41 protein-coding genes and 2 pseudogenes (1 of these 43 running past the window's edge) are annotated in these 57,671 nt (G+C 39.3%); 31 read left to right on the forward strand and 12 right to left on the reverse strand.

The window, feature by feature from the left end; translation table 11 throughout:
- Together ACFO6W_RS24475 and ACFO6W_RS24480 are read left to right on the forward strand one after the other, a co-directional pair.
- A partial coding sequence (locus ACFO6W_RS24475) for a TraM recognition domain-containing protein (protein WP_380001469.1) occupies positions 1–675 on the forward strand: 675 nt, incomplete at its 5' end.
- Positions 676–1,559: 884 nt separating this feature from the next.
- Positions 1,560–2,462 carry an Abi family protein gene (locus tag ACFO6W_RS24480; protein ID WP_380001471.1) on the forward strand — a complete coding sequence of 301 codons (903 nt, stop codon included), beginning with the start codon at positions 1,560–1,562 and terminating at the stop codon, positions 2,460–2,462.
- Positions 2,463–2,561: 99 nt separating this feature from the next.
- Here the strand turns inward: ACFO6W_RS24480 and ACFO6W_RS24485 are convergent, their stop codons facing one another.
- A complete protein-coding gene (locus ACFO6W_RS24485; RefSeq protein ID WP_380001473.1) occupies positions 2,562–4,247 on the reverse strand; it encodes a UvrD-helicase domain-containing protein in 1,686 nt (561 codons plus the stop codon).
- 4 nt (positions 4,248–4,251) lie between these two features.
- Positions 4,252–6,024: an ATP-dependent nuclease gene (locus ACFO6W_RS24490; RefSeq protein ID WP_380001475.1), complete on the reverse strand. Its 1,773-nt coding sequence runs from the start codon at positions 6,022–6,024 to the stop codon at positions 4,252–4,254.
- Between the two features lie 410 nt (positions 6,025–6,434).
- Between ACFO6W_RS24490 and ACFO6W_RS24495 the strand changes: the two genes are divergently transcribed.
- The 26 genes from ACFO6W_RS24495 (at position 6,435) to ACFO6W_RS24620 (ending at position 38,283) form a co-directional block, all read left to right on the forward strand.
- A complete protein-coding gene (locus tag ACFO6W_RS24495; protein WP_380001477.1) occupies positions 6,435–6,731 on the forward strand; it encodes a hypothetical protein in 297 nt (98 codons plus the stop codon).
- 87 nt (positions 6,732–6,818) lie between these two features.
- Positions 6,819–7,979: a hypothetical protein gene (locus tag ACFO6W_RS24500; protein WP_380001479.1), complete on the forward strand. Its 1,161-nt coding sequence runs from the start codon at positions 6,819–6,821 to the stop codon at positions 7,977–7,979.
- Between the two features lie 3 nt (positions 7,980–7,982).
- Positions 7,983–9,638, forward strand: a complete 1,656-nt coding sequence (locus tag ACFO6W_RS24505) for an ATP-binding protein (protein WP_380001481.1) — start codon at positions 7,983–7,985, stop codon at positions 9,636–9,638.
- 4 nt (positions 9,639–9,642) lie between these two features.
- Positions 9,643–11,193: an ATP-binding protein gene (locus ACFO6W_RS24510; protein ID WP_380001483.1), complete on the forward strand. Its 1,551-nt coding sequence runs from the start codon at positions 9,643–9,645 to the stop codon at positions 11,191–11,193.
- Entirely contained in the window at positions 11,190–13,073 is a 1,884-nt protein-coding gene (locus ACFO6W_RS24515) for a radical SAM protein (protein ID WP_380001485.1), read from the forward strand. The genes ACFO6W_RS24510 and ACFO6W_RS24515 overlap by 4 nt, the downstream gene beginning before the upstream one ends.
- A 464-nt stretch (positions 13,074–13,537) precedes the next feature.
- A complete protein-coding gene (locus ACFO6W_RS24520; RefSeq protein ID WP_380001486.1) occupies positions 13,538–15,304 on the forward strand; it encodes a DUF3945 domain-containing protein in 1,767 nt (588 codons plus the stop codon).
- Positions 15,305–15,337: 33 nt separating this feature from the next.
- Entirely contained in the window at positions 15,338–15,595 is a 258-nt protein-coding gene (locus tag ACFO6W_RS24525) for a DUF4099 domain-containing protein (protein ID WP_380001488.1), read from the forward strand.
- 159 nt (positions 15,596–15,754) lie between these two features.
- The gene (locus ACFO6W_RS24530; RefSeq protein WP_380001490.1) at positions 15,755–17,893 is read left to right on the forward strand and encodes a type IA DNA topoisomerase; all 2,139 of its coding nucleotides are present in this window, start codon (positions 15,755–15,757) and stop codon (positions 17,891–17,893) included.
- 294 nt (positions 17,894–18,187) lie between these two features.
- Complete coding sequence (locus ACFO6W_RS24535) at positions 18,188–18,418, forward strand: hypothetical protein (RefSeq protein WP_380001492.1); 231 nt, start codon at positions 18,188–18,190, stop codon at positions 18,416–18,418.
- Between the two features lie 11 nt (positions 18,419–18,429).
- Positions 18,430–18,669, forward strand: coding sequence for a hypothetical protein (locus ACFO6W_RS24540; RefSeq protein ID WP_380001494.1), 240 nt, complete (start codon positions 18,430–18,432; stop codon positions 18,667–18,669).
- Between the two features lie 105 nt (positions 18,670–18,774).
- Positions 18,775–19,689 (forward strand): PRTRC system protein E, encoded by a 915-nt coding sequence (locus tag ACFO6W_RS24545; RefSeq protein WP_380001496.1) that lies wholly within the window; start codon positions 18,775–18,777, stop codon positions 19,687–19,689.
- Between the two features lie 3 nt (positions 19,690–19,692).
- On the forward strand, positions 19,693–19,914 hold the full coding sequence (locus ACFO6W_RS24550) for a PRTRC system protein C (RefSeq protein ID WP_380001498.1): 222 nt from the start codon (positions 19,693–19,695) through the stop codon (positions 19,912–19,914).
- 30 nt (positions 19,915–19,944) lie between these two features.
- Positions 19,945–21,024 carry a hypothetical protein gene (locus ACFO6W_RS24555; RefSeq protein ID WP_380001500.1) on the forward strand — a complete coding sequence of 360 codons (1,080 nt, stop codon included), beginning with the start codon at positions 19,945–19,947 and terminating at the stop codon, positions 21,022–21,024.
- Positions 21,025–21,035: 11 nt separating this feature from the next.
- Positions 21,036–21,731, forward strand: coding sequence for a PRTRC system protein B (locus ACFO6W_RS24560; RefSeq protein WP_380001502.1), 696 nt, complete (start codon positions 21,036–21,038; stop codon positions 21,729–21,731).
- A complete protein-coding gene (locus tag ACFO6W_RS24565) occupies positions 21,728–22,519 on the forward strand; it encodes a PRTRC system ThiF family protein (RefSeq protein ID WP_380001504.1) in 792 nt (263 codons plus the stop codon). The genes ACFO6W_RS24560 and ACFO6W_RS24565 overlap by 4 nt, the downstream gene beginning before the upstream one ends.
- A gap of 608 nt (positions 22,520–23,127) precedes the next feature.
- Positions 23,128–23,682, forward strand: coding sequence for an RNA polymerase sigma-70 factor (locus tag ACFO6W_RS24570; protein ID WP_380001506.1), 555 nt, complete (start codon positions 23,128–23,130; stop codon positions 23,680–23,682).
- A gap of 86 nt (positions 23,683–23,768) precedes the next feature.
- Entirely contained in the window at positions 23,769–24,749 is a 981-nt protein-coding gene (locus ACFO6W_RS24575) for a FecR family protein (RefSeq protein WP_380001508.1), read from the forward strand.
- Between the two features lie 180 nt (positions 24,750–24,929).
- A complete protein-coding gene (locus ACFO6W_RS24580) occupies positions 24,930–28,187 on the forward strand; it encodes a TonB-dependent receptor (RefSeq protein ID WP_380001510.1) in 3,258 nt (1,085 codons plus the stop codon).
- Positions 28,188–28,206: 19 nt separating this feature from the next.
- Positions 28,207–29,868: a RagB/SusD family nutrient uptake outer membrane protein gene (locus ACFO6W_RS24585; protein ID WP_380001512.1), complete on the forward strand. Its 1,662-nt coding sequence runs from the start codon at positions 28,207–28,209 to the stop codon at positions 29,866–29,868.
- A 348-nt stretch (positions 29,869–30,216) separates the two neighbouring features.
- Positions 30,217–31,053, forward strand: a complete 837-nt coding sequence (locus tag ACFO6W_RS24590; RefSeq protein WP_380001514.1) for an alpha/beta hydrolase — start codon at positions 30,217–30,219, stop codon at positions 31,051–31,053.
- Between the two features lie 62 nt (positions 31,054–31,115).
- Positions 31,116–33,002: a glycoside hydrolase family 13 protein gene (locus tag ACFO6W_RS24595; protein WP_380001571.1), complete on the forward strand. Its 1,887-nt coding sequence runs from the start codon at positions 31,116–31,118 to the stop codon at positions 33,000–33,002.
- Positions 33,003–33,060: 58 nt separating this feature from the next.
- Complete coding sequence (locus tag ACFO6W_RS24600; protein ID WP_380001573.1) at positions 33,061–34,713, forward strand: alkaline phosphatase; 1,653 nt, start codon at positions 33,061–33,063, stop codon at positions 34,711–34,713.
- A gap of 459 nt (positions 34,714–35,172) precedes the next feature.
- Entirely contained in the window at positions 35,173–35,616 is a 444-nt protein-coding gene (locus ACFO6W_RS24605) for a two-component regulator propeller domain-containing protein (protein ID WP_380001516.1), read from the forward strand.
- Positions 35,617–35,648: 32 nt separating this feature from the next.
- Entirely contained in the window at positions 35,649–36,080 is a 432-nt protein-coding gene (locus tag ACFO6W_RS24610) for an aldose epimerase family protein (RefSeq protein WP_380001518.1), read from the forward strand.
- 522 nt (positions 36,081–36,602) lie between these two features.
- The gene (locus ACFO6W_RS24615) at positions 36,603–37,445 is read left to right on the forward strand and encodes an RteC domain-containing protein (protein WP_380001520.1); all 843 of its coding nucleotides are present in this window, start codon (positions 36,603–36,605) and stop codon (positions 37,443–37,445) included.
- Between the two features lie 532 nt (positions 37,446–37,977).
- Positions 37,978–38,283 carry a helix-turn-helix domain-containing protein gene (locus ACFO6W_RS24620; protein WP_380001522.1) on the forward strand — a complete coding sequence of 102 codons (306 nt, stop codon included), beginning with the start codon at positions 37,978–37,980 and terminating at the stop codon, positions 38,281–38,283.
- A gap of 391 nt (positions 38,284–38,674) precedes the next feature.
- Here the strand turns inward: ACFO6W_RS24620 and ACFO6W_RS24625 are convergent, their stop codons facing one another.
- Positions 38,675–39,763 (reverse strand): phage integrase SAM-like domain-containing protein, encoded by a 1,089-nt coding sequence (locus ACFO6W_RS24625; protein ID WP_380001524.1) that lies wholly within the window; start codon positions 39,761–39,763, stop codon positions 38,675–38,677.
- A 284-nt stretch (positions 39,764–40,047) separates the two neighbouring features.
- Here ACFO6W_RS24625 and ACFO6W_RS24630 point away from each other — a divergent pair.
- Positions 40,048–40,380 (forward strand): annotated as a pseudogene (locus ACFO6W_RS24630) (tyrosine-type recombinase/integrase); the annotation flags it as partial.
- Positions 40,381–40,732: 352 nt separating this feature from the next.
- Here ACFO6W_RS24630 and ACFO6W_RS24635 read toward each other — a convergent pair.
- The 4 genes and pseudogenes from ACFO6W_RS24635 to ACFO6W_RS24650 form a co-directional block, all read right to left on the reverse strand.
- Positions 40,733–41,032 (reverse strand): helix-turn-helix domain-containing protein, encoded by a 300-nt coding sequence (locus ACFO6W_RS24635; RefSeq protein ID WP_380001526.1) that lies wholly within the window; start codon positions 41,030–41,032, stop codon positions 40,733–40,735.
- A 2-nt stretch (positions 41,033–41,034) separates the two neighbouring features.
- Entirely contained in the window at positions 41,035–41,202 is a 168-nt protein-coding gene (locus ACFO6W_RS24640) for a helix-turn-helix domain-containing protein (protein ID WP_380001528.1), read from the reverse strand.
- A gap of 124 nt (positions 41,203–41,326) precedes the next feature.
- Positions 41,327–41,602 (reverse strand): annotated as a pseudogene (locus ACFO6W_RS24645) (DUF3408 domain-containing protein); the annotation flags it as partial.
- A 566-nt stretch (positions 41,603–42,168) separates the two neighbouring features.
- Positions 42,169–43,116, reverse strand: coding sequence for a hypothetical protein (locus tag ACFO6W_RS24650; RefSeq protein ID WP_380001530.1), 948 nt, complete (start codon positions 43,114–43,116; stop codon positions 42,169–42,171).
- 654 nt (positions 43,117–43,770) lie between these two features.
- Here ACFO6W_RS24650 and ACFO6W_RS24655 point away from each other — a divergent pair.
- Both ACFO6W_RS24655 and ACFO6W_RS24660 read left to right on the forward strand, forming a co-directional pair.
- Positions 43,771–44,247: a MobC family plasmid mobilization relaxosome protein gene (locus ACFO6W_RS24655; RefSeq protein ID WP_380001532.1), complete on the forward strand. Its 477-nt coding sequence runs from the start codon at positions 43,771–43,773 to the stop codon at positions 44,245–44,247.
- Positions 44,237–45,451: a relaxase/mobilization nuclease domain-containing protein gene (locus ACFO6W_RS24660; protein ID WP_380001534.1), complete on the forward strand. Its 1,215-nt coding sequence runs from the start codon at positions 44,237–44,239 to the stop codon at positions 45,449–45,451. The genes ACFO6W_RS24655 and ACFO6W_RS24660 overlap by 11 nt, the downstream gene beginning before the upstream one ends.
- 23 nt (positions 45,452–45,474) lie before the next feature.
- Here ACFO6W_RS24660 and ACFO6W_RS24665 read toward each other — a convergent pair whose 3' ends face one another.
- The 5 genes in view from ACFO6W_RS24665 to mads5 are tightly spaced (at most 2 nt apart) and all read right to left on the reverse strand, a layout consistent with a single transcriptional unit that may run on beyond the window.
- Positions 45,475–46,161 (reverse strand): PP2C family protein-serine/threonine phosphatase, encoded by a 687-nt coding sequence (locus tag ACFO6W_RS24665; protein ID WP_380001536.1) that lies wholly within the window; start codon positions 46,159–46,161, stop codon positions 45,475–45,477.
- 2 nt (positions 46,162–46,163) lie between these two features.
- Positions 46,164–51,560: a methylation-associated defense system ATP-binding protein MAD8 gene (gene mads8 / locus ACFO6W_RS24670; protein ID WP_380001538.1), complete on the reverse strand. Its 5,397-nt coding sequence runs from the start codon at positions 51,558–51,560 to the stop codon at positions 46,164–46,166.
- Positions 51,557–53,110, reverse strand: a complete 1,554-nt coding sequence (gene mads7, locus ACFO6W_RS24675) for a methylation-associated defense system protein MAD7 (protein ID WP_380001540.1) — start codon at positions 53,108–53,110, stop codon at positions 51,557–51,559. Before mads7 ends, mads8 begins: the two co-directional genes overlap by 4 nt.
- Complete coding sequence (gene mads6, locus ACFO6W_RS24680; protein ID WP_380001542.1) at positions 53,101–57,171, reverse strand: methylation-associated defense system protein kinase MAD6; 4,071 nt, start codon at positions 57,169–57,171, stop codon at positions 53,101–53,103. Before mads6 ends, mads7 begins: the two co-directional genes overlap by 10 nt.
- A protein-coding gene (mads5, locus tag ACFO6W_RS24685; RefSeq protein WP_380001544.1) for a methylation-associated defense system restriction endonuclease subunit S MAD5 crosses the window boundary here: on the reverse strand, positions 57,159–57,671 show its 3' end. The gene runs 843 nt beyond the window's last position; 513 of the gene's 1,356 nt are visible here — the last part of the coding sequence; the start codon falls outside the window, past its right edge; it ends in the stop codon at positions 57,159–57,161. Before mads5 ends, mads6 begins: the two co-directional genes overlap by 13 nt.

Here is a 57,671-nt window from a genome sequence, read left to right on the forward strand (position 1 = left end):
AACAAAAAGGAGCAACTTAAATCTTCGGTTATCATTGATGAGTTGCCAACTATTTATTTCCGGGGCTTGGATAACCTGATAGCTACCGCCCGCAGCAATAAAGTGGCGGTTTGCCTCGGTTTCCAGGATTATTCACAGTTAAACCGCGACTATGGGGACAAGGAAAGCAAGGTGATTCAAAATACGGTCGGGAATATCTTTTCGGGACAGGTTGTCGGGGAAACGGCTAAGAACCTGTCGGAACGTTTCGGGAAAGTTCTTCAAAAAAGGCAGTCTATTTCGATCAACAGGCAGGATACATCCACCTCTATCAATACACAGATGGATTCCCTGATTCCGGCATCCAAGATCGCCAACCTGTCACAAGGTATGTTCGTGGGTTCGGTCGCCGATAATTTCGGGGAGAAGATAGACCAGAAAATTTTCCATGCGATGATTGTCGTGGACAATGAAAAAGTAGCAACGGAAACCAAAGCCTATAAAAAGATTCCTGTTATCAATGATTTTAAGGATGAGAACGGAAATGATATTATGAGGGAGCAGATAGAACGGAACTACAACCAAATCAAACGGGATGTCCTTAATATAATAGAGAATGAGAAGGAGCGCATCCGTAAAGACCCCGACCTTTGTCATTTGCTGGGTGAGAAAAACGAAAAAGAGGAGGAAGGCTAAATTATTCAAGCAGGCATGCGTTCTGTTTTTTCACATGAAAATACATAATTATAGAAACAGAATACTCCCATCCTGCTTCAACCAGACCACCTCATATTTGGCTTCCCATGCAGTCCCTTTAAGGAAGATAACTTGAATCCCGCTTTTTCCACGTTCAGGCCCTGAAGGGTTTTAGGGAAAAATTTCCGGACGCTCCGCTTGTAAATTTTCCCCGTAAAAAACGTTCCAAAAGCAGGATTCAAGTTGCGGGTATGGTCAGGGACTTAGCATGCGAAGCCGAAACGATGACGCATATTAAAATGGCGGGAGGGGGGATATTATGGCAATACCTTTACCGGATATTTTAAAATCTTTACAATATAATACTATATTCCATTTGCCTGTCGCATCCTGCCTTATAAGAAACCCTAAGCCGGGGGACTAAAGCTGCTCTCCTCACGAATCTGCATATTCGTTTAAGTTATGTGGCTCCACCCGTTCCCTGCAATTTTTTTTCTCGTTTGTTTATTTTTTCCGGTTCGTTAGCCTGTCCCTCCTTTTTACTCCGGCAGGCTTTCTCTTTTTTCTCAACTTCAGTCTTTTTTAGCTTGTCTCCTCTTTGTAGACCACAATTAAGTTAAGCAAACGCAGAAATTCGTAAATTTTTGGTAAATATTTTCATTCAACTCAGCCTTCAGAAGATCAAGGTACTTTAAATATAGTTCATTTGGAATAGGTTTTGTTGTTATTATACAGGAAGCTGGCATAAATCACCAAAACGCTTTAATTTTGAAAAATATTCGCATAATAGTTGTTTTTTGAGCTTTTATGATTACTTTTGTAGCAATAGAACCCGCCAAGCCTCTTAACAATGCTCAAATCGGCGGGTCGTTTTATTTTTATTTATGACTATACCATATGCTAAGCACTATCAGGATGTTCCTGATTTAGTTTCTCTTTTGAGAACAAGGGGATTGACAATCAACGATGAACCTAAAGCCCGGAACTACCTTACCAATATTGGTTATTTCCGGTTAAGCGCTTATTTTTATCCCTTGCTCCAACTTCCTAAAACGGCTCATAACTATAAAACAGGTTCCACATTTGAGCAAGTTTTGAACTTATATCGTTTTGACCGGAAACTCCGCCTGTTAGTATTTAACGAAATTGAAAAAATTGAAGTCGCCGTTAGAAGCATTATGGTAAATACGGCTTGCCGGCATTTCAATGATACTTTTTGGATAACACAAAACCGGTATTTTTACAATCAGAACTATTTTAACAGTTCAATAGCCGAAATAGATTCAGAATTACTTAAAAGTAAAGAAGATTTCATCGAACATTTCAAAAATACGTATTCCGATGTATATCCTCCGGCATGGATGCTTGCCGAAATACTACCTTTAGGTAATATTTGCCGGATTTATAAAAACCTGAATGATGCCGGATTAAAAAAGAAAATAGCCAGGCAATTCGGAATGCAACCGCAAGCCTTTGAATCATGGATAATGACCATCGGTGGATTAAGAAATATGTGTTGCCATCATAGCCGCCTTTGGAACAGGGTTTTGCCACTTCGGACATCCTTGCCGCAAAACACTCAATTCCTTTGGCTCAACAATCCTTCAACCGTTGATGTGCAACGTGTATATTTCCGGCTTTGTATGATACGGTATTTGTTATTCTCTGTTTCTCCCCACAATACTTTCAGGGAAAAATTAGTTGATTTGCTGAGTAAGTATCCCGGTGTGGATATTAACGCGATGGGATTCACCGCCGGTTGGCAGCAGGAGCCGTTGTGGAGATAGCCTCAATTAGTGCGGAACTTCCCTCTGAAGGATCGACAATAACCAGCCTATGTCTACGCGAAAGAAAAACGGAGGTTTGGGAAACAAGTATAGAAACGATTAATTGCGGACCAATCTATTTTCCCAAGCACTTTTATTTTCCTCATTTGGGACAGCAATAACTAAGATTTTGCTTGGCCGAGTCATGCCAACATATGCGATTCTTAATTCTTCACTCGTCGAAATAGATATATTTTTATTGAGTAATGTTTTATATGCACTACCAATGCCCTTAGTTTTTAATATTAGAAGAACAGCTTCAAATGTTTCTCCTTTTACACTATGTACTGTTCCATATCTATAATTTTGCTCAATAATCTGTTTGTCTTCGTTTAAGAATAATTGAGGAAAAGAAAAACGCAGGCCGTCTTTATGAACATGCAGTTCAAAACCACAACTATTTTCTTTAAGAATTTTATTTGTTGAGACAACCCATTCTCCAATAGAAATATTTGTTTGAGGGAGCAAGTTTATGAAAGTCTGGATTTGACTTTTATAGGCAATAAATCCCATTTGGGCAATAGCATCATTAATATCATCCTCTGAACAATAAGATAGTGCATTCAGGGTCTTCAATAAAATTCTTTCTATTATTTTAAATCCATCTTTAAAACGACCGTTATCGTATAAGAACTTTCCTCTTGCAAATTCTCGCGTATGGCTATCTATCCAAACATTAGTGCCAAAAGCGATTTCAGGAATACTAAGAACTTCATTAATGATATTTTTACTTCGATAGATTATTGCAGTTGATTCTTTCGAAACATTAATTCCATGTTGTTGGCATTCCGCAATAAATTCAGATACAATTTGAGGTAAATTATTGCTGTATGTAATAACTTTAGGTTGATGGGTAAATTCCCGGACTTGCTCGTTTACGGAAACAGACGTTCCGTTTAAAGAGGAAATTCCAAAGGTAAAATCACAGATATTCTGAGAGCTTCTTCTGTTTTCATTCAGCACAATAGAATTCTCCCATTCATCATATTTTTGAGTAAGTAATTCCGGTCTTGCATCGTTCCATTCAAAAATAGCTTGGTCTGGGTCGCCAACAAGCATTACTTCACTTAATCCGTTTTCTATGAGCATATCTATTATTCTCATCTGAATATCGGATGTATCTTGGGCTTCATCCACTATCAAATAAGGAAATCTATTAGCAATTGCTTTAGCGATTTGAGGATATTTTTCAAGAAGTTTCATGGCAAAGAAATTTGCATCATTTTGTGTAGCATATCCCGCTTTGTTATAACGCTTTTTTGCACCAGTAATATAGTTGTTTTGCTGCCAATTGGCATTCATTTTTGCAGCTTGAATGGCATACATGCTACCATCAATTGCATAACTTATATTATCAAATAGCGCACTGCTAAAGTCTTTTCCACTCCAAGTTCCATGAGGCTCACCAACCAAAGTTGGCCTACCCTTACAGCCTAAAACTAAATGCCCAAAAGGAAGAAAAATATATTTATTTACAAAACTGTCGATAGTTCCAAGAAAATGAGGATAAGTAATTTTTTCGATATTAAATTTCTCGCTACATTTTTTTTCTATTTCTTGCCATGCAACATTAGTAAAGGAAAGTATGGCTATTCCCTCATTCTTCTTTTCCCAATCATGGATTAGTCGAGCTAATCGAGCTCCCACACAATAAGTTTTACCACTACCCGGACAAGCTCTTACTATAAACTTTCCTGATTTGTTGAAGACGATTTCCCGTTGACTATCAGATAGCGTTCTAAACATTCAATTATTCTCCTTTCGTGGCATACCTTATAGCATTTTGGAGATATGCAGGTACAACAAACGCATTTCTCGCATTTTCATCCGAAGCCAATTTTACAGCCAACCTGTGCGCCAATTCCGATTTTGCTTTGTTTGAAATAACTTTTTCCAAAAAATTTGCTGCATAAACTTTTACGTCAGTATCTTCGGTAATTCTACCCGCAGCAACAGGGTGCATTTCCCTGAATATTTCTATTAAAATGTCCTTATTCCCAGCGATGAAAAGTTCAAATTCAAATGTTCGTTCTGCTAAAAAGACTTTCAAATTCTTTCGTTCAAGTTCACAGGCAGTCTTTGCTCTTGATGCAATTTCGTCCGATTCATCCGCTCTATCATCATCGGTAACAAGTGAACATCTGGTCTTCAAATTCTTCTCATCATTATCATTGTTAAACATATTGGCGAAATGAGAAAATGCAACTCCATTCAAGTTTACCAATTCAATTCCTACATTTTCTATATCATATTTTCCACCTTCCCCCATAATTTTACTGAATATGGGTAGTAGCAATGATTCGGAAATACCCTCAACCAAAATTACTCCATTAGAAAAGAATAGCTGGGACTTCGTAACATCTAAGAATTTATGCAGATATTTTCGATTATCTCCTGACAAGCCTGATTTATCAAGAGAAAGAGCTGAGACTTTGTTGTCCTGATTCTGTAAAACCACAACGGATTTTAAATCTGACTTTGCCGTGATTGTTGGTGAATGTGATGATATGAATATCTGAAACCCTTGTTCCGTATCAAGTTTATCCAGATATTTAAAGAAAAGATTTTGAAGTTGCGGGTGTAAGTGGGCTTCGGGTTCTTCTATGAGTAAAGCAGCGTAGCATTCTTTATTTAATTCCTTCCTTTGCTTTAAGTCTCCTAAGACGGTAGCTGTGTAGATAAGGTTGTTATAGCCAAGACCATTTTGATAGAGTTCAAAATGCCTTTGTTTTGACGTATCTCCTGCAAGTAAATCGTCCGAATAGATAGGCATTTGAATTTTCAAATTATCTACCAAACGGTTAAAATCAAATGGGAGAAATAGAATTTCAATTTGCTGTTGTTTGCTGCTAAAACTCGTTTCCCTCAAATGTTCATTTATTTTTTCCTTTCCTTTACCAATGTGCTGCGTCCAATCATCATCTCCATCGACCGCTTCACGAACCTTTTTGGCAATCTCTTTTTTCTTTTCTTTATCGGTTTCAGTGTTAGGGTCGATTTGAATATTCGCATATAGTTGTCCCAAACGATTCCCCCGTATCGGTCGCAAATGGTTTTCCGCATCTCTCAATGCGTCCAAATGAACATGATACAAGAGGAATAAAACTTCCGGTGCAATCGCCTGTCCTTCATTTGTTCCTCCCCATACCTTGTATCTGATTCTTTCATCTTCATCAAGATAATATCGAAAATGTAATTGCAAATCCTGCGTCCCATCTTCCTGAACGCTCAACAAGTCGTTGAACCAGCCTGCTTCTGCCGGGTCTTCTATCTTAAAATGCAGATGAAATTCTATATCATTTAAAGCATCGTTTATGGCAGATTTGTCTATATGAAAATCAGAATGCGAAACATAAATGTCCCTTTTCTGATTACCATAACTTAAACAAATGCGCAAAGCATCAATAATAGCCGTCTTACTGGAGTTATTCTCTCCGATTAACACATTTAGCCCTTTGCAAAAATAAAGGGTTAAATCGGCAATTCCTCTGAAATTTTTTATGATGAATTTTTCTATATACATAGTTTTATTGATGCTTATAACATGGTTGATTATTCACTAAACTTTAACACATTTGCAAAGATAAGGTATTTATAGTATTCTTGGCTAATTTTCATTGTGATAACTGCTACAAGCTGCCACGCCCCGAAAGTATGATTTCGGGACGTTTTCATCTTCCTACTTTCGCATTTTCAATCCATTGTCAAACAACTAAAAACAAATTGATTATGCAAGAAGAAGATTTGAGAGGTCGGACAAAAGCTATGAACTTTATGTAAGCATTAAAGTATCCTGTTTATCGTGAAAAGCATTTATTAGTTTTTCTGCAGCGTAATTAAAGAGTGGAACATCCATATCGAAGTGATTGATATTTACTTCAAAGGACTGGACAGCCTGATATCCCCATCAAAATTTTCAACCTGATTCAGGGGTTGTTTGTCGGGGCAGTCGCCGATAATTTAGATGAGCGGATAGAGCAGAAGATTTTCCATTGTGAGATTGTTGCTGATAACGAGCGGGTAGCCGCCGAAACTTTAGACTACAAGAAAATGCCCGTTATCTCCAATTTTATAGATGAGCAAGGCGTTCATCGAATGAAAGAAATGATAAAAGAGAATTACGACCGAATCAAAGTTGAATCCAAGCAAATTGTCGCCGACGAGTTGGAGCGGATAAATATCATTAACAGATTTGTTTCAAGCGTAATATACAATAGCTTACGTTTGTGAAGATCAAATTTTATTAGTAATTTCGCACTGCCTTATTTATGGGCGTTTGGATCAGATAACTTATATGAAAATAAGAGGAGTTTAGATATGGATAAAATCCTGTCGTTCATTGCAAAAGAAACCAATGGAAAATGCTACACATCGTTTAAATTTTGCCACGATGGAGTAGCAGTACCTTCAATTGCATATGAAGACAAGCCCGGAGAGAAAATCAGTTTGAAAGAATACGGGGAAACAGACCACTCGCCAAATACGAGAGATATGACCAAACGAGCCAAACAAATCGAAGGAAGCACGCCTCTATTTAATTTTTTTCTTGATGGCTCTCGAAGAACCTATAAAGTAGATGATATTGAATATCAGAAAAAAATATTTCCAATTGTAGCAGGGCAAATTGGAGTGGGTTGTTGTCAACGTATTGATAAATCAACATTTTGTAAAACCGCACTTGAACACAATCTTGTTTTATCCCTACCCGACTATGCTCACGCAGATGGTTACAAGCCTGAGTTATTTTTTAACTCTCTTGCTGAAAAGATTAATCAAATATCAAGTCTGACAAAATATAATTTAAAATTTTCAAAAATCTTACCATACATTTCAAAAGGATTGCAGGAAGGTGAAACTTTTGAGAACAGAGGGATTGCAAAGATTCAGGACGAAATGATTGAATGTGAAAAAAAAATCGTTTCACAACTGACTGCTAAAAATCTACTGAATGAATGTAGTTATCTCATTAAAGATGGCTCGTTGCAGTACAAACCAATGAAAACAGGAGATTATAGAGAAATCTCTAAAATCCGAAATAACTATCGATGCGTTATTGGTGTTTCAAAACAATTTAATCCTGAATTGCTTAAAGATAAAAATAACAAAAGTAATGCCAGCACCATTGCTCATTTAGATCTATATCATCGAACACCGGCATTTATGTATGAGCCAGGAACCCAGTTTGGTGATGTGAAATTTGCTATTTGGTATGTTCGTATTCGTGATACCAAATATACCAATACTCCATTTTCAGGAATATTAAAGGTAGAGAAGATGCTGATGACAGGCTCAGAAAGTAAAAATGGCTTGGAGACAGACGAAATAGATGCAATTACGGCAAATATTATTAATGAACGGAATCCCGTTTGCTATGGAAGCGATAATCGTTGGGCAAATCACTTATATCCGATTTACCTTACGGAAAAATACATAAAAAGTCAGTACATAAGTGATTTACATCTTTTAAATCTATTCTAAGATATGACATTAATAGGGAAAGTTGTTGCCACAGAGAAAAATCCTACAACAATAGATGATTTCTATTTTTGGACGGATAAAAAATGCCAATTAAAGCCTTTCGATGTAGTTGTAGTAAAACACATTGAAAATACAATAACGTATGGCGTTATCGAAGAAATATCACACATAACCGATGCACCAAGTTATTTGGCAGGTTTTATTTCTAATGATTTTGGCGATGTTCAACATGAGCCTCTTACCGAACGAATAGGTATGAATTATGTAAAATGTCGTGTTGTTGGAAATACTAATAATATTTATACTCCCGTACTTGATGGCTCACCTGTATTATTGGCAGACGAAATCCAGATAAAAGAGGCTTTAGGTTTGTCAGATGTAAAGAATCCATTACCAGCGGGATATATTGAAATGTATGAAGGAGAAAACAAAAAAACTATTCCGGTTCATTTCAATTCACATTTCTTAATCGGCCCCGAAGGTGCTCATCTGAATATATCCGGTATATCCGGTTTGGCAGCGAAGACCTCGTATGCTATGTTTCTGATGAAATCCATTCAAGATACAGTTTTAAATTCGGGAAAGGATGAATCCGTTGCATTTGTTCTACTTAATGTAAAAGGACACGATTTGTTGTCTATTGATGAATTGAATACAGATAAAAAAGAAGTGGAAGAAATTGCTCCTATATATAAACTGTTGGGACTGGAAAAGAAACCGTTTGACAATGTGAAATACTTCTATCCTTACTCAAAGGAAATTGCCCCTACAACTTACGCAGCAGTAGTAGATGTTGAGAACCAAATAAAGAGAGGGTGTGCATTCCAATACAAATACGTATTTGAAGATGATAGGGATAGCATTGACTTATTATTTGCTAATGTTGATGACCCAAATGAAACAATGGAATCCATTGTGAATTATATATCAACCGGTCAGGGTAAATTCAATGGAATTACATCTTGGGAAGATTTGAAAAGAACGCTTTACGAGCATACTCAAACTGGAAACAAGGATAGCAGCGGTAAAGAAATAACCGTATTGAGTTGGCGCAAATTTTATCGACTATTCAACAAATCATACGAAAAGAATAAATCTCTTTTTGCTAACCGCTGTTGTGACCAGCATGAAGTTCGATTGAAAGAGCAAATTCAGGAAATAAAGAAGAATGACGTATTTGTAATTGATATTGCCAAACTGGATGAAGAAACACAAGGCTTTGTTTTCGGGGATGTGATGCGTGCCATTTATGACCTGAAATTAGGAGCGACTGATAAGAAAGAAGCGGAAATTCCTTCGAAAATAGTTATTTTCATTGATGAATTAAATAAGTATGCTTCCAGTGAGATACCTAAAAATTCACCTATTTTGAAACAATTACTTGATATAACAGAAAGGGGACGTTCCTTGGGTATAATTTTATTCGGAGCAGAACAGTTCATCAGCGACATCCATAAACGGGTAAAAGGGAACTGTGCGACACTTGCATATGGAAGAACCAATGTAATTGAAATTTCCAAAGGTGATTTTCAGTTTGTTCCATCGGTTTATAAATCAATGCTCACTCGTTTAAAACAAGGTGAATATATTTTGCAAAATCCGATATTCCGCTCACTTTTAAATATCAAGTTCCCCAAACCAATACATAAATATAAGTAGTTTCATGGATAAGGCAACACCAGTTATTGGGAAAGACGTTATCGAATCCCTTACATTAGGAATGTATGAAGATTCGCGGTTTATTTATCGTGAGTATATACAAAACTCTGCCGACCAGATTGACAAAGCGGTAGAACAGGGATTAATGGATAAGAGCGAAGAAGAAATACACATTACCATTGATGATGTAAACCGACGTATTGAAATTTATGATAATGCAACAGGAATCGCAGAAAAAAATGTTATTCCCATACTTCAAAATATAGCAAAATCAACAAAAGAACGAGGAAAAGATAAGGGATTTCGCGGAATTGGACGTTTAGGAGGATTAGGCTATTGCGAAAAATTAATTTTTGAAACCTCATTCAAAGAAGAGACTACTAAATCAATAATGACTTGGGATGCACATCTGCTAAAAGAAATTATAAATGACCGTCATTCCAAAGAAGATGCCGGTGAGGTAATTCAAAAAGTCACCAAACTTGAAAAGGAAAAAGAAGGTTCTGACAAGCATTATTTCAGAGTAATACTGGAAGGTGTTACAAATGATATGCTTTTAGACAAAAAATCTGTTGAGGATTATTTAAAAATGGTTGCCCCTATTGGATATCCGACAGGATTCATTTTCAGGCAAAAAATTTATGAGTTCATAAGAGAAAATAATCTTGACCTTGATGAGTATAAAATATATCTGAATCGTGACTTATTACATAAAGGCTATACCACTACTATTTATAAAGGAAGAAATGGCAATAAAGAACGAGTAGATGATATTTTTGAATTGAGTTTTTTTAAGTGTGAAGAAAAAAATGAGTTATTGTATTGGGGATGGTATGGGATTTCAAATTATGTCGGAGTTATTGATGATGATGCAAATCTGGCAGCAGGTCTAAGGCTAAGAAAGAACAATATTCAAATTGGCGATAACACAACTTTATCAAAGTTACATCGAGAAGCCAAAAGAGGAAATTTCTACTTTTTGGGAGAAATCTTTGCTATTCACCCTAATTTATTACCCAATTCCAGACGGGACTATTTTGGGGAAAATACTACTTGCCATAAGTTTGAACAGCATTTAAGTGACTTTTTTTCAAAAGAGCTATATCGACTTTACCAAGATGCTTCCACAATGAGAAGTGCAAATAGAGATGTACAAGCATTGGTGGATTTTGAAAAAACCGTTACAGAGAAAGAAGAACAAGGCTTTAATAATAAGGAAGACCGTCAAAAGATTTACGGGGAATTTGAAGCAAAAAAGAAGAAAGCAGAAGAAGCAAAGAAAAAGTTAGAAAGAATAAAACTAAAAACTATCCAAGCGGACACTCCTGCTGCAAAAATTTTTGAAAGAGTTGTTACTACTGAAAACGTCAATCCAGAACAAATATCAGTTGAACCTAAAAAGGAGAAGGGGAATTTTGTTACTGATAAATACACATGGCTACCAAAAAGTGAACGCAAAATGCTTTCGAGAATCTTTACCGTGATAGACAATGTGTTATCAAAGGAACTAGCAAAAAACCTGATTGATAAGATCGACGAGGACTTACGAAAATGAAACGAAATATACTCTTAATAGAGCCTAATTATAAAAATAAATATCCACCTATTGGGTTAATGAAGATAGCAACATATCACCGAATGTTGGGTGATAATGTTACTTTCTTCAAAGGCAATATGCAAGATTTAGTATTGAGAGATATTACAGACTTATGTATTGATAAATTGCATAAGATAGATCATACTATAACATGGCGAGAAAAACGCGATAATATTACCCAATACATAAGAACAAAGCAATCTGTGTATGTTGAAGCTCTCTGTTTAGAAAATTCCAAATACGAATTTTTAATCATAGGTTGCCTTGATGACTATAAAAAAATTTATTGGAAAAAGCAATATGAAAAAGAGCCTTTGTACGATAGAATATATGTTACTTCACTATTTACATTCTATTGGAAAATTACTATTGACACGATTAACTTTGCGAAAAAGTTGGTCAAGAATGTGAAAGAACTGAAAGTTGGTGGCGTTACTGCCACCGTCTTGTTTGACGATGTTGTTAAAGCCACCAATATCATTCCTCATAGAGGTTTATTAGATAAGCCGGGAATACTTGATAAAAATCAAATTATCATAGATACATTGCCTTTAGATTACTCTATTTTAGAAGAAACAGAGTACAAATATCCTGAAAATGGAGCATATTATGGCTATATGACACGTGGATGTATTCGTAAATGTAGTTTTTGTGCTGTTCCAACACTGGAACCTAACTATTGTGAGTACATTTCCATTACAGAACGAATAAAAGAAACAACAGAAAAATACGGAGAGAAGCGTAATCTTTTATTACTTGACAATAATGTTCTGGCTTCAGAGCGTTTTCCCCAAATTATAAACGACATCAAAAAAGCAGGCTTTGTAAAAGGGGCAACCTATATTGAACCTAATCAGTTTGATATTGCTGTAAAGAATTTGTCGGATGGAATAAATGATAGGGCTTATATTAGGCGAACATTTGAATTGATTTCTGAATTGCTTAAAAAGTTACGAGGAGAAACCCAGCAAAATTTCTACAATTTGTTAGAAGAGCATAATTTATTACATTTTGATAATGTAACTAAAGAAAAACTTTTAGAACTGGCCTCACTTATTTCAGAGTTGTATCAAAAGCATAATAAACGATTGCCACGCCTTCGTTATGTTGATTTCAATCAGGGTGTCGATGCTCGTTTAATCAATGAAGATAATATCAAACTACTTAGTGAAATACCAATACATCCTTTACGTATTGCCTTTGACAGTATGAAGTGGGAGAAACAATATACGAATGCTGTTAAATTAGCTGCTGAACATGGCATTAACCATCTTTCAAATTATCTACTTTATAATGAAAAAGACCATCCTGTCGAATTGTACAGAAGATTGAAAATTAACGTAAGTTTATGTGATGGTTTAGGTATAAATATCTACTCTTTTCCAATGAAGTTCCATCCCATCACAGGCCCCGATAGATTCAATCGGGATTATTTGGGTAAACATTGGAACAGAAAGTTTATACGAGCCGTACAGGCAGTTTTGAATGCAACAAAAGGCAAAATAGGAAAAGGTCAAAGTTTTTTTGAGAAGGCTTTTGGTAAAGATGAAGAAGAATTTGAAAAGATTCTTTATATGCCTGAACCATATATCTTATATCGTTTTTTGTTTGAAGGTAGAGGCGATACAGAACAATGGTGGAATGAGTTTACTGCTTTGAATGAAGATGAATTAGTCGAAGCAAAAAAAATAATTGAAAAGAATAAATTTACCAATATAAATGAATTGACTAAAAACCGTAGAATACGTAAAGTATTAAAACACTATACCGTAAAGCGGGAAGATATTAGTAAAGATGATTTAAATCAGTACGTATATACCAAGCGTGAACAAATTTAAAAAATACTACCAATACATAATTCACATTAACCGCCTCCGGGCGGTTTTTCATTTCTATCCACTCCATACTTCAACACCACATGTGTCCAAATCGGTATCACAAATTGCCATCCACTACAAATGCCACTATTATTCAGTTACTTATGCATGCTTCCGTTCTACATTAATAGTAATGCGGAATAATTAAATCAATTTCATCATGGAAGAAAAATTCAAACTGAAGTTCGGAAGTCCTTTTGAAGATGGTTTCATTTTTTAATTGTTTATGCAAAGGTAGAAGCACTTATCCAAACAAACTATATGCCATCGCGGAGACGTTTACCATCCTCTTTCCCAAACGGTGAAACAAGACGACATCCGATGAAACAATTAGCCAGTTTATTGCAAACTAACGATTTACATAATAATCCCGCTTATTTTTGAAACGATAAACTTATTTATTCACCAGTCAAAAAACAAAAAATATGGCGGAAGGAAACATCCGGGGCGACACCCCCAAACAACCAATCCGGGAGAATGAGCAGTTGAGCGACATTATCCTCATTCTCGATAAGATGGAACTGCTGTTGCAGGCAGTCTCCAAACTCGGCAAGGACGGGAAATACGAAACCGTGCCTGCCGACAAAAAGCACGGGAACTCTTTCCTGAAGGTAGACAAGTATTCCAATATCGTGGAAAACTTCTTTAAGAATTTTTGGAGCCAGCTGAAAGACCCTGCCCGTTTCGGGATTCTCAGCATGAAACAGAAAGAGATGGAGAAGCCGGAGAACAAGCAGGCGATCAAAGACCTCGCCGAAGGAAAGCAGACCGACGCGGTGGCTGAATTTCTCAAGAAATACGAGATAAAGCCGAAAAATACCGCCAATGAACAAAGTATTAACAGTAAAAAAGATGAGATGATGGCAAAAAAGACAGAAGGACAAGAACAACAGGCTCCGCCCGCTGACGATAAGCAGCCAAGAAAACGCTACAATGAAGCGATGATCAACTGGGAGCAGCTAAAAAATTTCGGGCTGTCCAAGGAGTTCCTCCAGGAAAAAGGGCTCCTTGAGCAGATGCTCCGCGGTTACAAGACAAACCAGGCAGTACCCATCACCATGAACTTCGGTTCGGCAGTGCTGCGCACAGACGCGAGGCTGTCGTTCCAGCAATCGGCGGCAGGCCCGGTAGTGCTCGGCATCCACGGCATCCGCCAGCAACCCGAACTCGACAAAGCCTTTTTCGGGCATGTCTTTTCGGAGGAAGACAAGAAAAACCTGCGTGAAACAGGGAATATGGGACGCGTAGTAGAACTCAGGCTCCGCTCGGGCGAATATGCACCCTCGTTTGTCAGTCTGGATAAGACGACCAATGAAATTGTGGCGATGAAAGTGGAGAATGCCTACATCCCGGATGAGATCAAGAATGTAAAACTGACCGAACAGGAGAAAAACGACCTGAAAGAAGGCAAGGCCGTTTACCTGGAAGGAATGACCGCCGCCAACGGGAATGAATTCAATGCCCACGTGCAGTTCAATGCCGACCGCAGGGGAATTGAGTTCCGGTTCGAAACGGACAAGGTATTCAACCGCCAGATACTCGGCGGCGTGGAACTCTCCCCCAAACAAACGGAAGACCTCAATAACGGCAGGGCGATCTTTGTAGAGGATATGGTACGCAAGGACGGGGAGAAATTCTCGGCGTTCGTCAAGCTCGACGAAGCCAGCGGGCGTCCCGCCTATACCCGTTACAACCCCGATTCACCCGAAGGAGCCAGGGAGATTTACGTACCTAAAGAACTGAACGGAGTGGCTCTTAACCCACAGGACAGGGAAGAGTTGAGGCAGGGCAAGCCCGTATTCCTCGAAAATATGGTCAACCGCAAAGGGGAAGAATACTCATCCTTCGTCAAACTTGACCTTGAGACAGGACGCCCAAGCTACTCCAGGACACCGGACGGATTCAGCGAACGGCAGGAGTTTAAGATCCCGGCGGAGGTCTGGGGCGTTACGCTGACGGCTACCCAACGCGGGAAATTACAGGACGGCAAAGCCGTGCTGGTGGAGGGCATGAAAGGCTATGACGGCAAACAGTTCTCCCAATACGTCAAAGCCAATTTCAACCAGGGCAGGCTCGATTATTACAACGAGAATCCCGAAAGGAAGAAAGACGCCTCACAGCGCAATGTGGTCAATCAGGGACAGAACCAGGGGCAGGACAAGAAAAAGTCGCAGGGCAAGAGTGTAGGATAAGCATTTCCATTATTCATTTATAAAATAAAATTTATGAAAACAAAAACCGATAATACGCCTTTCAAGGCGGAAGATGTGAACTGGGAAGAACTTTCCGGAATCGGCATCAGGAAGGACGACCTGGAACACTCGGGCGAACTTGACACGCTGCTGAGCGGCAATAAAACCAATGTGATACCGCTCAGCCTTGTCCTGCTGGGGATCGATGTGGTCATGGACGCGACCCTGCAACTGGTTCGCGAAGGGGACTCCCCCTTACTTGAAATCACCGGCATCCAACCCGCCGCTTAACAATTCACTGACCCGCCGTTTTCCCAGCCAGTACCAAAACTGCTGCGGGAAACGGCTTCTTTTTAAGGTCACAGACCTGTTTATTGTCCGTTCAGGCATAGCTGTTACCATCAGTTATAACTTTAAAACACAGCATTAAACTTATTAACAAATCAATTTATGATCGCAATATTGACAGAAAAGCCTTCTGTAGGCATGGATATTGCCCGTATAGCCGGGGCAAACGAAAAACATGACGGCTACATGAGCGGAAACGGGTATATGGTTACATGGGCCCTGGGACACCTTGTTTCGCTCGCCCTTCCCGGACACTACGGGCATTCGAGGACGTCCGCCGCCAGCCTTCCCGTCCTGCCGGACCCGTTCCGACTGGTTATCCGCCACAAAAAGACAGACAAAGGGATGGTTACCGACAAAGCCGCGGCAAAACAACTGAGTGTCATCGGCAAGGTATTCGACCGGTGCGACAGCATTATTGCAGCTACGGACGCGGGACGTGAAGGTTGTTTGATCTTCCAGTACATATACCGTTACCTGGGATGTACAAAACCCTTCAAACGCCTGTGGATCTCTTCGCTCACCGATGAAGCCATAACCAAAGGAATGGCAAGCCTCAAGGCAGGCAGCGACTATGATGCCTTGTACATGGCGGCCGATTGCAGGGCGAAAGCCGATTGGCTTATCGGATTAAACGCGAGTATGGCGCTTGCCGTTTCTTCCGGGACGGGTAATAATTCACTCGGCAGGGTACAAACCCCGGTGCTTGCCATGATATGCGCCCGTTACAGGGAAAACAGGAACTTCATTCCCTCGGACTATTGGCAGCTGCATGTCACGCTCGAAAAAGCGGACGCCCGCCGCCGGTTCCGTTATACGGAGGACTTCAAAGAGAAAGAAGAGGCGGAGAAACTGTTTGCCCGCCTGAAAGCCTGCCCGTCGGCACGGATTACAAAAGTGGAGCGCAAAACGGTCTTCCAGGCACAACCCCTTTTATATGACCTGACGGCGCTGCAAAAGGATTGCAACATTCACCTCGGCCTCTCCGCGGAAAAGACACTGGAGACAGCCCAAAGCCTGTATGAGAAGAAGCTTATTTCGTATCCGAGAACATCTTCCCGTTATATACCGGAGGATGTGTTCCGGGAAATACCTTCCTTATTACGCATGGTTTTGCGTATGGACAGGTTCAGGCATTTTGAGGGAGGAATAGATACGCTTCACCCCGAAACAAGATCCGTCGATGACAGGAAAATAACCGACCACCATGCGCTTATCATAACCGGGGATTACCCGCAGGAATTATCCTCCGCGGAAAAGAATGTGTACCACATGATTGCCGGACGGATGCTGGAAGCTTTTGCCCCAAAGTGCGAAAAAGAATCGTTCCTTATCGAAGCATCTTTCGAAGGCTTGCTCTTCCGTTCCCGTTCCCAAAAGGTACTTTCCCGCGGATGGCGGAACGTATTCGATTACCCGGAGGACAAGGAAGAAGACGAAAAGGACGCGGATGAAAATCCCGCTGAATTTGAAGAGGGAGAAAACGCGAAGGCGGGCGGGTATAGCCTGGCCCGGAAAAAAACGATGCCTAAGCCGCTATATACGGAAGCCGCCTTGCTGGCGGCGATGGAGACCGCGGGAAAGAACATTTCCGACGAGGCGCTCCGTGAAGCGATGAAAGGGCAGGGATTGGGTACTCCGGCAACCCGCGCGGCAATCATAGAAACGCTGTTCAAAAGGGAATACCTCGAACGCTCCGGCAAATCGCTGCTGCCTACCCAAAAAGGGCTCTTTATCTATGATGCCGTCAAAGATATGCGGATAGCGGATGCGGAAATGACAGGCCAATGGGAAAAGGCGCTCGCGGATATGGAAACGAAGGACGGGGCACCCGGGACCTTTATGGAAGCGATAGAGGCCTATACCCGCCGGATAACCGCAGAGGTGTTGTCGCTGAGATTCCCGGAGCAGTCAGATAATGCGATACCCTGTCCCAAATGCGGGACAGGAAAAGTAACCCTGCATGCAAGGCAGGCTAAGTGCGGCAACGAAAAATGCGGCTTGCTTATATACAGGAAATGCCTGAACAGGGAACTTTCAGACAGCCATATCCGGGAGCTGCTATCCACCGGATCGACAAAGCTGATCAGGGGTTTTAAGGGCAAAAAGGGAGATACGTTCGATGCCAGGCTGGTTTTCGACCAAAAGTACGACATCACCTTTTCCTTCCCCAAAACTGAAAAAAACGACCGGAAAAAGGCTGTGAAGCCGTCCGGGTGCAGCCGTAAAAAGAAAATGTAAGCAGAACGGTTTTGGAACAGGTAAAAAGCACAGGGCGTATTGAACTGTGCTTTTTTTATAGCTGCCAAGGTAAAAAAGTGAAGGAAGAAAAAAGACTCCTTGTTATCCCGGTTCATTGGCAAATGTAGCTTCGTGTCCTTATCCACAGGCAAGGCCGGGCCCCGAAGGGTTTTCGCAAAAATCATCCTCGCTATGCTCCGGTATTTTTACGAAAAGCCTTGCCTGTGGGGACACTGCGCTTTGCCTGCCCCTGAACCGGGAACAACAAGGAGTTCCCATAAAAAAAGAACAGATATGAATGCAAATAACAATTTTCCTTCAGCAAAGAAATGGATAAAGGCTGGCGCCGTCCTTATCATAGCCTTATTGGGCTTCAGCTATTTATACCGCCACGGCGTATCCCCGGTATGGGCGGCAATACTCATTGTCCTCTTTCCCGGTATTTTCCGCTTCATATACAAAGTGGTGTGCTTCCTGGTAGCGCTGGCTATCCTTATTGCCATCATCCGTTTCATTATCATCTGATTATAGGAAATATGGAAGCACAGAAGAATGTACAGGTATATAATATCACGGCTGACGGTATAAATGCTGGTATGTCCGTCCCGCAGCAAAGAGTTCCTGTAAAAGAAACTCCCGGAATCAAAACCGGTATGCCTGAAAGGAGCGGCAGCGGCCCCGTCAGGGTTGGTAAGCTGCTGGAACCGCTACGGCAGATTATCAACCATCCCGACCGTAACAGGCTGATAGCGGAATTATTCAGGGACTACAGGTAAAACGAAGATGGAAAAGCTAAAGAAAGCGTAGCCGGATGTGGAAGCATATCCGGCTATGGCTTTTTTTTAGACTTTAATATTAATAATCATTTTAAAATTACAATTATGTTTTTTACCCAAATCAATCAAATGATGAACCAGGCGGTAGACATCACGCTGGTCATCCGCAAAAAAGAAGGACTGTTAATGGTATCGGCCATGCCGAAAACAAACGGGTTGAAGGATGAGGCGCAAAATCACATCGTGCCGCTGACCGTCACCGGAACACCCGAAGAACTCGACAGGGGATTCCTGCCGACGATTTGCACGCCGATCCAAAAAGCGGCAGGTTTGCTGGCCAATATGAGCCGGTTCGAACAGCAGGCCGATAAAGCGGCGGCAAACTCCAAAGCTGCCAAAGAGCTGAAAGATAAAGAGACGAAAGAAGCCAAAGAGAAAAAGGAGAAATTCGAGAAGCTGATGAAAACGGCAACAGAACTCGAATCCGGCCAGAAATATGCGGAAGCATTGGCAAACCTTAAACAGGCGCGGACTTTCGCGGCATCGCAGGCTCTCAAAACGGTTGATGAGAAAATCAACGCGGTACGGATGAAGATGAACCAGGGGAGTTTGTTCGGGCCGGAGCCGCAACAACCGCAACAACAGGCACAGCAGGTACAATCTACCCAGGCACAACCTGTCCGGCAATCCATACCGCAACCTGTTCAACAGCCAATCCGGCAACAGGTTAACCCGCCTGTCTACAACACCGGACAACAAGCTGTGGGACAGCAGGCAAACGGCCATATGAATGGGAATTATTCTCCCGGAAATAACGGACAACCCCTATACTATGGGCAGCCTGCATACAATAATAATCCGTACAACGGGCGGGTCATACCGGAAGAACTCGGGGAAACCGAACCCGCCTTCGTCGTCAGCGCAGACTACTCGGCGCACAGGGAAGGCGAATACGACCAGTATCCCGATTTTCCCGGATATCCTGAAAATAATAACATGTATAACCATCAAAACAGATAAGCTATGCCACTTGTAGTTAATGGAATGGAACGTTCCTTCGCCTTTAAGAAAGGTACGGAACAGGTTGAACTGAGTGATCCGAACCCTTCCGACTCCCCGGAAGCAGTAATGAGCTATTATTCCAATATATACCCGGAGCTGACCACCGCGTCGGTACACGGGCCGGAAATAAGGGAAGACAAAGCGGTTTATGAGTTCAAAACCACAATCGGGACAAAAGGTTAACCGAATGGAAACAGCTAAAACAAAGAAACCATGCAAACAGTTGGAACCCTCGCAGCTACATTCCCTGGCCAGGTATATCATAGGCCAGACAGAACGCGACGTTCACAGCGGAGTGAACAGGAAAAAACGGATTACGGCGCCCAGCGGCGCTGTAATGCTTTTCTGAAAACGGCATTCACCCCGATCGCGCCCGCAACCGTTACCCGGAACTGGCAGGGGGAGGATATTAATTATGTCACCAAAGGAAATTACACCTACCTGCTGGAATCGGCAATGAGGTATGCCTCGCTTATGGGAGTCCCGCTGGTACATAATCCGGGGAACAGTATCGGTGAAGGGATCTCGAATATCTATGACGAGCTGGACAGTATTATAGGGGAAATTAACCTCAATATAGAACCCTTTGAAGATAAGCTGCAATTCGTATTGTGGAAATACCATACCTGGGGCGATTATACCTTTTACTGGCTGCCTGTGAAGTTTACGGAGACCCTGAATCCGAAGCTGAGGAAAATAGCCCGCTCGTTTATCCACCGGTTCATGCACAGCAACGGCATGGTGACAACCAATGAAGCCTTCGATGTGGAATGGATACAGGAATGGGCGGAAGACGGCCTGCAGGAATGCGATCCCGGGGACAGAAAAAGAAACGCGGGGCTGCTGGCTTCCTATAAGTCGGGAAAGATATACAGACTGATGGAGCGGATCGGTTCAAAATCCTGCTATAAGAATCTGCCGGCAGCACTGGACAGGTATGTTCCCAATAACGAATTCGAAGGGGAACTGGCCGGGATATTCAGGGAGGGCCTGCAGTTTATCGGGAAGGATAAGCCGTCCATCATGTCATACGGGTATGACCCCCTGGATGATGAAGACAGGGACTATCATCCGGTAGATATGGAGCGTATGATAAGGGTTGTTTACGACCTCGATGATTTTGTGACCGAATGGATGATGGACTGGGCGAACAGCGAACTGAGGGAGTCTTACGACATATCTCCCGCGACACAACTTGCGATCTCTCCCGATACAACTGAATTATTCTCGATGGATCGATACCCCGACAACTTTTTCAAATGGTTTGATAGACTGTGTACATTAATCGCTTAATAAAATAACCTATGAATAAACTGACTGAACAATTGAAATCCCTTTACAGGCCGAAAGCTGCGCTGATCGCATACCAGGGGGAGAATACCAAAAACGACGAGTATTTCCTGGAATTAAGGCAGATAGATAAAAACGGGACCATGGGCGAAGCAATACCCGTGACCTACAGTTTTATGAATGATATAGCCGCGAACTTTTCAGAGGCATACAGCTGGATACCCTCGGGAGTATTGCCGGAAAACTTCCTGTTTGCCGATACGCGGAAAGGGCATGAAAAATATATCTGGTGGAATCCTCCGTGTAAACGGATGATGTATTTTGTACGGAACCTGGGTATTGAAAGCGCGGAGTACCATGTGCCGGGTATTGTCTATATCGCCAGAGAAAGCGGCCTGTCCGTATATGCTTACAAGGATATAAGACCATCGGAAGGGACGGAACTGTTCCGGGCCCCGTTCTTCAATACCTCGGAGAACAGTGTGTGCCTCGGAACGGCAAAGCTGCAAAAGCCGGTTAACCCGGCTTTCCATGAATTACTGGAATATTGGGAGAAGAAATTCTGGCTGACGGAATTCTCCCACCTCGGCGGTGCAGGGAACCCGACTAAAAGCAACCTCGTACTTGTAACCAAAGCGGCAGAAGACAAGGAATTCGATACGGATGAGTTAAAACCGCTAAATAAAAAACTAAAAGACATACTGGAATGAAAAGGGTACACTATACGGATAATTACCTGATAAATCCTCAGCACCCGGTGACGGTAAACCTGATCGGAGGAGGGGGTACGGGATCGCAGGTGTTGACCTGCCTGGCAAGGCTGGATGTGACATTAAGGGCGCTGAACCATCCGGGGCTGTTTGTGACGCTCTATGATCCGGATGAAGTAACAGAGGCCAATACCGGAAGGCAGCTGTTCGGTTATTCCGATTTCGGACTGAACAAGGCGGTATGCCTTATCTCCCGGATTAATAACTTCTTCGGGAATGACTGGCGGGCCATACCCGGATTGTTTCCGGCAGTCGCCAAAGACGCGAAGGAAGGGAATATGGCGAATATCACCATCACCTGTACCGATAACGTGAAATCCCGCCTGGATATGTGGAACTTCTTAAAGACAGTCCGGGAAATAGGGAATTACACGGATTACAGGACGCCGCTCTACTGGATGGATTTCGGGAACGCGCAGGCTACAGGGCAGGTAATCATGGGAACGGTACAGAAAAAGATCCCGCAACCCAAATCGAAGCAATACCAAACGGTTGGATCGTTAAAGGTAATAACCGAGTATGTGAAATATTCTGCCGTCAAAGTGGAGGATTCGGGGCCGAGCTGTTCCCTCGCCGAGGCTTTGCAAAAGCAGGATTTATTCATCAACTCGATGCTTGCTCAACTCGGATGTAACATCCTGTGGAAAATGTTCCGGCTGGGGATGATCGAATATCAGGGATTATACCTGAATCTGGAAACCATGAAAGTGAATCCGATCGGGGTGTAGAGAATAATATACGATTTAATTTTTACTCATTCAAATTTTAATCTCTTTTTTAGTTTTGCTAATATTGCGACCGAGAGTTAGTTCTTTGAATATTTCGTACAAATCAATCTGCAGATAACCAATCATTCACAATGAGGTCATACAAGATATAATCTTTCTAAACAATAGAGTCTTCGAACTTCCTATCTAAAGTATATCAGAGCTATAGAGTATATGTCAGAATCACAATGAGTGGATCAATTCACTAAAGAGATATTCGATACTGATAACACATGGAGGGGAAATGCATATACATAAATTTTTTCAGGAGCAAAGAAAGATCATAAACTCATTACTTAGATAGATATTCTTGAAGTGGTTTTGAAAGAACAGGATTAGTTGTTAGTATTATCAATCTTATTCTTATTTTGTGGGGGTAGTTTCTACTGATGTATGTAAACTCAAATTTGATGGAGTGGATATTTGCAAACGATTGCATATAAAACAAACTTGTTTTGCGGTATAAGAGGCAATCCGTGCTTTTTCTTCAATTATCTTTGGTAAACTGTGCTCTGAGTCAGAAAAAAAGTATATTTTGGTGAATTGTTTTGGACTTTTAAAAAATAAAAATGCTAAACGATGAATCCTTGATAAGGCAGCTAAGTCTTGGAAGTTCCGAAGCTTTTACAGCAATATACGGACAATATTGGAGGCAGGTATATGATTTTAGTAAATTATACCTGCGCGATAAAGACTATGCCGAAGAAATTGTTCAGGAAGTATTCATCAAGGTTTGGGAATCGCGGGAATTCATAAAAGAAAATGATAATTTTAAAGGATTATTATTTATTATAACCCGTAACCTTATATTTAATAAACATCGTAAAAAAGTCAATGAAGATTTTTATAAAATGACCATTTTAAGGGCCATGGAAGAATCTTACGATATAGAAGGTGAAATAGATGCAAAAGACCTAAGTCGCTATATTGATTTGTTGATAAATGAACTGCCTCCGCAACGCCGTCTTATCTTTAATCTTAGCCGCAAAGAATTCAAATCATATAGGAAAATCGCAGAACAACTGAATCTGTCTGAGAAGACAGTTGAGCGCCAGATAAGTGAAGCCATAAAATTTATCCGTCAGAATTTGTTATTTATAATATACTTATATACAGTCGTATAAATTGATAATCCATATTTTTTTCATCGTTGAATGGGGGATGTTCTCTTTTCGATTGTATTTATATATAGAAACTAATACCAGAAGATATGGATCCCAAAGTAATTGTGGAAAAAATATTTAAGGATGACCTGACAGAGAAGGAGCAGGCCGATTTGTTGCACTCGCCTTCGGTTACCACTCAGATGAGTAAGCAATGGGATGATGCGCCGGAGAGTGCCGATACCGACGGCATTGATGAACAGACGCTATGGGAAACAATCAAAGCTAATACAATCGAAAAAGCATATCAGCCGGAAAGAGGCCGGCATAAATTCAGTTTCTATAAAATATATAGTGTTGCCGCATCTGTTCTGATAATTATCGGATTGGGACTCTTCACATATCTCAAACCTGATAGGATAGTTCGGGAGGAGGTTTATATTGTTCATTCCGGGCACCAGGATATCAGTCTCGTAATATTACCCGATAGCACGCAGGTAAAAATGGGACCGGGGAGTAAACTGACCTATCCCAAGCAATTCAGCGGAAAATCGAGAGAAGTAACATTGTATGGGCAGGGATTTTTCGATGTGAAGAAAAATAGAGAGAAGCCTTTTATCGTACATACGCCTCAAATGGATGTTGTAGCCTTGGGTACTGCATTTGAGATATTCAATTATGATGGGAATAACAAAATTGAAACAATTCTATTGAACGGTAAAGTTAAAATATCATATCCGGAGAAAGCCAACCCAGAACCGGTTTATTTATCACCTAACGAGAAGATGACATACAACCGTGCGAACAAATCGGTGACAGTAGAAAAAGTAGATGCTGCAAAATATACCTCCTGGCATGAGCAGGATATCCTGAATTTTGAGAATGAGACATTGGCAATGATCCTGCCACGGTTGGAACAATGGTTCGGTTGTAAAATATCATGTCCCGAAAATGTAGCTAATCATTATCGTTTTACCTTTAAAGTAAGGGATGAATCCATAGAACGAATTTTTGATATGATGAAAAAGTCTACACCGGTACGTTACAGGAAAACAGGAAATACAGGTTATCAGATATATATCAAGTAGTAAATAAATAAGTCAATAAAAACCAAACTAATACCATCAGCTTATGTATACCGACGACACTTAAAAAAAGAGTTGGAGAACAATGTCTCCAACCCCGATATTGAAATCAAGTCTTTAATTAATCAGCAGTATCAGGAGTCCAAGCCACAACTGCTAACTATACTAAAAACACATAAAAGTATGAAAAAAATCAGAGAAAGGGATTATAATGTCCCTCTATTAAGAAAAATACTTCTAATTATGAAAATCACGACTTTGCTATTAATTCTTGCGGTATGTAATATTGCTGCTTCGACTTACGGGCAATCCGGTAAGATTTCGATGAAGAAAACCAGCAGCATATGGGATATTTTGAAAGATTTAGAAAATAACAGCGATTTTACTTTTTTCTTCAATGATAATCAGGTGGACAGGAATAAGAAAGTTTCTGTAAATGTGAAAAATACAACAGTAGAGAATACTCTGGAACAAATATTCCAGAATACAGAATATACATATCAGGTCGTTGGACAACAAATTCTTATCAAGGTTAAAAACGAATCCATAGAGGAAGTTGTTCAGCAAAAAGACAAAATAGTGACAGGAGTTATAAAAGATAATCAGGGAACACCTGTTGCCGGAGCCAGTGTTGTAGTAAAAGGGACTACTGTCGGTACAGTAACCGATGCTGACGGAAATTTCAGCCTCAAAGTACCGGATAATGCCATACTGACAATTTCATTTATCGGATTTAAGCCCAGTGAGATTTTAATTAAAGATGCAGCACCTCTGTCTGTTACGCTGGAGGAAGATATGGGACTATTGGATGAAGTTATCGTTATTGGATATGGTGGGGTAAAGAAAAACGATGCTACGGGAGCTGTCTTGGCTATTAAGCCCGACCAATTGAATAAAGGTAGCCAGATTAGTGCTCAAGACGCATTGATAGGTAAAATACCGGGTGTATATATTATTCCGGGGAGCGGAGCCCCCGGCGATGGAGGAACTATCCGTATCCGTAGCGGTTCTTCTTTGTCGGCAAGTAACGATCCGTTGATTGTCATCGATGGAGTACCTATCGATAATTCGTCTATCCAAGGTTCATCCAATATCATGAGTGTTATAAACCCGAATGATATCGCATCTTTTACAGTATTAAAAGATGCTTCATCTACAGCTATATATGGTTCCCGTGCCAGTAACGGGGTTATTATTATCACAACAAAAAAAGGCGCTGCCGGCTCATCCGTAAAATTGAACTACAATAATCATTTTACAGTGGGCACTGCCACAAAAAAGATAGATGTGCTCAACGCAGATGAATTTCGTGCATTCGTAGCGGAACACAATGCCTCTTCTCCTTCTGTTGTTGCAGGTTTAGGTACGGACAATACCGATTGGCAGGATGAGATCTACCGGACATCTTTCGGTCACGAGCACAACCTGAGCGCAACAGGAAGCCTGAAGGATACGCCGTATCGTATCTCATTGGGATATACAAATCAACAGGGGATAATCAAAACGAATAATTATGAACGTTTTACCGGAGGATTTGGATTAAGCCCGTCTTTTTTCAACAAACATCTGACTGTTAACCTGAATGTGAAGGGCAGTTATGAGAAAAACAGGGATATTGACAGCTCTGTTGTACCTGGAGCAGTATTTTTTGATCCTACACGTCCTGTACATGTAAACAACAGTGATTACGGACTGGGCTATTTTATATGGTTGTCGTCAGGAGGGAAACCGCTGGGACCAGTGGGGCTCAATCCTGTTTCTATCCTTGATCTTCGAAACAGTGTGGCTAAAATAAAGAGAAGTATAGGTAATGCAGCCATCGACTATAAAGTGCATGGATTGGAAGATCTCCGTTTCAACCTCAATCTTGGTTATGATGTACTGAAGAGTGACGGTCGCGAACTGATACCGGATAATGCCCCGAAAACATATGTAACTATAAAGTTAGACGGGCAGGGACAGGATCGTACTTATATTCAGAAGAAGCGAAATTATCTAATCGACTTTTATGGGAATTATAATAAGGAACTCGGAATTCACCATATAGATGTGATGGGAGGTTACGGATGGCAACATTTCTGGACAAAATTTAATGAAGAGAACCTGAATCATAAAGGAGAGGAGTTATTTCCCCCGACTCATTCCGAATCTGAATATTATCTTCTGTCATTTTACGGACGGCTCAATTATAGCATTGCATCCAAATATCTGTTTACCGCAACGTTGCGGGCTGATGCTTCGAGCCGTTTTTCTAAAGACAACCGTTGGGGATACTTCCCTTCGGCAGCTTTTGCATGGCGTATCGATCAGGAGGATTTTATGAAAGACGTCAGGGCTCTGTCTGACCTCAAACTCCGTTTGAGTTACGGACAAACAGGCCAGCAGGACATTGGATCCGACTATCCCTATATGTCTACATATACAGCAAGTTACGACAATGTCCGTTATATGTTTGGAGACCGGTGGTATACAACTTACAGGGCTGACGGATACGACCCGGACATAAAATGGGAAAGTACCGAGACATATAATGCCGGAATCGACTTCGGGTTCTTTAAAGGGCGTATCAATGGCAGTATCGATGTATATTACCGTAAAACAAAAGATCTGCTGAACAGAATATTGGTTGCGGCAGGTTCCAATCTGTCCACTGAAATATACACCAATATAGGCTCGATGAAGAATGCCGGATTTGAGTTCGCTCTGAATACCGTACCTGTGTCTACGAAAGATCTGAATTGGGACTTTAACGTGAATCTGACTTATAATAAATCTGAAATCACAAAGTTGAATATGATAGACTCCGACACATATGTCGTGAAAGTAGGGGCTGTTTCATCAGGAAAGGAAGTCCAGATACATGCTGTAGGGTATGCGCCATATACTTTCTATCTGGCACAACAGGCATATGACGAGGACGGCAACGCATTGGATGGAAAATATATACAGGCCGACGGAAGTATTTCGTCAGATGATACATATCGTCGCAAGGCCAAATCCCCGAATCCGAGAGTATATATGGGCCTTTCATCCAAAGTGACCTATAAAAACTGGGATTTAGGCTTTAACGCCCATGCTTCGTTTGGTAATTATATCTATAACCATCTTGTGGCCGATGATTATAAAGGCAGGGTGTATGATTTAAGTGCTTACAAGAATATTCTTAGGGTAACAAGAGATAAAGGATTTGAAGTCCAGCGGCTATATTCCGATTATTTTCTCGAGAACGGCTCTTTCTTCAAAATGGATAATATTACAGCGGGATATACTTTCCCTAAATTGGGTAAATCGGATATGTCGTTACGTTTGTCAGGAGCGGTTCAGAATGTATTCATTATCACCGGTTATTCGGGACTCGATCCTGAGATATATTCCGGTATCGACCGTAATACATACCCGCGTCCAAGAGTATATACACTTAGTTTAAACTTAAACTTTTAATCAAAAGGAGATTTAAAATATGAATGCTTTAAAATACATATCAGCTATACTATTATCGGTATTTCTATTTTCATCCTGTCTGGGTGATTTGGATACGTTGCCGATTGACGATAACCAGCTTGTGGCCGATAAGCTTTATGCCGATCCCGCAAATTATAAAGGAGTGTTGGCTAAATGTTACGCCTCCCTTATCCTCCCCGGACAGTTAGGTCCTAGCGGTGACAACGATCTGGGATCATCGTTCGATGAGGGTTACGGGGGATATTTGCGTGCCCTGTTTTATTTGCAGGAGTTGACAACGGATGTGATCCTTATGCCTTCAGCTACAAATGGATTGCGCGACTGTGTTGTTACAGGATGGACGCCTAATACAGCTGTTATTCGGGGGTGCTACAGTCGTCTCTATACTAATATTGGCTACTGTAACGAATTTCTACGGCAGACTACCGATAATATGCTGCAATCGAGAGGAGTAGCCAATGACCCGGAGATAAAGAACAATCTGCCTCTTTATCGCGACGAGGCCCGTTTTATCCGTGCTTATTATTACACTGTGCTTTGTGACCTGTTTGGAGACATACCATTTGTTACGGATGAAAACAGGGTAGGAAACCTGCCGGAGCAGAAATCCCGTAGAGAGATTTTCGATTATGTAGAGACGGAGCTGTCAGACCTTTCCCTGAAACTGAAAGATCCGCATCAGAATGAATACGGACGTGTAGATAAGGCTGCAGCATGGCTTCTCCTTTCACGCTTATACCTGAATGCTCAAGTCTATGTGAATGCCGACAGGAACGCGGATGCATACAGATATGCTAAAATGGTAATCGACGCCGGCTTTCCTCTTGCTGCCGAATACAGGTATAACTTTATGGCAGACAATGATACTTCTCCGGAAATAATATGGCCTTTGGTACAGGATGGAACCAATACGCAAACACAAACTGGAGCTAATTTCTTTGTTAGGGCTTTTTACAGCGGTAGCATGGATGGTTATTTCACAACGGGAATTGGTGCTGGTGGCTGGTCTAATGTACGTGTACGCCCCGAATTTGTAAACAAATTTGAGGATTCGGACCAGACTTTTGATGTCAACGATGTATGGGGCACAAAGAAAAAAGATAAGAGAGCCCAGTTCTTTACAGTGGGACATCAAAAGGAGGTTGCGACAACATCAGGACAATTTTCCACAGTATTTACCGATGGTTATGCCTTTATTAAATGGCGTAATGTACGCAAGGATGAGCAGGCTGCCGGCATTGCCGCATACGCGGAGATCGATATCCCTCTGTTCAGGTCGGCTGATGCCTATCTGATGGCAGCCGAAGCTATCTTGCGTAACGGAGGAGGAACCCGGACGGAAGCATTAGGCTATGTGAATGAAGTGCGCAACCGGGCCTATCAATCAGGAAAATACGGAACAGGTGTTTCCGGCTCTATCAATGATAATCAGCTTACACTTGATTTTCTGTTGGATGAACGTGCGCGGGAGTTGAGTACGGAACTTGTCCGCCGCACAGATCTGATTCGCTTCGGTAAGTTTACGAAGAACTATAATTGGTCATGGAAAGGAAATGTACTCAGGGGAAAAGATGTGGATGATAAATATCTCCTTTTCCCGATACCCGAATCCGATTTGAGCGCAAATCCAAACTTGGTGCAAAACTCTGATTATAAATAAAGTATACAACAAGATGAAAAGATTAAAAGCTGTGAAGCCTATTGATTAACTTTAATATTGAGAAAAGAAGAATAGACCGAAGTCTAAATCTCTTTGGTCTATTCTGGTTTACCTTAAAATATTATCTTAGATTTATTTAAAAGATATGAATACCCTTATAGAACTCCATATTTTTATTATTATTTAAAAATATTCCAGAGCATTCCCGCTCTGAAAAAATATATTATTAATTTTTATTGACTACTTAATCATATGATATCTCGAAATATATATATACTATTCATCCTGTTTTTCTGTTCTTCGATTTTTGCTCAAAATGGACAATCGTTGTTATCGTTTCCTAATAGATTGGATTTACCCGATATATCAGCAGGTAAAATTGTAAGAATCAATATGCCATCACAATTTGTTGATAAGCGACCGGTTGATGTCTGGCTACCTGACAGCTATCCATCGGAAGAAAAATACAGTGTCATTTATATGAATGACGGCGGATCACTGTTTGATTCCTCCAAAATATGGGTCAATCAAGAGTGGAAGATTGATGAAAATGTGTCGGATTTATTGAAAAAAGAGAAGTTGAAAAATACCATTGTTATAGGTATCCACAATAATGGTATGAAAAGAGCTTCGGAGTACCTTCCTGAAAAAGCATTAGCCTTTTTACCGGACAGTACAAAACAATTGCTTGATTCTCTTATACCCAAAGGCTATCTGGCGGATAATTATCTCAAGTTTGTTGTGACAGAATTAAAGCCTTTTATTGATTCAAATTTTGAAGTGTATACCGATTCCAAACACACATTTATAATGGGTTCAAGTATGGGCGGATTAATTTCAATGTACGCAATTTGTGAATATCCGACTGTATTTGGAGGAGCTGCATGCTTATCAACACATTGGATTGGAATATTCAAAAACAATAAAGAAATACCTGCCGCTTTTTTATCATACATGAGCAATAATATACCGAATCCGATTAATCATAAAATCTATTTTGATACGGGAGATCAGGGACTTGATGCATTCTATCCTCCCTATCAAAGGGAGGTGGATAAACTAATGCAATTAGCTCATTTTGATTCAAAAAATTGGATTACGTTATATTTCGAAGGCGAGGATCATTCCAAAACAGCTTGGAGTAAACGAATTGATAAACCTTTAATATTCCTCTTGGGGAAATAAGGTTCCGGATTCTTTGTTGCTGTTTTCGTATAAAAAAAATGAAAAAAATAAAAAAAATGAAAATGAATAAATATAAATTGCCGGTTGTTATCATGTTTCTGGTTATAGCTATCCAGATCAAAGCCGAAGATATAAAAACAGTAGATCCCGCTTTCTGGTGGTCAGGGATGAAAAATTCTGAATTGCAGGTATTGATACACGGAGAAGGTGTGGCTAAATCGGACGTAAGTATTACCTCAAAATCGGTAAGGCTGAAAGAAACTGTAAAGTTAGAGAGTCCTAATTACCTTATCCTATATTTCGACCTATCGGCATCTCAACCCGAAAAGTTCGATATCGTATTGCAACAGGGAAAGGACAAAAAGGTAGTTCCTTATGAAATTAAAGGCCGTAAGGCCGGCTCATCCGACAGGATAGGCTTCAATGCTTCGGATGTATTTTATCTGATTATGCCCGACCGTTTTGCAAACGGAGATACATCGAATGATGTAATTGCAGGGATGCACGAGGCCAAAATAGACCGTAACGGACAGTATGCCCGTCATGGCGGAGATTTTAAAGGAATAAGCGACCGTGTGGATTATATACACGATCTCGGTGTAACCGCTATCTGGTTCAATCCGGTGATGGAGAATGATATGCCGGAGAAATCATATCACGGATATGCAACAACGGACTATTATAAAGTAGACCGTCGTTTCGGTTCCAATCAGGAGTTTGTAGACTTAGTGGATAAGGTTCACGCTAAAGGGATAAAAGTGGTGATGGATATGATTTTCAACCACTGTGGCAGTGAACACTTTTTCTTTAAGGACAGACCGTCTAAAGACTGGTTCAATTACCCTGACGGATATGTGCAGAGTTCTTATCAAACTATATCTCAATTTGATCCTTATGCTTCCGCATACGATGTGAAGAGATCAGCAGAAGGTTGGTTTATAGAGTCTATGCCCGATTTGAACCAACGAAATCCGCATGTAGCCAAATACCTTATCCAGAATAGTATCTGGTGGATAGAATATGCCGGTATCGACGGCATTCGTCAGGATACTCATCCGTATTCCGATTATGATATGATGTCGCGCTGGTGCAGGGAAGTTACAGAGGAATATCCCGATTTTAATATTGTGGGTGAGACATGGATCAATACGATCACTATGCATGTAGGCATCGCTTTCTGGCAGAAAGACAGTAAGCTGGCTTATCCGAAAAATTCCTATCTGCGTTCGGTGATGGATTTCCCTCTTAAGGATATAATGAATAGCGCATTTGATCAGGAAACCACAGACTGGGGACAAGGCCTGTCGCGCATACATGAATATCTGGCTCAGGATATAGTTTATGCCGATCCTATGGAATTGCTTATCTTCCTTGATAACCATGATACATCACGTTTTTACAGTACCGAAGAACAAACTTCGAACCTGAACCGTTACAAACAGGCTCTTGCATTCCTGTTGACTACCCGTGGAATCCCGCAAATATATTACGGAACTGAAATATTAATGGCTGCCGATAAGGGAGAAGGAGACGGCTATCTGCGTCGCGATTTTCCCGGAGGATGGCAGGATGATAAGACAGACCTGTTCGTTCCAGCTAACAGAACTTCACAGCAGAATGAGGCTTTCAATTACCTCCGCAAATTGTTGCAATGGAGAAAAGGGAATGAGGCTATATCAAAAGGAACTCTAAAGCATTTTGTGACAAATAATAGTGTTTATGTTTATGAGCGTAAATACAATGATAAGTCTGTTGTTGTATTCCTGTCCGGATCGGATAGTGAAAAAACGATAGACCTTTCACCATATAAAGAAGTGTTGCCGAAGAGTCAGGCAAAGGATGTTATAAGTGAAAATATTGTAAACTTAAGTAACGGGTCTTTAACAATACAGCCTCGAAGTGTCTTAGTATTAGAATTCTCTGTGTCGGTAATGCAAAAGCCGGCATAGATATCTGTTGTATCCGTACTTCAATAATAAAGTAGTAAAAATGAAAAAAGTAAGTATAATGAAAAAAGTAAGTGTGAGCTTATTGCTCTTCTTTGTATTTTCGATAACTGTCTTTGCCCAGCAGCAGTATCGAAGACCTGTAAAACCGACAAAGAATGTCATAGTTATGATACCCGACGGAACATCTATCGGAGTTGTTTCGGCTGCACGCTGGTATCAGATTTATAATAAACTGGGTGGAGATAATCTGGCTGTTGACCCTTATCTGTGCGGTACGGTGAAAACATTTTCATCCAATGCACCTATTGGTGATTCTGCCCCTACTACCTCATGTTATATGACGGGAATGCCACAGCAGACCGGTAATGTAGCTATTTATCCGGTTGCTGATCCTGAAAACGATCTGATACCCATAGACCCGGCTATGGCCTACCAGCCTTTGCCTACTGTATTAGAAGCTGCTAAATATCAACAAAATAAAGCGACAGGCCTGGTAGTAACAGTGGAGTTTCCTCATGCTACTCCTGCTGATTGTTCGGCACATTATTACGCACGTGGCAAATACGAATATATAGCGTCTCAAATGGCATACCAGAATCTGGATGTAATGTTTGGAGGGGGAAATTCCATACTGACAGACGATATCAAACAGCATTTCAAAAATACTGGCACCACGCTGATTCAGGATGACATCAAAACTTTCAGGTCTTTTAATGGAAAAGAAAAAGTATGGGCATTATTCAATGAAAGGGAATTACCGTACGATCTGGACAGGGACCCTGAAGTAATCCCATCGTTACAGGAGATGACCCAAAAAGCATTAGACAGGCTGTCTCAGAACGAAAACGGATTCTTCCTGATGGTGGAGGGCAGCAAAGTAGACTGGTCGGCACATGGTAATGATGCTGTGGGATGTATTACAGAATACCTCGCCTTTGACAAAGCAGTAGCTACAGTAATGGACTTTGCAAAGAAAAACGGTGAAACAACAGTTATAGTACTTCCCGATCATGGAAACAGTGGATTCACTATCGGTCGCAGAGACTTGAAAAGCTATAATAAAGCAACCCTTGACGACTTGTTTAAGAATGTATCGAAATTCAAGAAGACAGGCGAAGGGCTGGAAAGAATCTTGCTGAAATCTAAACCGGAAGATTTTAAAGCGATATTCAAAGAATACACAGATATTGATCTGAACGAGGAAGAATTAAATCTGTTGTTGAGTTCAAAGAACTATAAAGAAGCAGATTATATAAAAGTCAGCAACAGCGTAAATATGGGTTCCAGCATTATTAACATTATGGATTCACATACTTACTTTGGCTTTACCACCGGAGGACACACCGGAGAAGAAGTATTTCTTGCAGCTTATCATCCCAATGGAGACATACCTGTGGGTATGAATACAAATGTGGAGATCAATCAGTATCTGTGCGCTGCACTGGGATTGAAAACCTCTTTACCCGAAATGAGACAGGAAATATTTGCAAAGCACACGGATGTATTTAAAGGTATGGACTATACAATAGATAAGTCTGCCGATTTTCCCGTATTGAAAGTAAAGAAAGGGAATGTGACTCTATCTGTTCCCGCCTTCAAATCGGTAGTGTACTTAAATAATCAGCCTATTGCACTGCCTTCCGTAGTAGTCTATATAGATAAGAATGATACATTTTATCTGCCGAAGAATTTGATTAAATATTTGGAATAAATACAGATATGTGCTTTCTTCCACTCAATAGCAGACAGTAAAGATTTCTTGTAAATTTTATCTATAATAGAGTTTATATACAATAAAATTCTAAGAGCCTTATTTCAGGCATTTTAATTACCACGACTTAAAAGTCGTGGGTAACTGATATGATATAGAATGCGATTTTAGTTGAATCTGTTTTGGCTAAAGCCCTTCACTGATTACTATCATTATTGCTCCACTTAAAAGTGAAACAATAAAAGCATTGATAAAGATATACATAAGTCTATTGAATATAAACCCTATGGTATATTTGCAGAAAATTATTATTGTCTTATTGCTGTTAATACTCGGCCTGTAAGCGACATTTATGCACAAAATTTACCGAAATTCCGTTTTCGTAAAATAGATGTTGACGACGGATTATCGGAGAATACCATACATTGCATATTATAGGATTCGAGAAGATTTATGTAGTTGGGTACTAAAGACGGGTTAAACATATACGACAGGATCAGTTTCAAGGTCTATTCCAACGATCCCGACGAAAATCTCTCTTTGGGAAACAACTATATCCGGAGCCTATTCGAAGGGAAGTCTGATATAATGTATATAGGAACTGATGCAGGCCTTTACATTATGTATATGGTTGAGGATAAATTTACCAAGTTGAACAACAAAACCGCTGATGGGATGGAAGTAACGTCAGGGGTTAATAGCATATTGATCGACGACAAAGGTATGTTATGGTCGGCTACAATGAATCAGAGAGTATTTATGTCCGATACCAACAAAAACATACTGCGTAAAGTAAAGGTTGCGGGGCTGGTTCTTGAACCAAACGCCGCATGGTGTATAAAAAGTGACCGCTCTGGCGTTATATGGGTTGGCACACGCTTAGGATTGATGCGGTATAATTAGACTTCTACCAAAATCGCTTCAGGGGAACCATAGTGGGACGTTACGCTAACCGTATTGCAAAGGGAAGGTTTAAATTGGACAGCATAGAGTATCAGCTTCCGGTTAATAACAACGGTCAAACCTTACATGATGGACTGAAAGGCCTGTACCAACGGGTATGGAATGTAGATAAGGTTACAGATAATTCCATTGACTTTTCTTATATATCCCTTGATGGGGAAGAGGGTTTCCCCAGAACGCTCTCTATCCATGTCAATTATACGGTAACCCCCGATAATGAATTTAAGATCAGCTATAAAGCCTCTACTGACAAGCCAACGGTTGTCAACTTATCAAATCATGCATATTTTAATCTGAAAGGAGACGGTGGTGGAACTATCACAGATCATGTGTTAATGATAAATGCCGAAAATATTACACCTGTTGATAGCGTACTGATTCCGACTAGAGATTCTACTAGTTGAGAGTACTCCATTCAATTTCCGTAAACCAATTGCAATAGGCTTCAGGATCGATCAGGAGAACGGGCAATTGAAAAACGGATTGGACTATAATTATGCTAATGATTGTTAGCGTTTTAACTAGTTAGCAGTTTCAATTGCTGATTTACATTGCTAAGAGAACTACTTTTCAATTATTATTTACACTTAAAAATAAAAAATCAACAGTATGTCATTTACAATTATAATAAAAACAAAAGCTGACAATAGTAATGATGGCATCAGAGTTTACATAGGACGCTATGCATATATCTGATGTTGTCAAACGCCTGCAAATTCTTTGCGAAATAAATAACCCGGTATTTTCAGATACTCTTTTGTTGCAACCTCGTTTGTGTGTTTGTTCGTTTAGCTATTAAAATCAAATAAGCCTCCGAACATCCAATTGTCTTTGCAATCCGGGAAAGAGTATTTAACAGGCAGTGATGGTTGCTGTGCATTTGCCATGTTTTTGTCATTTAGTATTAATTTAATAAAAATGAATTCATGGAGAATTATATTTCATCCCTGAAAGATAAAATCTTTCAGAATATTCAGGAAGTAGAAAAGATGGAATGTAGCATGCTACATAAGTCAAAGTTGATTGTTCCTCGATTAGAAGGCTCTTTTGAGGAGTTAAAGTCTTTTGTAAGCAATTATTCTTTTAAGAATAATGATGAAGAGATCCTTTTCTTTAAAGAAATTAAACCACAATTATTTAGCCAGTTAATGTACTATAATGAGATTTATAACATTGAGATAAGAATGCCGGCAGGTAGTATTGAAGGAAAAAAAGAGTATTTGGAACAGATTCAAAATCAAATTAAATTCTACTTCGATATGAATCCTGATTTTTATCAATACCTTCGTTCGGGCAATACACATTTAGACCATATTTATTTCCTGCGGAGAAGACCGTGTATCCAATTGCCATTTGACAGTTCTTATTTTGAACGGGATTGCTGTTTTTCCACATGTTATGATTTTAAAATGACTAAAATCCTTACAAACGAAAAACTATCAGCCTATATTAATGTTAAACTTGCAAAGTTATTGCAGGAGGATGTTGAGATCGACCCACTTCAAGATCGTTCCATGTTAAAATGGACGGAGAAGAAAACAGCTTTAGGAGAAATAATCTATGGGATTGATTCTTTAGGAAGTGTCTGTTTGGGCAATATAGATATCAAAGTACTGGCTAAAAAGTTAGGAAATCTGTTTGATGTGGATATGAGTAACATTTTCCAGATATATGGTGATATCCGTAAAAGAAAGGTTGACAGGACCGAATATTTGAATCGTATGATCAATGCATTAAGCCGAAGAATGGATGAAGACGATAATAAATAATTTCGTTTTAATCTATTATCTTTACAGATGTAAAAATAATAACGATCAGAAGTATTTTTCGAATACTTTATGAGTATATAACATAACGTTCACTGAACGTCTCGGCACAGAAAACTGGTAATTTTCAAGAAAAACGGGATGAAAAGTGTAATGTTCATGCTATGCGCAAGTATAGCGTGGACTTATGACTTTCGTTTTTCTGGTAACCAGTGCCACTGTGTCGGAAGGAATAAGTTCCACGCTTTCTTTTTTATTTTGATTATTCCGGATTTATGGAAATACCTTAGTTATACATGACCTGTTTTTCCTTTTTTTATGAATTGTTGAGTATTTCCTAACCTAATTACAAGATTTAAATCCAGCGTCTTTCCCTTACAATTTTCACTTCCAATATATTATTACGCCCATTTGGTTTGAATATCAAGCATATAATAAATTTCTTCATAAAAATCATACCCAAGTAGGGTACAACTAATGAAACCGTTTTCTTTTTCCTGCTGACCTTTGCATCATAATAATTTTCATAGGCCATATGGATGATAATAAAAATAAAAGTTTCGAGGACTGGATGCGAATCATCTTAGGCCGTTTTGACAAGATAGACAAAACGCTTGGCCAGATGAATAAGCTCAAAGATTGTTTCGAGGGAGATGCTCTCCTTGACAATCACGATTTGTGCAAACTTCTTGGAGTTACCAAAAGAACTATCGCCAGGTACCGTCAGAAGAAACTACTCCCTTTTTATACATATAATAACGGAAGGGTATATTATAAAGCCTCAGAGGTGGAACAATTTATGCAAAAGAAAGGAAAAACACAAACCGGAGGAGCTTCCTAAAAGCTTTTATTTTAAACCAAAAAGAACAAATCAACCCACCACTTACCTACTATGGTTTTTATATTAGAATTCTTTTCCCTGCACAAGGTAAAGATTCTCATTTACGGTCAAGACAAGTTCAAACCTGCGGTTCTCTTAAAAAAATATTCACAAATATTTTTTTAAGAGAAAACTTGCATGACCTGTTCGAATCTTATTTTTTTGTGCCGGGAAAAAAATTCTCTATCTGTAGATATGTAAAAAGAAAAGATTCAATAGTTTTCTCAAATAAATAATATTCGATTATTTTTGTAGTCTGTAATCAAAAAGTGTTCTTTGTATTTGTGCAAAATGGGGTAAAGTGTTGAGGTTCGCTGGTTTCTAAATCGTTACCTGTCAAAAAAAAAGAATGTTACAACTTGCTCGTTTTCAGACGGTAAGAAGAGTTGTCATGTCTTGCTGAATGGTAGGTCATTGGCTCTTTTATATCCGCCAGAACCCGCAAGCCTTTCATATTCGCTTTTACCATGTCGGCCGATTGCATCGGGAACAGGGTATCCCTGTTTTCGTCCTTGTACTTCTCAATTAGGGCGATTGCTTCGGGCAACAGCTTGACACGCGCCCGGTAGTCCGTTTTCTTCCTTGCATATTTGAGCCACAGGCTGCCCTCTTCATCCGTATACAGGTTCTCCCCCGTAATGCGGATCACATCCGCGTAGGATGTGCCCGTATAGCAAGCGAACAGGAACAGATCCCTTGTGAAGCGTGTTGAAGGACGGTTCGGGGGAATCACCAAATCCCGTATTTTCTCAAAGCTCTCCCGGCTTAATGCTTTCGGGGTAGTCTCTTTCTGTTTGGGCAGCTTGTAATGGGCAAAATGAAATTTCTCGGATAGGCCTTCCTTAAAGGCAATCTTACAGATTTTCTTCAGGATAGCCAGGTAATGGCGGACGGTATCCATCGAATACCCTTCGCTCAACACAAAATCCTGGTATTCCCGGATGAATTGCTCGTTCAGCTGCCCGAAGGCAATGTCTTTCATCTTGAACTTCTTTTGAATGAACTTACCGAGCGAACGGTGCGTGTACACATAGGTACTCAGCGTGGTCGGGGCAACGTCGATTCCGATACGGGCCCTTAATCCCTCCATGTGCCGGTCGAGAAGGGTAAGCAGGGTCATTTGAGCATCCATGCTTCCCTGGTATAAAACCTTCACTGACTCAGCGTCAAATGGCTTATTGCGTTTCACAAGGCTGTCAAATGCATGGTGCACTGCCAATAGTAATTTATCTATTTTGGCATTGGCTTCGACCGCTTCATTACTTTTGCCGTCCAACCGGCTCTCACGGGGATTCCACAAGGCGGGGGTACAGGATAGCTTGCTGCTGAACTGTACCTTTGATTGGTTTACGGTAATGCGTCCCATGATGGGGGCTTTACCCGACTTGTCTAAACTACTCTTTTTAAGGTAGAGCAGCACTTTGAATTTTTCTACTTTCATACGCTTATGTTTTAACTGGTGAAATTACCTGTTTTATAAGCGTTCTTTGTTATGCAAAATGCTTCAAATCAGTGGATAATAAACAGATTGAGGTGCTATGGTTTACACTCTGTTACCTGTTTGTATTCCGGTAACAAGCGGATAACGGTTTGGTAACTGAAATACCCTGATATTTTGTAATTGCTCGCTTTCTATTCAGACCTTGAATAGTCGTCAAACAGCTAACTAACAACCGAATACCATATAGTTTCACCATTTTGTTTTTGCTCGCTTTTCTCAAAATTACTCACACAGCCAGGCACTCGTTTGCCACAACAGTCTGTTTATCAAAGGGTGTACCAATAGAAACTGTTTCGCAAATGCTCGGACACTCTTGCATTACCACGACCCAAATATACGCCAAAATTACCAATGATAAAATCAGTAAGGACATGGCAGTGCTAACAGATAAGATTGGCGATACCTATCAACTCGATACCGACAGAGATGAATCAGACTATCGAAATATTAAACGTATCGGCAAAAAACAGAAAGCTATGTTTATCAGAAAGAAAAGGGAGAACAATCCGGTTAACCCATCGACTTACATGATACGAAAATGGGATAAAGTGGAATAAAATGAAAATAATGATCGTCAAGTCAGCCCTTTTGTTGCAGGGGAAGGAACTTCTTACAGAGCAAACTCATCAAGTCCGAAGCCTTTCAGGTCGGAGACAAAAATCTCCACCTTACAGGTTGTATTTTTGCTCCGAGACTTACCTGTTTCCCCTGCCGAAGTAAAAATTATTCCTTGCAACGAAAACGACCGACCTGACGATGACGCATATCATTAAACTAAAACAAGCATCCCTGATTGATATCAGAAATGCTTGTTTTCATTTTATGCGTAGAGCAACTCAACTCCCTCTCTTCGGAATCTGCATAGATAACATATTTCAGAAATATAATTGAGATATATCTTACTTTTCTCTAAAAGGGTAATTCGGGAGAGCGATAGTTTTGATGCAACACTTCTATCAGCTCTTCCTCCGGGTAAAGTATCTTGCCCCCGATAGTCGTATAACAAATCATCCGCTTATCTCGCAGAGTTTGAAGCGTTCGGGGCGAGATATGGAGATATTCCATCACTTCGTCCCCACTCAGGTAACGCTTATCTGCCAATGTCGGACAATGCTTTTCCCTTACATCGGCAACATCATCAAAAGCTGACTCAACCTGTCCCAAAAGTTCCTTGAACTCTTCGGACTCATAATTGATAAACTTATCCATACCTATTTATTTTTAGGTTTTAGCCCAGCCTGAAGCAGCTCATCAATATCCGACTCCTTAAAATACACTTTGCCTCCCAACATCGAAAAGGGAATCCTTCCGTTATTTCGCCAAGTCTGTAAAGTGCGTTTTGATATGCCTAACGCACGGCAGACATCTGCCGAGTCCATTCAGTCGTCACGGGGATTAGAACAATACAATTCTTTCAAAGCAGCCACTTCAAATGTTAGTTTACCGATCTGCCTTTTCAGCAGTTCCCATGCGTGCAGGTCTATACATACAATCTCCATAATTTTAGTCTTTTGAATTGTTTTCGTTATTAAATGTGCTTGCCAGTGAACGCTTCAATCCTTCGTTGGCTGCACGGGTTATCAGATCTTTGTTTTGTAACAAATGATCGGCAAGGATATTTGACAACAGAATAGTCGGTGTTATTTCCGATGCGATGTGTTGCAGTGAGGCAACAAGCGTTTGCAGCTTTTCTTTCATCCGAACATCAATATACACCGGGGTATAATCCTTGACTTTCTGTATACCTAAGAACCGCCGGGCATACTCTTCCTCGTCTTTTTTCTTGGAGAGCTTAGCTTTGGCAGAAGAGGAAGCTCATGTGCTGTCATTTCCGATAAACTGGGATATGTCTTTGTCCTGTCCCTTATCCTGATCTTGGCTTTCATTTTCTAATTGATTACGCTTTGCTCCGTCGAACGTTGTTTCATCTTTCATATGATTATTTCTTAATGTTTATAAATACGGTTTATTAATTTTTTAGAGGAATGTGCTTACCCACTCAAACATCCCTGACACGGTTGGCTCTATTATATTTACCCATAACTATACGCTCCCGGAGAATAACCATATATACGACATTGCATATCGGGGCTTCCGAAATCGGGTGCAAGATAGTCCCTCCCCAATGCCTGCGCTGTTTAGCTAACAGCCTTACCTAACAGGTGAGAGTTGTATGGGGCTAATTGTCAGACAATAACGATTAACATGCTTATGTGAGAAGGAGCAGTTTGATAATTATTATCAAACTGTACGAAAATATCAATTAGCTGATATTCAGTCAATCAATATATTTTGGTAAGTAATGGAAATATATAGGGGTAAATATGGCTAATAAGATTTTTTAACTATTCTGCCAAATCTCCCTGTATTTGTTCAATCAAAGTGTCTATGTTTTCTAGTCCGTGTATAAGCTCTTTTTTATTTCGGTTGCGGCAATTATTGAGCTGTGTCATATTGATGTAGTGCGTGTTATCTCCGTATCTTTCCTTGTTACCTTCTGTGCGAAAAGATATAAAGTCTTTATTGCCATCGGTAACCGACATCCATGTATCTTTGATATAGCCGGAGTCCATCAGTTGATCGAAAAGGTAAACCAATGACTTTTGGTTCGTCACTTGTAGCGGTTCGGTTAGCTTTCCCGATAAAAGTTTCTTTAGTTCGGAAACTTTTACTTTTCGTCGAAACAATTTGATTGCTTCTATACAGTCGGCTAATAATTTATATTGTTCGTTGGTCAATTTAGGGATATAGGAGCGTTTGGCAACTTTGTTCTTAGATTCCTTGACGATTGTACTTTCCTTTGCCGGCTGTTCTTTCTGAACAATGTCTTGTTCGGGAGTCGGCTTGGGAGTTGGAAATAGTTTCTCATACTTTATACATAGCTTTTCAAGGCTGACCAGATCTACCAATTCTCTGAAATAGGGCAAATCTATCTTTGTCAGTTTCTCGGCATAATCGGCAGGTGTTATCTTATTTGTCGGCTTTACGAATATCCTATATGTATGATAAATATCTTTGGGAATATCATCATAAAAATCGCTATACCAAAGATAGTCCTCACGACCATCCCGGAGATATTTGGGAATGCTCATAAAGAGAGGATTGTTGCGGATAATATCAATTGCTTTGCTATGATAATGCTTAATATCAGTTTCGGTAACCTTTGTTTCAGAAATCATACTCAACATTGTTTCGTAGTTCACTTCTACAAAACTATCCAGACATTGTTGTACCTCCCGAAAGGCTTCGGGGATATTGCCGTCATAATCCAACTTTTCAACAAACTCTACCATAGTGGACTACTTTTCAATTATTATCTACCACTAAGATAGATATTTCCAAAGTAATATTACCCATATTACCAACAGAAGTAGACAAAGTGACTATGAATTAGTTGTATAGGTCGCAAATAAATGCAAGCTTATGCAATGATGTCTGCATAAGTATAGTTAGTACATAACTATCATAATTACAGTATATATTTGTATTTGTGTCCAAGCCGGACACCTCGGTTTATAACATAAATATCTGTATGATGAAACGATTAATTGAAATTATCAAAACAGGAGAGTCATCTCCGGTTATTACAGCTAACTGCTCTGCCTACCCTTGAAGAGCAACAGGCAATACATTCCTAGTATTGCAAAGTTGGGGCATCTTAGTTCTAAGCCCAACTTTAGTTATTAACGATGCCGTCAACCAAAAAAATATCAAGACTTTTGTCTCTTCTTTTTTTGTTTATCGTCATAGAAGCAAGGTAATCGCACGGGTAACCCGAAATTCGCTAATCGCTCTTTCCGGTTCCTTCCGTGCATACCTTGCCCTGCGGGGCTGTGACCACGTTACAGATAAATCCGGCGTGCCTTGAATTTCTCTTTCACTTCAAAACCCACTCCCGAAGGTCGCCAGTTTTGAGGTCACCCGCAGCCCTTTTGTTTTCACTCCCGATGGTCGCAAAACTGCCGGACTACGAGGGCAAGCCTGTACTTCTTCTCCCGATGGTCGCTTCCATTACGGCTTGCTGGGGTGCTACATTGCACCCCGAATTTTCCATCATCCTAAATGCAAATGTTATGGAAAATAAGGAAGATAATAAATCCAAAAAGGGTCGCCCGGCAAAGGAAAAGGCGAAATTATCTTGTTCGATTAACCTGAAATTGACCGAAGTGGATTTTAATGCTGTGAAAGAAAAAGCAGGAAAATTAGGAATGAAACCGACCCAATATGCCCGGGAAATGACACTCAAAGGTGGTATTAAATCCCGCTTTACAATCGAAGAACTTGACTTGATACGTAAGTTATCCGGTATGTCAAATAACCTGAACCAGATTGCTAAACAGGTTAATAAATCTGGCTTCTTTAGTTCTGCTACGGATGTAATAATGATTGCCGATGAAATAAAAAAACTGTTCCATGATAGCTAAAAATATCAAAGGGAAATCATTCAAGGGTTGCGTTTCTTATGTGATGCATGAGGGCGCAACCTTACTCGAAGCCGAAGGAGTTTTGACGGATACGACTAAAGATATTATTCGGAGTTTTGCCATGCAACGTTCGGGCAGGAAAGAAATCAAGCAGCCTGTGGGGCATATTCCCTTGTCATTTTCGCCCGAAGATAAGGAACGGTTGACCGATGAATTTATGGTGCAACTCGCTAAAGAATATATGCAGGAGATGGGAATCAAAAACACCCAATACATCATTGTCCGGCATAATAATACGGATAATCCACACTTGCATATCGTTTATAACCGTATCGACAACGACCTGAAATTAATCTCTGTCAACCATGATTATAAGCGGAATATCAAGGTTTGCAAGAAGCTAAAAGATAGACACGGATTGACTTATGGCGAAGGAAAAGAAAAAGTCAAACGGGAGAAACTCAACGATCCGGATAAGGTAAAGTACAAGATTTATGATGCAATCAAAGCTGTTTTGCCTCAATGTAAAAATCCAAATGACTTAAAGTCGCTACTCAGCCAATCAAATATTGAGACCGAATTTAAACTCAAACGGACAACTGGGGAGATTGAAGGAATATCATTCCGGCAAGGCGATATCAGCTTTAAAGGCTCGCAGGTTGACAGGAAATTTAGTTATGCCAATCTGAAAAAAGAGTTCGATAAAAACAAAATTGCACAAGAAATGCAAGCAAAGAAGGTAGAACAAGAAGCCACAAATAAACCAAAAACGGGTAAATTAGTAGGTGTCGGGGGTATCAAGTTTACTCCTGAACAGAAGCAAACGTTGGAGGATGGCGGGTATATTTATCTGGAAAACATGCAATTAAAAGATGGCTCGAATGTTTCCGCCTACCTGTTTTTTGACGACCAAATGAATCAGCCTTTTTATACCCGGAACAATCCTGAATCGTTTGTCAAATACGGTAAATACGAGATGCGTTTGATGGATAAAATACGGATTGATGCTGGATTTGTGACCCATGCTACAGTCAAATGGTACGGAATCGGGAATTATGCTCATCCGCATCTTTGGAAAGAAAATACGTCCGATGCAGAATATAAGGAATCGTGGGGTGACCCAAGATTGCCGAAAGAAGAAAAGGTAGAGAAAAAGCCGGATTTATATAAAAATATAAAGATTAATCGGGGGAGGAAAAGGTAGATTAAGTGAGCTAAAATAATAACTCAGACTACCAATCTTATTAACGTGTAATTATCATCAATGGAATTTTCTACTAATTTCATTTTCTCATCCAGCTCATTATCCGATAATAACACCAGAGATTTAGGATTGATTGAATTATATAAACCATCGGAGCAAATGAAAATAATATCATTTTGCTTCAGTTCTAGTGCCACAACTTCAACCGCCTCTGCCACAACAGTCCCGGATAATGATTTGGTTACAACATTTCCATATCTTTCGATATCTCTACTTGAAACAGATCCATTCTTTTTCATCTCATTGATCAAAGAATGATTTTCTGAGATAAAAATTAACTCCTGATTTCTGAAATGATAAATCTGAACATCTCCTAGCCAGAAAGCGTATGTAATCCCTTGATTGATATAGATTCCGGCAATAGTAGCTCCTAACTTCGAATGTAGCTCTTTTTGTTTGGTTTTTATTTCGTCATTAGCTATGGCTAAGGATTCCCTGATATTTTTTTCAATATCAGGAGATTGATATCTTTCTAATAGATAATTTACGATCGAGTTTACAGCCGTATGAGCCGCTATTTCGCCAAAAGAATAACCTCCCATTCCATCTGCTATTATATGCAGAGAAGAATGTTTTTCAAATTCAATGTTTACATAGATATCCTCATTTGTTTCTCGTTTCCCTTTTCCTGAAAAAGAATATATTTTCATAGTTAAATGGCTTTAATGGTTTCTCCTCCATGTTTTGTGACACGAGGGCGTGTGAAAATTTTTACTGGTCGATTCATCACTCCTTTATCTGTTGATTTTGTTGCCCATAAATATCCTTCGCCGGGAACCAATGAAGATAAATCGGAAGGGGTTAATGATGCTAATTGAGTAATAGACTTTTGAACGTGTTTTACCCATTGCGGACTATTGAACTTGTGTAAAAGAACGATGCTACTTAGTTCAATGATCTCATTCGGGAGGCTTAATGGATCTTGGCTGGCAATCATGATTGAGACACCTTTGTGCCGCATTTCTCTGATTGCTGTCACTATACTGCCTGTAAGATCTTTGTTATCCATGTATTTGTGAGCTTCATCAAATACGATAAACTTGTTAAATTCTTTAACGCCGACACTTGATATAATATTGAGCATGACAACGAAGAGTCCAAGAGCCTCATCTTTCTCTATATATTCATTTCTTAAATCGACAATAATCAATCTTCCGGGTTGTATCAGGCTACCTAATTCAAAACTATCATCAATATACTCTTCGGCAAACTGAATTCGTTGTTCTGCTAACAACTTTTGAGAATTAGATAATAATGGAGAATTGGCAACATTAGCCCTAAAATCTTTCAGATTAATATTTTCACGCATTCCCTTCATAATAAACTTCAATTGTTTAATATAAACGGAATCATTCCCTATGGCTCCAAATAAGAACATCCAATCTTTTACATTTAATTCGTTTGAGTTAAATGATATAGGACGTACCTCAATGGAGGGATATTGTTGCTGTCTTTCTACTACCTTATCTTTGGGTGTCAATAAAATAATATCACTCAAACTATTAGCATTTGCGCCAAATTCCTCTTTCAACTTTTGTAATTCTTTATCATTGTCATTTGGATTTACCATAGAAGTAAATTCCGGTTCATAATCCTTACTCTCACTATAATGAAAAATAACGCTTGCAAGTGGAGCCGGAAGTTTATTGATTTTAGAAAATTGTTTCAGCACCATCTCGGTAATTGTTCCTATTGTATAACTTTTACCACCTCCCTGAACTCCAAATAAACTAATTGTATTCGTTTCGCTTAAATCCAATGCCACAGTTCTTTTATTGGAGGAAACTTTTCCTAAAATTCCATATTGTTCGCTTTGAGATGTTTTACCGACTAATATATCATAATCAGGAACATCATTTTCTTCTTTTATAGAAATCGTTGCTGCATCATTAGATGATATTTTATTGTCAGTAGATAATATCGTATCTTCATTAATGTCTTTCTTTCTCTCTGTCTTTTCAGATGCAATTATTGACGGCTCGTGAACAACTACTATTGAGGTATCCTGCTCTGGTTCTTCATACGGTTTAACTTCCAGAGTTTGAATAAATGCAGAAACCTCCGGAGCTCCAAAAAAAGAAAATAAATTATCTTCTTCAGTGATATGCTCTAAACGATGAGTATTGAGATCTGATTTGGGGTCTAAAATATCATCAATTAGGCCTTTCCCAAAAGTAAAATAGATCGAATCCTCAGAAAATATTTCTTTTTTATGTATCTGAGATGCTGAAAAATCAAAAATAATACCACAACGTTTAAATGAAATAGCATATCCTCTATCCAGATTTTCCAATACGTCTAAATACGCAGTTCGCACTTCTTGTGAAAGTTGATTATAGCGTGCTGACCGATTAATATAAAACTCGAGCAATTGCTTGAATTCTAAAGTTTTCAATTCTCTATCAAGTCTGTCGTCTGACAAATAATAATCGGGATCAAAATGAAACCGAAGGGCATTAATTGTATTGTCAATTTGGCTCTCCATTTTCTCAATTAGAGACTCCTTTTCTGAATCAGATAATGATTTTCTACACTTAATTTCAATAACAGTGAATGTTATTTCGCTCGTTTCAGGGTTGATTTTTACCAATAGGGTATCAGCTCTACTTTTATTTTCTTCGGGTAAATTATCAAATAATTCTTTATGTAAGTCGACAGGAATAAGGAACGAATTTTCGAGTATGCGTTTCTTTTCCAATACTCTCTTTGTAAAGGCTGTTCCTAATACCTCAAATGCTTTGTTCTCAGTGGAGTTAAACTGCAATATTAATGAGCTACTGATGGTTCGAACATCTTCCAAAAGGATTGTTAACTTTTCCTCATCCGTTCTGACATCAACTCCAAATTGGGCAAAATGAGGGCCTAACAGACCAACAATTTCCGATGTAGGACGGGTGGTCAGATAAGATGAAATACCGGATATTTCTTGCCCCGGAACATAATCTAACAAAAATGGAACTTCTCCATTTTTACCAGGGAGATCGTAAACTTCCGGCCCCATATTTTTATCGAATGTTACAACCCAATCAGAAACATCATGAATAAAGGATAATAAAACCTTATCGGGTTCATTTAAGCTTAAAGATGAAGTCGGAACTGATTCACTATTGCCTGCAGCCAATGCATTTGCAATAAAAAGTTGGATGTTGCTAAATAGCTTTATTCCGTTATTAGATGATTTGTCTAATGAATGCTGAAGAGGCCTTGCGACAAAATATTTATTCCATACAATGGCATCTGACTTTTGAGTAATATCAATTATTTGTTTGTTTATTAACCCGTTCAAATAGAACGACCTTTTCTTTCGGTTAGGTCGAATGAGAGTCGTTTTCACAGGAAAAGGACTTACCAAAAAACTAATATGCGCATTATAGTCTTGAGGTGTTTGGGTAAAACTATTGATGCTGTTTATAGAAAACCTTAATTTAGGGAATAAACGATTTCCAGAGGCTTGAGAAAACGCTTCAGCATCTTCGGATATAGAATATTCTGGATTTATCAAATTCTGAAACGCTTCTCCGGGAGTGATAATTTTATCATCGGCAAAGAGCCGAATCTCATATTTCAGTTTTTTATATTCAGGGTGGCGTTCCAGTTGAACCAGCGTATTTGCAAATACCTGAGCATCTCCTGCATTAAAAAGATTTATTATTAATTTATTGGTATAAGGGTGCTGTATCAGGTAATTCTGAATATGCCTCCTAACTAAAGTTTCATTAACATCAGTATCCATCCGATACTCGTTCGAGATGTTGAGCAAAAGAGATAAGTATGTTTTTATTTGGCGTGAGATGGATGAGAAAGCATCATCAGTTTTTACTGTTGATTTGGCATAAATCCCCCAACCGAAAGTCAATTCTCCTAAATATTGAAAATAGTCGGATCCTGTTCCATTCACAATTACAGGCAGGGCGATGTCAGGTATTAATTCTCCCAGAAATAAATTCTCTAATTTTCTGTACCAAGCCTTTTTATATTGTTCGTTATTTTTCGTTTTTTCTTCCCAATCTTGAAATAGATCAAATAAGTCTATAAACCAATATAGTCGTAACGGATGAAGAGGAGATATTAACTTTACAGATATTGGCTGTCCATCAGGCATTTCTGTCTTGACGATCATCAAATCTAGATTTTGAAGCTCAATTAGCTGATTTGGCAAGTTCTCAATTGGGTTAGCTGAATTTTCTAGGGATTGCTTTATTTTGCCTTTTAGTTCTTCACTCCAATTGGTCAATTCGTTCAAATAACTTTTTATAAGTTCAATATGACGAAATAAACCAAAGGTCTCAAAGACTCCCGATTCATTGGGTGCTGAGTTTCTTATTTCAGTAAAAAGCTTTTTTCTTAATTCTAATAATGTCGGTGGAATTTCGAGAATGGAGGTTGTCGAAATGAAGCGAAGAGACTGAAACCCTTTTTCAATAGGATTTTTACTCAGTATTGCCTCTACATGTCCTAATTCGTGGGAATGGCTTAACAAGCATGACTCCAATTTCAAAAGTTTACTGGCAATGCTAATTTGATAGTTATGAGAGCTTGAGTACTTTGCATGAAAAATACTTACCGGAGCAGATTGAGAATCTTTTAGCCAAACTTCAGAATCATCAATTGCTAAAGGCATTGACAGATCATCATTTTGGCGAAGTTGGGTAATTCGATAGCGAAAATATGCCTGAAGAAGGTTATTTAACTTATCTTTCCGCTGGATCCCAGTATCAATACCTTGATCGCCTTCGTCCTCTGTGGTTCCAATTTTTAAGTAAAAGTCATCAGAGTCGCTTGTATACTTAATTTTGTATTCCAATTCAAACTCATCCCTTGTCAGATTAGGATTCTGAGCATGTCGGATTTTCCAATGCTCTTCTTGGTCAATTGGAATAAAACTATCTTGTGTATTGAGTATTCCCCCATTTTCATCCTCTGCAATAATGCGAAAAAAATAAGATCCTTCTTCAAACATATTTTCAGAAAGCATCACCGTAATATCTCGATATGCTTGCTTGTTTTCCGAGACTTTGATTTTTTTTACATCAGTTACAGGATACCAACCATCAATAGCCATCAATACTATTCGAAAGTATTTCAAGTCACTGAAATCAATTGGGATAGGTTTTGTTGAGATTCTTATTTTTACTTTAGAGACTTTTCCTTTGGGGATAATCAGTGTTAGGTCACCCTCGTCAGTTTTGAGATCACTTGAGGAGATTTTATCTACAAAGACGCGTAAATCTGAACGTTTATCAATATCAGGAATCTCCCACCGGGTAAAATTTAGTTGAGGATACTCAACTGCAATCGTCCTGCAAATATCAGATTTAGACACAATTGGATTTAACCGAAGAAATCCTGCAATTTCTTTTTGTAGAGTATTGGTTTCAATAGGAAGGCTCGCTATTCGATCAGGAATAGATCGGGAGAAATCTCCTAAAATGTCAATACACTTAAGATTATACGAAAGTCGCTGTCTAACTTGATCGGAGTTCGTAGTTAATCCGGCATCAGGAATTAATGTCAGCCAAGATAATGAGTTCCCGATTTCAGCCAAATCCCATTCTGAAAGTTGTACCGATAATAAATATTGAATATACTGAATGGTTCTTCTTCCTTGTAATTTAAGATAGCTGAATAGTTCATAAATATAGGCTCTGGCGTGAACAGGAATTTCGTTTTTTAATTCCGATAATAATTTCTCATCCAAATGTTGTATGGACAAATTCTTAAAAGTAGCATTTCCGTACGAATCTTCAGTCGTTGATTTACTGTTAGCGGGAATTAAAACGAGCAAAGGAAATGTAAGTGCATTTCTAAACTCGATCAGTTTCGTTGCACTTATGTAAAGTTCCCCGGTTTGTTCCTCCGATAGAATATAAGCCTGAATATCAGGGTATATATCTCTTATGGACTGACACAATGGAATTAATTCTTGCAATGCTAATCCCGCTATTTTCATGCAATGTCCGGGTCTTGCTAATTTGAATTCATTTTCATATTCGTGAAGAATAAGAGCAAGAAACCTATTGTAGTATGTTGTTGATAAGTCCATATTCATACATCAAGATTATATCGTGGTCTGATTTTTTGTAAAATATACGCGTCACTTAAGTCTGTATAGAAGCCGATTTGTCTCAGTTTATTTTTAAATGCCTCTACATTTTCACGAAAAGCTGTTAAGGTTTGCACATCAGCATCCTTAAATCGGGGTTCCAACATTCCATTGATGATGATTCCATAGCGTCTGCGTAAAGCTGTTATTAATTCATCAATTGATAGAGAATGAGATTTAAATCCTCCTGAGTCTTGAGGTTCCAATACCAATAACTGGACTAATGTTTCCAATAGTCGGGAACCTAAGACTGCCCTGCGGGTATGTCTTCGACTTCTTCCATCTGCTAAAAAACCATAATCGGTATTTTTTTGAGAGATGTTGTCGATAAATTGATGATAATAGCGATATTGGTATGCTCCCTTGGCTTTCACTAATGTTTGTACGTATTTATCGAAGCTTGAAGTTTCGTATTGGATATGATTTAGAACAGACTTTCTGTCGTCTTCATCATCCATGTTGTGAAGGATTGTATCCAATTTGGATTCATAATACATATCAAAATTCTCCGGTCTGTTTTTCAACACAGCAAGAATATCATCTATCGTATCCATGTTGGGTTGAGACGAGAATTCCGAACGCCAGTATACAGCATTAATCTCGAATGTCGATTTTACATACTCATAAAGAGCATTTAAAGTCATTTCCATGTCTTCACATGCATATAGGGAGACTTTACTATCTAAGTTGTCAGTAACATCAACAATAATAGACCAATCATCTTGTATGTTACGAGTGCCGGCTTCAATCATCTTGGGAAGAAGATGAATTAATTTTTGGGTATAAAGTGACAAATGAAAACCTATAAGTGTACGCAAATATTCGATAAATACACTGCGGGGAATATCATCCTTGTAGACTAATAGACGAAGAATATCATCGCATAACAAATCTGCTTGTGCCTCCAATACCGGCCTTACATTTTTAAGTAAGGAAGAGGTTTTAAGATCAACTTCAATGTATTTTATTAAATGAAGAATACCTACGCTGTCAACATCTAATTCTATATTTTTAGCAATGTTTTTGGTTGCATTATCCCAACCTTTATTCAAATAATCTTTTAGACTGTTGAGAATGCCAGGCTGTTTACGGAGCATCAGAAATATTTGGTCTGCCGTATTATAATCACGAGCCTGAGCAATATTTCTAATCCTATAATTTTCTAAGTGTACAGGACGTAAAGAGGCAATTTTCTCATTCTGAATATTACCTCTATTAACCAAGGTCAATAAATTACTTCTCAGCCAACAATCCGCAGCTTCGAAGTTTTCTTTGAATCCCGAGATCACTCCTCTGTTTTCTAAACTTTCAAGGTATTTGTGCATGGTCTCAAAGGTATGCTCTTTGGTTACCTTTACTTTAACCCGTTTGCCGTCATTACGCATTAGCATGAACAGATTAGTAAGGGTATGATCCAAATTTACAGCCTTAGCATCGGCTGCAAAAACCAATTCGTTGCGAAAGTTTTTTTCCTGTTTATCTAATTTTATTGCCATACTTCTGCTGTTTTTAAGGAAGACAAAGTCAATTGGTTTGTTTGTTGATCCAAACTAATTACAAAGAAAGATTTATTGTCTTTGGTTACGATCACTTCTTTATAGCTGCGGTTTTCGAGCAAATTTTTGAATATTTGCAGTTCGACAAAGCGCCCTCTTAGATCATTGACTGAGGGGCTAAATCCTTGTTGTATAAAATGTAACATTTCATATAAATCCAATGAGATGGTCAAGGAAATATATTTGTCTGTTTTGTGTCTGAATATCAAACTGTCGCTTTCATATTCGATGTATTTAATCAAATGTGATGTTTTGTTCACAAATAATTCAAATTCATCTATGGGGAAACGGCGGTAGGTTTTACTTATCGGATCAATTACCCGGGAAGATGCTAAAAGGAGAAACTTATTTGCAAAATCAGTATTCGTACAGCCTTCACTGATAGACATAGCTTTTGCAAAAGCTTGTTTGGCATTTTCAATTTCTTCCAACTTATTTTCTCCGGCAGTCAATATTTTATGAAAATCTTTCAACGAATAATAGGGTAGTCTTTTTGTGAAATTAAATTTCCCTTCAAAATATTGATGCCGCACATAGGTTTCGTGGCGACTTTTCAAGATAGATCTTATCTCATCTGTTTGTTCGTGAGATGGGATCCACATTTTGTTGGTGTTGAAAGCCTCTAATAGACCATCTGTTCGTTGAGCAAAATCCAGATAGTTCTTGGCGCTATGAATGCCAAAATACAAATCCCGATCGATAGATGGCATAGATACCTGAGCAATATCTGTTTCTCGCATTAATTTGATCAAGCGGTCATTAGATTCAGGCCCTAAAGGAGATGTAATATTGAAATAATAATACTGCCAGTATTTTTCAGGTTGTTTGTTATATCGTTGATATAATTCCGGAATATCATCACAGGAGCAATCCCGACTAATCATATAAGCAATGAAAGACCGCAAATCCCGCATTGTAACATGCAATTCTCGCTTGTAGCTAACTGTGCGTAACAGCCATTCCATCCGATTGACTATTTCATCTCCGGCTGCGGTGTCAGTCAAGCTATCTACATTGTATTTGATAAAACAAGTGGAAGCATGTTCGCAATTGGCACATTTGTGCCAAAGCATTGGTTGTGTCAATGCTTTTACTTGTTGACGAAATAGACTGTCATGTCCGTTTTTTGCAGTTACTGATCTTAGATTTAAATTGATAACCATTAACCCTGCCGGTAATTCGGTATGCCCTTCCCTGTAGAAATATTCATCAATGATGTTATACAGGTTTTTGAATCGTTCTGAACTTTGCAGAAAATCGACTAAACGCCCTTCGTTGATGGCTATGATTCGTCCTTCTCCAACTGAACTGAAGTCTTTGGCATATTCAAATGGACGAAAAAAATCAGCTAATACTTCATTGTTACTTCGATCATCTTCATCTTGTGAACCATCATAGTTACTTTGGAAAGAAATTCCGTTAAATTGAAATTTTGCTCCGTTGCAGTTGTCTAAGCGTTGAAGATTTTTTGATTGACTTTCAATTTTCTTGATAAAAGCGGTTTTTCCGTCACCTGCATTTCCGGTAATGATTACCAGACGAAACATCCCATTATTTATTGCTTCTACCAATTCTGTATCTAATTTGGTTTTAGTATAAGTCAGATTATCAAAAGTTATTGGCGAATGTCCTGCTCGTGTTCCGGAATTACCATAGCGGCTTTGACTATATAGAGAATTCAGATAATCAACAAAATCACTGTTTATAAAGTTAACTTCATCAGTAATTGGCTTTTCCCTGTCTTTTAACAAATTTTCTTCACCTATAGCGCCCAAGGCCTCCTGCATCACTGCAGCTGTTGCAAATCGGTCTTCTTTTTTACATGCAATGGCTTTAATTAAAAATGCAGCAAAGCTCTCCGAAATTTCAGCATTGAAATCTTGTGGTCGATAGGGAGAAATTCCCACTCTGGGCTGCATGTTGCTCCATGGGTAATTTTGGCAGACCAATTCGTAAAGGGTGATTCCTAATGCAAAAGTATCGGCACTCGTATCCCAGTCGACTTTGGTACTGCTTTTTATTAAGTCAGGTGCCAAATAAGGATTTGTCCCTACAAAATCAGTATTGGCCTCCAATACAGTTGCTACATTAAAATCTATCAATACAAACCGATTTTTATTTTGATCCCATACGATGTTTTGGGGTTTGATATCCCGATGGATGATCGGATGAGGCTTTTGTTGTTGCATATACACTAAGGCATGCAAAATCTCTTTAGCTACCTGATAGACTTTTTGTAGTGGTAGTTTTACATCTTCTTTGGTATACCTTTTCAGATTTTCTCCGTCCAAATACTCCATGAGGGTATAGAACTGACCATTATCCAATATTCCGTTGAATTTAAATTTTACTATATGGTCGTTGTCCAAATCTTTCAATGCACTATATTCGTCAATAACGGTTTGAGCATTAATGCTTTCATTGAATATCTTCATAGCATATTCTTCGCCCTGTAAAGAGTGCTTCACTTTGAATACTTTAGAATAACCTCCTTTACCTAATTCATTGTAAAGGGTATATTCTTTCAGCCTCTTCCCGGGTTTCAGGTCTTCTGAATCTACAATTGCAGCGCGATTTGCAGGTACCGGTGGTTGTGATTGTGAAATGGCTTCCTTCAAGAATTTCTCTACTGTTTCCACATTGTCCCATCGGGCTTCGTCACTGGTCAGAATGGTATTGCGACATAATTCATCTAACCAAGCGGGAAGTGAAGGATTAATTGCAGTGGGTAATAATCTATCGGGGAGTTTTCCTCCCAAATTATTTAATTCGTAAGGCGAGTTAAAAGGCAGCTTCCCTGTAAATAGTTCGTATATAAGAACTCCCAATGAGTATATATCACTGGCTCGGGAAGCATCTTTTGCTAACAGTTCAAAGGCATGATAAGGAGTAGCATTATTGCTGTCGATGGTTATGGCAACTGTATATCCCATTTCTCCGTGATCGGCAAAATAGGCTTTTCCAAAATTGGCTAAAGCTGCATACCCATTTGTTAAGTAGATGTTTTCGGGATTTAGATCGCGATGATAAACATTTGCTTCGTGGGCTACTTTGAGTGCTTCAATTAAGTTGTAGACAATGTTGAGTTTCTCTTCTTGTGTAAAGGTCTTGCGACGCAATTCTGCTCGTAACGAATTCTCATCCAGATAATCTGTTATTTCGTAAAAACGATTATCGTCACTCACTCTGAATTGAGCGTTTAGAATAAAAGGACAGGGTTTGATTTGATTGAGTGCGTATTGTTGATTCCTAATCTGGTTGGATCTTTGTTCCTCCTGAGCGGGGCTTAATCCTGCCATATCCAATATGTATTCTTTTATTCGTTTCTTGTTGGCGGTAAGCATTCCTTTGGGTTTGCACAAATATTCGGAATAGCATTTGTCAACAACTAAAGTCTCAATGATTTCATACCCTTCAATTTCTTTCCGTTCCCGATTAATAACTTCGCTCAATGTGCCGCATACAAAATCTTTTATGTCGGCAGATATATCAGCAATGTCATTGGGCTGTTTTCGCACAGCAGCAGGGGAAGTGATAAATTGAATGAGTTTGTCGTTCAACAAATAAGTTGCTTTTTCACAATCGCCATACAATCCGCTTTTATTTTGGCGAGGATTTGAAAGCGTTAACAATGAAGCTACCCAAGCGTTTGCCCATACGGGATTGTGTTGCCTGAGTTTACTTACTAATACCGCTGTTTTGAAACGGACTGTTTTCAGCGGATTGGATTTTTCGCTATCGTTGAGGTACCAAGTAGAATCGTCTCCGGTCAACTGTCCTCCCCAATCTTTGTTTTCAATGTGGTAAATAGCATGAGGAGCAATAACCAGACAATCATACTCCAAATATTGTACTTGTCCACGGGGAGTTGCATTGGCAAATTCCACATTAGGAACAACGAAGTAGCCATCCGGAAGATTTACTTCCAAATATTTCAATAAGCGGTCTTCACCTGCATTGACTGCTCCGGAACTGTGTTTGGGATGTATTACTGTTGCCATTGGTCTATTTCTTTTTCAACGAGTTGGATAGCTTTATTTTCTTTTATCGTAGCTGAATCCAAATTTTCTTGATATTGATATATTTTATCAGAAATATTCTTCTGAGTTAACGTGTCTAAGATTGGAACTTCTATATTCCCAATTAGGTCTTCATTTAGAGTTATTATAACGGATCCAAAAGCTGATGATTTCATATAGCTTTGGCCCTGTTGTGTAGATAAATAACAAAAAATATATGCAGGATCAATTTTTAAGGAATCAATCTCTAATCTCATAGCATGCTCAGAAATTGCCGTTTGTGATAAATCATTCCCGACAAAAACAACATTACCTACAGTTCCTGAACGAGATATCAATATTGAGTTTCTTTTAACTAATAGATTTTCTATTCCACCGGTCTTTATACTAATTTGTTTTGCATATCTTTTGGGATTAAATAGGATCATATCAGAAGAAGATAAAAATGGAATCCCATTTTCCACATAATTTCTTTTACTCCT

Source organism: Dysgonomonas termitidis, assembly GCF_042654545.1.
GTDB classification, from domain to species: Bacteria; Bacteroidota; Bacteroidia; order Bacteroidales; family Dysgonomonadaceae; genus Dysgonomonas; species Dysgonomonas termitidis.

Excerpts from the sequence above, each read along its gene's own strand:
- ACFO6W_RS24665 (WP_380001536.1), bottom strand. The coding sequence starts at position 46,161 with ATGAAAATATATTCTTTTTCAGGAAAAGGGAAACGAGAAACAAATGAG.
- ACFO6W_RS24570 (WP_380001506.1), top strand. The coding sequence starts at position 23,128 with ATGCTAAACGATGAATCCTTGATAAGGCAGCTAAGTCTTGGAAGTTCC.
- ACFO6W_RS24600 (WP_380001573.1), top strand. The coding sequence starts at position 33,061 with ATGAAAAAAGTAAGTGTGAGCTTATTGCTCTTCTTTGTATTTTCGATA.
- ACFO6W_RS24525 (WP_380001488.1), top strand. The coding sequence starts at position 15,338 with ATGAAAACAAAAACCGATAATACGCCTTTCAAGGCGGAAGATGTGAAC.
- ACFO6W_RS24585 (WP_380001512.1), top strand. The coding sequence starts at position 28,207 with ATGAATGCTTTAAAATACATATCAGCTATACTATTATCGGTATTTCTA.
- ACFO6W_RS24505 (WP_380001481.1), top strand. The coding sequence starts at position 7,983 with ATGACATTAATAGGGAAAGTTGTTGCCACAGAGAAAAATCCTACAACA.
- ACFO6W_RS24485 (WP_380001473.1), bottom strand. The coding sequence starts at position 4,247 with ATGTTTAGAACGCTATCTGATAGTCAACGGGAAATCGTCTTCAACAAA.
- ACFO6W_RS24580 (WP_380001510.1), top strand. The coding sequence starts at position 24,930 with ATGAAAAAAATCAGAGAAAGGGATTATAATGTCCCTCTATTAAGAAAA.
- ACFO6W_RS24550 (WP_380001498.1), top strand. The coding sequence starts at position 19,693 with ATGCCACTTGTAGTTAATGGAATGGAACGTTCCTTCGCCTTTAAGAAA.
- ACFO6W_RS24510 (WP_380001483.1), top strand. The coding sequence starts at position 9,643 with ATGGATAAGGCAACACCAGTTATTGGGAAAGACGTTATCGAATCCCTT.
- ACFO6W_RS24490 (WP_380001475.1), bottom strand. The coding sequence starts at position 6,024 with ATGTATATAGAAAAATTCATCATAAAAAATTTCAGAGGAATTGCCGAT.
- ACFO6W_RS24535 (WP_380001492.1), top strand. The coding sequence starts at position 18,188 with ATGAATGCAAATAACAATTTTCCTTCAGCAAAGAAATGGATAAAGGCT.
- mads7 (WP_380001540.1), bottom strand. The coding sequence starts at position 53,110 with ATGGCAATAAAATTAGATAAACAGGAAAAAAACTTTCGCAACGAATTG.
- ACFO6W_RS24530 (WP_380001490.1), top strand. The coding sequence starts at position 15,755 with ATGATCGCAATATTGACAGAAAAGCCTTCTGTAGGCATGGATATTGCC.
- ACFO6W_RS24655 (WP_380001532.1), top strand. The coding sequence starts at position 43,771 with ATGGTCGCAAAACTGCCGGACTACGAGGGCAAGCCTGTACTTCTTCTC.
- mads6 (WP_380001542.1), bottom strand. The coding sequence starts at position 57,171 with ATGGCAACAGTAATACATCCCAAACACAGTTCCGGAGCAGTCAATGCA.
- ACFO6W_RS24480 (WP_380001471.1), top strand. The coding sequence starts at position 1,560 with ATGACTATACCATATGCTAAGCACTATCAGGATGTTCCTGATTTAGTT.
- ACFO6W_RS24565 (WP_380001504.1), top strand. The coding sequence starts at position 21,728 with ATGAAAAGGGTACACTATACGGATAATTACCTGATAAATCCTCAGCAC.
- ACFO6W_RS24625 (WP_380001524.1), bottom strand. The coding sequence starts at position 39,763 with ATGAAAGTAGAAAAATTCAAAGTGCTGCTCTACCTTAAAAAGAGTAGT.
- ACFO6W_RS24560 (WP_380001502.1), top strand. The coding sequence starts at position 21,036 with ATGAATAAACTGACTGAACAATTGAAATCCCTTTACAGGCCGAAAGCT.
- ACFO6W_RS24595 (WP_380001571.1), top strand. The coding sequence starts at position 31,116 with ATGAATAAATATAAATTGCCGGTTGTTATCATGTTTCTGGTTATAGCT.
- ACFO6W_RS24500 (WP_380001479.1), top strand. The coding sequence starts at position 6,819 with ATGGATAAAATCCTGTCGTTCATTGCAAAAGAAACCAATGGAAAATGC.
- ACFO6W_RS24660 (WP_380001534.1), top strand. The coding sequence starts at position 44,237 with ATGATAGCTAAAAATATCAAAGGGAAATCATTCAAGGGTTGCGTTTCT.
- ACFO6W_RS24650 (WP_380001530.1), bottom strand. The coding sequence starts at position 43,116 with ATGGTAGAGTTTGTTGAAAAGTTGGATTATGACGGCAATATCCCCGAA.
- ACFO6W_RS24540 (WP_380001494.1), top strand. The coding sequence starts at position 18,430 with ATGGAAGCACAGAAGAATGTACAGGTATATAATATCACGGCTGACGGT.
- ACFO6W_RS24520 (WP_380001486.1), top strand. The coding sequence starts at position 13,538 with ATGGCGGAAGGAAACATCCGGGGCGACACCCCCAAACAACCAATCCGG.
- ACFO6W_RS24515 (WP_380001485.1), top strand. The coding sequence starts at position 11,190 with ATGAAACGAAATATACTCTTAATAGAGCCTAATTATAAAAATAAATAT.
- ACFO6W_RS24545 (WP_380001496.1), top strand. The coding sequence starts at position 18,775 with ATGTTTTTTACCCAAATCAATCAAATGATGAACCAGGCGGTAGACATC.
- ACFO6W_RS24635 (WP_380001526.1), bottom strand. The coding sequence starts at position 41,032 with ATGGATAAGTTTATCAATTATGAGTCCGAAGAGTTCAAGGAACTTTTG.
- mads8 (WP_380001538.1), bottom strand. The coding sequence starts at position 51,560 with ATGAATATGGACTTATCAACAACATACTACAATAGGTTTCTTGCTCTT.
- ACFO6W_RS24555 (WP_380001500.1), top strand. The coding sequence starts at position 19,945 with ATGCAAACAGTTGGAACCCTCGCAGCTACATTCCCTGGCCAGGTATAT.
- ACFO6W_RS24640 (WP_380001528.1), bottom strand. The coding sequence starts at position 41,202 with ATGGACTCGGCAGATGTCTGCCGTGCGTTAGGCATATCAAAACGCACT.
- ACFO6W_RS24620 (WP_380001522.1), top strand. The coding sequence starts at position 37,978 with ATGGATGATAATAAAAATAAAAGTTTCGAGGACTGGATGCGAATCATC.
- ACFO6W_RS24575 (WP_380001508.1), top strand. The coding sequence starts at position 23,769 with ATGGATCCCAAAGTAATTGTGGAAAAAATATTTAAGGATGACCTGACA.
- ACFO6W_RS24615 (WP_380001520.1), top strand. The coding sequence starts at position 36,603 with ATGGAGAATTATATTTCATCCCTGAAAGATAAAATCTTTCAGAATATT.